Consider the following 57,671-nt stretch of genomic DNA (forward strand, 5'->3'; position numbering starts at 1 on the left):
TCGTCATACGGTGGTAGTAATCCACGTCAATGTTCAGGCGGTTGTCAAGAGTGACGAAGTTGATGCCGGCGTTCCACTCCTCGACCACTTCCCATTTCAGCCAGCTGAAATAGGTATTGTTCTGGTAACCGGGGATTGTGGCGTCGCCAAATACGCCGGATGCATCGTTGCCGGTAGAGATCGAAGCAAAGCCGTCACTCGCAGCCACTTGGTCGTTACCCAGTTTGCCCCAACTTGCACGCAGTTTCAGGAAGTCAATCCATTTTTGGTTCTTCAGGAATGATTCTTCCGACAAAACCCAGGCGGCACCTACTGAAGGGAAATACCCCCAGTGTTCCTGGTATTTGCTGGAACCGTCGGCACGCATGGTAAACATCAACAGATATTTGTCTGCGTAGTTATAGTTCAGACGTGCGAAGTAAGAAATGCCTCTGTAGCAGTAGCCGTCATCTTTTACGGTAGCACCTGCGGCGTCACCGTTCTTGATATACCAGTATTCGTCTGCTCCGTCAGGGACATTGCTTGCCTTGCCCTCGAACATGCGCCATTGTTCCTGGCGCATGGAGTAGCCTGCCATGGCACCGAACCGGTGTTTGCCCCATTGGTCATTGTAAGTAAGGGTGTTGTCCCAGATATAATTGTAATATTTGTTTTCGTTTTTTGTAAGCTGTGTGGTGGCTGATTGCTGCCAGCTGCTTACATAATATTTCGGAGTGAATTCGCGGCCTTGGGTGGAGAGAAAACTATAAGAATAGTTGGTCTTGAAATTCAGCTTGCTGGGAATAAAGTCGATCTGTGCGTAGAAATTGCTCAATACTTGATAATTTTCCTTGCTTGAATCGAAATATTTGGCGGTGGCAACAGGGTTATAGAAATTTGAGCTATAGCCGATTGCATCTGGAGAACCGAATTTGTCGGGGAATCCCTTGTCGTTATTTTCATCGTAGAGTGCCACGATAGGAGGGCAGTTGAAGGCCTTTTGCCAAGCTTGGTTGTTGGGCACTTGTTGGGTGGAGTTGCTGAATACACCGTTGAATCCGACCTTCAACCAGTCGGTCGCGTCATAATCGACAGAACCGCGGAAGTTCATACGCTTGTAGTTGTTGTCAACGTCCATGATACCATCTTGGTACAGATAACTTGCGCCGACGGAATAAACGGCCTTTTCGGAACCGCCATTAATGTTCAAACTGTGGTTTGTGATGGCAGCGGTGCGCAAGAGGTGGTCATACCAGTCGTTGTCTGCTCCGAAAGTCCAATTGTGGAAATCCGGGTCGGCATAGCTGCCGCCATATTTGTCGATGGACTGTTTGAAATGTGACTGATAGGCATCATAATTCCCTTCAAGGAGCATGGTCGCATATTCATGGGCATTACAGAGTTCCAGTACATTGGATGCTTTTTGAATACCTACATAACCATCGTAGGAAATTTTGGCTTTTTGATTGCGTGAACCTTTCTTGGTAGTGATAAGCACTACACCGTTTGCGGCGCGTACTCCATAGATTGCGGCAGCCGACGCATCTTTCAAGATAGACATTTCCTGGATGTCTGCATTGTTCAGGAAGTTGATATTGTCGTAGAACATGCCATCTACAACGAACAGCGGTTTACTGTTGGAGAATGACCCGATACCACGGATTTGTACGGTAGGTCCTTCGCCCGGGGCGCCATTGTTTACGATATTTACACCGGGGACTTTGCCTTGCAGGGCTGCCATGGGCGTAGTAGAAGGTACGGCAGTCAATGCCTCGCCTTTAACGACGGTAATGGGTGCGGTCAAATCCTTGGCCTTGGCTGCACCGTAACCGATTACGACCACTTCTTCCAACTGCTGCGAGTCTTCTTTCAGTGTGACATTGACAATGGACTGCCCGTTTACTTTTACCTCTTGGGTCAACATCCCTATATAGCTTATAATGAGTGTTGCATTTTCCGGTACATTGTTTAGTGTGTATTTCCCGTCCAGATCAGTTACAACACCGTTATTGCTGTCTTTTACAAGGATGGATACGCCAATTAGAGCGTCACCTGCCGTATCGGTTATGGTACCTGTCACTGTTTTCGTCTGGGAGAATGCCGGCATCGTTGCCAATAACAGGCATGCCATCAAGAATAGACTCTTGAGCCGGATAGCTCTTTTAAGAAGATGTGCTTTACTCTTCATTGCATTAAATTTTTTTTAGTGGATAACTCGTTTAATAATTCTTAAGTTCTGCGCAGTACTTGAATTCAACTTTGTCGCAAATGTATGTATTCCGATAAACGGAGGGTAAAAAAGACATTCATCAACAATACATATCCTTGATTTTTAACAGATAAGGAACTACTCTTTTACTACTCAACTGCATGTAATATCTTGTGCTTTAGGTAGATACTTCTTTTGCCGATTCTGCCACATCCTTTCCTTTATCGATCTGTCATTAAAAGGCTTTCAATACTATATTAAAGCAGGTGTGTCAAAATAAAGATTTAGAACACAAATAACACAAATTACACAACCCCTGCTTTTTAATGACTCCTGATAGTCAGCGATTATCAGATTCGCTTTTTTTGCGTAATTTGTGTAATTTGCGTTCTTTTATCAGTTTAACACACCTCCTTTAATGATATCTCTGTCGTATAGTCAATCCGGTTCACCTTTACAGGCATCCCGCTTCTCTATAGCATGTATGTGGGCTCATTGCCCGGAATTCCCGTGCATCTTTTCGGCACGGTTCCCTAATAATTAGGATTCTGCACCAATACTCCGTTGGACTTGTCGATTTCTGTTTGCGGCAGCGGCAACAGGGCATTCTTGTCCTGGTAGTTCTTTCCGGCGGCCTGGAGTACTTCCTTGGCAATGCCCCAGCGTACAAGGTCGTAGAAACGGTCGGGTTCCAGGCCAAGTTCTACGCGGCGTTCATGGCGGATGGCATCCCGCAGTTCGCTTTGGTTGGTAGTGGTTACTTTGGGCAGGACATCTGTCAAGGTGCCACGGGCATGTGCACGCACCTGTTCCAGATAGCCGAGGGCTTCGGCGGGCAGCCCTTTTTCGTTGGCAGCTTCAGCGCCCATCAACAATACGTCCGGATAACGGATGAGGCGGATGTTTACCCAGAAGCCGGCTTTGGTATATTTCTTGCGCAGTTCCGGCTCAGTATAGGCTTTCTTGTTGAAGTAGGCTCCCATAGCGGTGGAAACCGGAGATTCCCCGTAAGGTTTGTTCGTGTTCTCCGGCGTGATGGGGTCGTCCACGCTTCTACGGAAATAGAGCAAGGTGGCGTCTTTACGCGGGTCGCCGGCTTCGAAGGCTGTACCCATCAGCTTGGTGCCCATGTGCCAGCCCCAGCCTAAGTTCCAGTCGCCGGCACCGCGCACTCCTTGTACCTCGCAGAACTGGCTGCCGATGCTGAGGTCCGCCTTCATGGCATCCGTGGCCTCGCATTGCAACTCGAATACACTTTCACCGCAGTTCTCGCCTTCTACGGTAAACACCTTATCTACAGGGGTATTCAGGTTGTAGATACCCGACTTGATGACATCGGTGGCCGCATTGTACATATTGTCCCAGTCGTTGCGCATCATATAGGTACGTGCATGCAGGGAGCGTGCGGCTCCCCACGTTGCACGTCCCGTGTAGTCGGAACTCCAGGTCAGGGGGAGGCATTTCTCGGCTTCGGACAGGTCCTTGTCAATCTGCTCGTAAATCTTGTCGGCGGTGGTTTTGGGCACATTGGCGTCGGCAGCTTCCACTACCTTGAAAGTTACCAAAGGAACCTCCCCCCAGGCACGTACCAGATTGAAGTAGCAGTAGGCGCGGAAGAACAGTGCCTCACCTTTCGTACGGATGTTCTCCGTATCTTCTTTGTTCTCGCTTTTTTCGAGGTCGTCCAGGATTTCGTTGCATTGATAGATGATCTTATAGTTCTGTCCCCAGTAAGCGCCCAGTGTCCCGTTGGAGGCCGTGTATTCGAAATCGTCCCACATGGCGGCGTTGTCTGCACCGTCGCCTGCATTGCTGCCTTTCTCGGAGTCCTCGCTGCGTACCATGTGAATCATGAATGCAGGGATGCCGGCCGTGATATTGTAACTGCGCATCAGGTAGTAAACGTTGTACATCTTTCCGCCTACCAGGGCGTTGGGGGCGTCGTCTTCGGTGAACTGGCCCAGCGGGTCACGATCCAGGAAGTCATTACAGGAGGTCAAGGCAAAGGTTGTCGCACCTGCCAGGAGAGTTGATAATATATAGTTTCTTAGTTTCATGTCTTCAATACTTGCTATGATTAATAATAGGGTTGGCGGGAGATCAGAATGTTAGGTTGAAGCCGAAAGTATAGATAGCCGGCATCGGATAGCTGCCGTCATCTACGCCAAAGGCGATAGCCGTACCTCCCAGTTCCGGAGTGTAACCGGTGTTATGCTTCCAGGTCTTCAGATTCTGGATGTTTACGTAAAGCTTCAATGCCTGCATGCCGATTTTTGAAATTAACTTCTGGTCGAAATTGTAGGCCAGGGATAGGTTGCGGATGCGGAAGAAACTGCCGTCCTCGATGTAGTACTCGGAGTTCAGGTTGTTGATGGTATGTTTGGTGTTCAGCAACGGTTGGGTATTGCTTGTACCGGGGCCGTGCCAACGGTCCATGCGCTGCTGCATGAAATTGAACTGGCTCCAGTTGTAGTTGTCCCAAGTGCGGTAAATCTGGTTGCCTGCCTGTCCCATCATGTCGATGCCCAGATCCCAGTTCTTATAGCTTACGCCAAGGGTAATGCCGTAGCTTACGTCGGGGGTAGGGTCACCGATCATGGTACGGTCGGCAGTGGTGATTTCACCGTCACCGTTTACATCCACGAATTTCAAGTCACCTGGGATGACCGTTGCCAAAGTATTTTTCGGCGAACTGTTGATCTCTTCCTGGGTCTGGTAAACGCCTTCTACCTTGTAGCCGTAGAAGTAGCCGATGGGGTACCCCGCCATGGTGTAGCTCTGGCTCTTGTCTCCGGCAATAATGGAGTAACCTTCCTGTACAAGGCTCAATACCTTGTTTTTGATAGTTGTCAAGTTACCGCCGATGCTGTAACCCCAATCACCAATCTGGTCGCGCCAGTTGAGGGCAAGTTCCACACCCTTGTTTTCGATGGAACCCAAGTTGCCGATACCCGGTACCGTGCCGGAGATGCCCGGAACTTCGGCGAGCAGATCCTTGGTCGTTTTCTTGTAATACACACCTTCAAAGTGCAGGCGGTTGCGGAAGAAGTTGGCTTCTGCGCCGATCTCCCATGCTTCTACCTTTTCCCAACGCAGGTCCGGATTGGGCAGGTAAGAAAGCTGATAGCCCGGATAGATGGCGGACGGAGTGCCGAATACGGCGGAGTAGGCATTGCTCAACAGAGGTTCTGCCGGATAAGGCTTGTCCAGGTTCTGGTTACCCAGTGTGCCCCAGGAACCTTTCAACTTCAACATGTCCAGCCAGGTGATGTCCTTCATGAACTCTTCTTCGCTCATCAGCCAGCCGGCACCTACCGAGTAGAAGTTCTGCCATTGGTTTCCTGTATAGGAGAAAGCGGAAGAACCGTCACGGCGGAAAGAGCCGTTGAACAGGTATCTGCCTTTATAGTTGTAGAGGATACGTCCCAGCATGGATACCGTGCTGCGCTCCCATTGCGTGCTGTTGTTGGTGGCTGTACCCGCATCGCCGATGCTTACATACCATTTGTCGGGATTGTCGGGAATAACCAGGCCCACGCCTTGCGTGCGTGCTGCACCGAGCAGTTCCAGCTTGTTATAATAGGTAGTGAAGCCTGCCGTGGCCGTCAGGCTGTGTTCACCCCAGGTATTCTGGTAGGTCAGCAAGTAATCGCTCTGTACTTTTGTTTCTGTCTGTTTCTCCTGGCTTACACCGGTTTTCCCGTCGCCCAAGGTTTCTACTTTGCCTTCTACGTTGTTGTCGAATACCTTGATGACGGGAGTATATTTACGGGTACTGTTTGAACCGTAGTCCATGGAGTACATCACCTTGAACTGGAAATGTTTCAGGAAGTCCCATTCTCCATACACGTTGCCGGATGCACGATAGTTTTCGGCTTTCGTAGTGTTGGCCCTTAATTCCACATCTACCATCGGATTGTTCATCTGGGCCTTCTGGAACTCCGGCAGGGTAGTGTATAGCCCGTATTCTTCGTTGAACACATGAGCTACCGGAGCTGCCCGCAAGGCAGTGGCGACACTTTTGGTGTCTGCCGGCAACATGCGCGCGCCGTTGAACTGGAAACCTACCTTGAGGTTGTCCGTCACCTTATAGTCATTGCTGACGTTCAGCGTGATCTTGCTGTACTTTTCGTTTTTGATGTTGCCTTGCTCATAGGCATAGCCGGCTCCGAGGTAGAAGCTGTGCTTGGCAGAAGCTCCGGTGATACTGATGTTGTTGTTGGTAATGAAACCCGTCTGGAAGATTTCGTCTTGCCAGTTGGTGTTGCCGGTCCAGTCGGTAAAATCGAATTCCGGATTGCCTTCGTTCCTCAACTGTTCGTTGTATAACGTCTTGAAACCCTCGGCATCTACCATGGCAATCTTGTTCGTGATGGCCTTGAAACCGAATGAGCCGTTGATGTTTACGCGCGTCTGGCCTTCTTTGGCTTTCTTCGTAGTGATGATGATGACGCCATTGGCACCGCGTACACCGAAGATGGCAAGCGAGGACGGGTCTTTCAAGATTTCCATAGACTCGATATCCTGCGGGTTCAGGAAGTTGATGTTGTCGTTGAACAGCCCATCGACTACATACAAGGGTTTGTAACCGTTGATGGAGTTTGTGCCGCGTACACGGATTTCCGGGTCAGCACCTGCCTTGCCGGAGTTGATTACCTGTACGCCTGCCACTTTGCCTTGTAGGGCGGATACCGGATTGACTACCGGTTTGTTGGCTATTTCATCCCCTTTGATGTTTGTGATGGATCCCGTCAGGTCACGCTTCTTGGCGCTGCCGTAACCGATGACCACTGTCTCTGCCAGCATTTGCGAGTCGTCCTCCATCCGGACATCGATTACCGACCGGCTGCCGACTTTGATAGCTTGTTTCTGCATTCCTACATAAGAAAATTCCAATGTGTTTTCCGGAGTTGCCTGAATGGCGTATTTACCGTCTATGTCGGTAATGACGCCATTTGAGGTGCCTTGCACCAATACAGATGCTCCGATCAGGGGGGCTCCCGATGCATCGGTTACAGTACCCGTCACAGTCTTTGTCTGAGAAAAGGCGGGCATGGTTGCCAGCAGCAAGCATGCCGTCAAAAATAGACTTTTCAGCCGTGAGATACTCTTTAAGATAGGTTTAGGTTCTTTTTTCATTGCATAATTTATTTAAGTGGATAACTTACTTGAATTATGCATGGAACAAATAAAAAACAAAAAAGATGTCATTCAATAGTTAAAAAGAACTCATTTAAGTTTTGGGCGGGCTGCAGGTTGAGTTTTTTGCGCAGGCGATACCGGTTGTTTTCCACCGCACGGATGGAAAGGTTCATCAAGGAGGCGATGTCCTTGGTATCCATGTTCAGTTTAAGGCAGGCACACAGGCGCAGGTCGTTGTTGGTGAGCAGCGGGTATGCCTCTTTCAGTGCTTTGAAGAAAGTACGGTGCTTTTGCTCGAATTTAATCAGGAACATTTTCCAGTCGTCCTCTGTGTCGAGATTGTTGGCAAGCAGATTGTTTATCTTCTGATAAAGAGGGAGCAATGCCTTTTGTGTGTTCTTGGTACAGATTTCATCCACAATCTCTTTCAGTTTCAGAATCAGCTCATTCTTGCGGATGATGAATGAGGTCTGTGTGAACAGTTCGGCATTCTTTTCTTCGATTTCATTCTGTAGTTCCTCATTCATTCTGCGCAGGTGCTCGGCTTCTTGTGCTTTCATGCGTCTGAAGTGTTTGGTCTGCAACTGCCTTTTCATCAGCCGGAAGGTAATGAACAGAGCTATGATGACCAGCAGGCAGCAAGTGAGGTACCACCAGATGGTACGGTACCAGGGAGGAAGTATGTCGAAGTTGATGATGGCATCGGGGGAATAATTGTCCAATTCGTCCGTGGTGCGGATGCGCAGGGTGTAATTCCCTTCCGGCAGACGGGCGTAAGAGACGCTGTTCCGCTGCTCTGGCTGGCTCCAGGTGCTATCTACTTCTTCCAGCAGGTATTCTACGAACAAGCTTTGGGCAAATGCGTCCTTGACGGAGAAGCCCACGGTGACTGTGTTGTCTTCGTAGGGGATACGGATGTCCTTGGAAAGGTCGGCATAGCCGCTTGCCTGGTCTTGGCCTGTATGTACAAATTCTAGGTTGGGAGGAGTGAGCTGTACGTTCTGGCGTTTGCTGTTCCGGGAGTCGTGAAGGATGAAACCGGCATCCAGGCACACCAGTGAAAGGGAGTCGTTGAGTATGGAGATATTCTCGAAAGCGGTAATCAGTGACAGGTTGTCGGTCTCTACCTTATAACTCTCGTTGATACGGGTAATATAACCGTCGTAGAAAAAACGGTAGATGGAAGAGCCGGTGATGGCCCAGCTCTCTTCACTGTTGATGGGCACAATACGCTTGATATTGTGTATATTCCGGAAACATTGGTTCAGAAGCTGGTTGGGTTGCAGGGTGTCACTATTCTCGTTGTAGGAGTAAAAGCGGTTGCCGCTTCCCAGGAAAATGACCCGCCCGCTTGCTTTGAACACTTGCAGATGTACAGGGAGTGTACTGTCTTTCTCGTGCCCGTAATAGGTGTAGTAGCGGAAGGCATCCATCTCTTCGTTTAACCGGCATTTGTATATGCCTCTGCTGACAGTCTCCAGCCAGATGTTGCCTAAGTGGTCTGTCTCTGCGTCGTAAATGGGATCGGTGATTTGCCGCATGACATTTACTTTTCCGGTCTCCTTGTTGACAATACGCAGTCCGTTGTAGGTAACGATAATCTGAATCTCTTTTCCGTTGACGGCAACTTCTAGGATGCGGAACACGCCGGTGTTGAGGTGGTAGGGCTGACGGATGCTGAAATCCGGGCGGATTTCAAGCAGGCCGTTGTTATGGCCGCAATATAAATGCCCGTTAATCTGTTGCAAGGACCACACTTGCCCTTGGGTACCCTCGATGAATTTCAGTGAAGAGAATATTTCAAAGTCGTTTGCTTTTTCTTCCGGTGTGTAGTAAACGCCTTGATTGGTGCCGATCAGCAAGTAGCCGTTCCACAAAGTGGCGTCATATACTGCACTGGAGTTACCGTCGTTGGTCCGATAGTAGCTTAAGCCGTCTGTATAGCGGATGTAGGCAAGCCCACGGTCCATGGCTACCCATATATTGTTTCGGTTGTCCTCGTACAGGGACAGGATCGTGTTGTTTTGCAGGGAGTTGGCGGCCGAGAAGTGATTGAGGATATTCCCTTGTACATCTACTTCATAGATTCCGCTTAACTGGGTTCCCAGGTAGTAGGTGTTTCGTTTGGCGCAATAGATTCCGCAATTGAGTTCTTGGCCATGCAACCGGAGGGACAGGGTGCTGTTCCAGGGAATGAAGTTCTTTTTGTCGTAAATGTAGATTTCGCCTGCAGAGGTTCCGACCAGGTAGCGGTCGTCGCTATATGGCAAAATGACACGGGTGGTGGCCCCGTTCAGGAATTCACTGCCTCCGATCTTACTTAGCCTGCCATCTTTGAGTTGGTGCAGGGGACCATACATCTCTTGTACCCAATATTCATTTCTCACTTTCAACAATAGCAGGAATCCTTCCGGAATAGTGAGTTGCCGCATTGTACGATGGTCATAGACATAAATATTTCTGAAGGTTTGGAAATAAACCTTGTTCCCGTCTATCCAGATGCGCCAGAAACTTTCATTGTCCAGGATCTTGGGTGGTAGTAACTTGTTTAAAGAGGTATATTTCAGTTTGCCGGAACAGTCTCTGTCCCAACGTCCCAGCTCTTCAGCGCCTCCGGTGTAGATCGTGTTGTGTGATTCTACCGCCAAGGCTCTGACTATCGGAGAGTTGGGCATTGGATAAAGTTCCCACTCCATACCGTCGGATTCAAGCAGGCCGATGTCATTCCCAAAATACATAATCCCTTTTTCATCTTGCCCGATAGACCAGTTTTTATTGGCTGCATGATACTTGTCTCGGGCAAAATTGATGACATAAGGCTTTTGATTGGCAAAAGAGTAACCTGTCACCAGCAAGGACAGACAAAGTAAAAGCAAATGTCTTTGGAGGTTCATGGTATGGTTGGTATTAAGTCTTGAAATCTTTAATTATCTGACAAATATACAATCTATTTTTATTTTCTCTTTCATAATATCATGAAAAAGCCTCTGAGATGATTCCCAGAGGCTTGCAGTTGTTTGTCTTTAAAAAAGATGTGTGTGCGGGTGATAGGACTCGAACCTACACGCCTCACGGCACCAGATCCTAAGTCTGGCGCGGCTGCCAATTACGCCACACCCGCGGGATAATTCCGTTTAGCGGTGACAAAGATAGGAAGATTTTTTATTCTGGCAAATACTTTGAAGGATAAAGTAACTTAGGGGGTTACTTTCAGCAGTTTCCGTGCTTCCTCAATGATGGTATCAAGGCCGTCTTCTTCATCTTCTTTCTTCAAGTCTATTTTTTTGTCCGGGTCTATGCCAAACTCGATCTGCTGTTTATTTGCATCCAGGTGTGGACTGGCTGAGAAGCGTACTCCCCATCCGTTGGGCAGTTCGGAAGAGAAAGGGAGCCCTGAGCCTCCACCGGTTTTGTCACCTATCAGGGTCACATTGGGAAAATAGCGCATGGAATTTACAAAATCATTGGTAGCGCTGTAGGAATGGCGGTTGGTCAGAACCATAACTTGCTTTTGCCAACGGATGCTGTTGGAAGGTTCTATATAAATAGGGGTAGGCTCGGAGAAATCACTATGTCCTTTACCTGTCTTGTGCCGGATGTATCCGGTCAGTACTTTTTCATTGGTGAAACGTTGGGCTATACGGGTGGCGTAGGTCAGGTTGCCGCCTCCATTGTTCCGTACGTCGATAATCAATCCGTTGCATACGGAAAGGTAGGAGAGTATCTCGTCTAAATTGCCGTTGCCGATACCATTGGAGAAGTCTCCGTAATAAATGTACCCTATATTATCTTCCAATATGCGGTATTTGGCGCCTCCGGCTATGCGGTAGTCGTGTCCGAGGTATTTCTCAATGATACTTTCATTGAAGTTGCGCGGATAATCCAGATACCAGTCCCAATAACGTGCCGTGTTGGAAGAACTGTATAGGTTGACATGCCCGTCTTTCAGTTCGGCAAGCATATTGCCCAGTATCTCAAATAGTCCGTCATTGCTCATATTGGGCGTGATGAGTGGTTGGTATTTGTCGTGAATGGCTTCCCAATCTATCTGTTTATAGTCTAAAAAGCAGTATTTTTCATCAATGATTTTCCATAATGCCTCGAAATTTCCCTGCGGTGTATTATTGAACTCCTCTTCACGGATACAGCCGTTCAGCAAGGGCAGCAGCGTAAACAGGATTCCCCAAATCTTCAGAAAGTATGTCTTTTTCATCTTGTTCTTTTCTTTTTATTGCGGAGCAGATAGATTTCCTTTACAAATCCTACCATGAACACGTGCGAGTAGGTATGTGTCTTTATTTCATTGACCTTGGCTTGTTGGGCGTCCCATACGTATGCAAGGCGCATTTTAGCTTTCCCTACAGGGAAGTCCACTGTCAGCATTTGCCTCAGTGAGGGCTGGTTGTGCAGGGATGTGAAGTTGATAACCCCATTCCAGTGCCCTAATGTAAATATCTCATAATAAGACTGGCCGTAGTTTGGCATGAACATGACACCTATTAGCGGAAGATTGATTTGATAGCGTAGCGTCAAAGGACAACTCTTGATACGCAGGTTCCAGATTGCCATGCCCGAAGCATCGAGGTTGATATAGGCACGTGCCTGGGCAGGGTTGTTGCCGTTGCGTAAGTTATAGACAAAGCCTCCATTGATGTCTGCCAACCCTCCGGCAAGCAGCTTGAAATTGCTTGTGATAGGGAAATGATAGTGCAGGCCATAATTCCAGTTCGCCAATCCGGAAAAAGCGTTGTTGTTGTCCACTTTATTATGCGTATACCCCAGATTTGCCTGGAAGAAGCTTTGCAGGGATATGCGGCCGTTCATCCAATTGGTCATCCGTATGCTTTCGCGTGAGATACGGAAATCCACTCCGGTATATTCTTGCGGGGACAGATAGGTGTCAAAAACATTGGTGAGACCTGCACCGTATAGAGTAGCGCGTGTGATAAAACGGTTCCTGGTTGCAGAGTCGGTACGCAACTCTTGCACGGCAATGTCTTCCACATCCTGTGCAAAGGTCTTGCCTCCCAGCGATATCAAGCATCCGATGATTATGCAAATCCTGTAAATCTTCATTCTTAATTGAGTATATTGTCAATGTTCGGGGAGATATGGCTTTTAGAACAGTTTCATTTGTCCCGTCATTTCATCCAGTATATCTCCTTCACTTTTACCATGATCCGGGTCCAGTATCTCCGGTTCGTCCGCAATTTCCTGCACCTCGGGTGCCTGTGGCTCTTCGGGTTGGCGGGTAGGCTCCAGTTCATTGATTGTTTCGATGGTAAAAGTCGTCAGACGTTTTCCTTTGGCCTTGAAGCCTTTTACGGCAATGAAATCATCTGCTTCTACAATCAATGGTTCACGGAAACTGTCATGACCGCCGAAGACTACTTCCAGACGTGGATAGTATTCATCCGTCAGTAAAATGAGACTGGTGTTCTTGTTTTCACCCAAGTAGTTTTGTTTGCGTGAGGTTGCTTCAAAGCAGAAACGCTTGATGTATGGGTAGTTCTGTTGGTCGGCATCGTACAGAACGGCTGTCCATACTTTATTGGGGTCATACTTCTCCAATACGCGGATACTGTCTTCGTAGTGATTGTTCAGGTCGAAATTGGTGATGTAGAACTCACCGTTATTCTGTACTACGAGGATGGAGTCATCACTCTGGAACTCGCCGAGGTATTCTCCGCGGCTGTCATAATTGAGGCGCAGTACATCACGGTCAAACCATACTTTGCGTCCGCCCAGGGTGGAGCCTCCACGTTGTTTCAGTGCGATCTTGTGAACGGGAAGTTTCGTCAGGATGTTTCCCATAGCTTGCCGTCCCTTGATATTGATGGCGCTAAAGTCCTCTTCAAAGATAATACGCCGTACACGCGGGTTCGGTTTCAATGTTACTTTGATGATTTCGGCCTCGCCGTTTGGATTGGCGGTGAAATAGGTGATGCGAGAGTCGGGGGTTCCTTGGGTTACGTCGTATTCACGGTCACGCACTACGCTGGTCACGGCAAAACGTTTGATGTAGCTGGTCCCTTCTTTCCCGTCACGGTAGCATACGTTGTAGATGGTACGTTTGTCATTCTTCTTGAATACGTTGGCATAAAGGATGTTTTTGCCCACGAACTTCTTGTCGGCAACAGGAGTGATGATGTATTTCCCGTCCCGGAAGAAAATAATTACGTCGTCGATCGGTGAGCAGTTGGCGATAAACTCATCCTTTTTTAAGCCCGTACCGATGAAGCCTTCTTCACGGTTGATATATAACTTCTCATTGGCTTCGATAACCTTGGTAGCTTCAATGGTGTCGAAGTTACGCAATTCCGTACGGCGCGGAAATTCTTTACCGTATTTTTCTTTCAGCATACGGAACCAGTCAACGGTATATTCCACAATGTTTGCCAGATGACGGTCAATTTCCTCAATGTCTGCTTTCATACGGGCGATAAGTTCTTCGGCTTTGTCGGAGTTGAACTTGAGGATGCGTGCCATTTTGATTTCCATCAATCTGAGGATGTCATCTTTGGTCACTTCACGGATGAAAGTGGGGTAATAGGGAGTGAGACGGTTGTCAATATGTTCACAGGCGGCATCCATATTTTTGGCTTGCTCAAACTCTTTGTCCTTATAGATGCGTTCTTCGATGAAGATTTTCTCCAACGAGGCAAAATGCAAATTTTCCCGTATTTCATTGCGGCGGATTTCCAACTCTTGCCGCAGTAAATCCAATGTATTGTTTACGGATTTCCGCAGTACGTCGCTCACGGTGAGGAAGTGCGGCTTCTGGTTGTCAATGACACAGCAGTTGGGAGAGATACTTACTTCGCAGTCAGTGAAGGCATATAGTGCATCAATGGTTTTATCGGACGAGACTCCCGGTGCCAGGTGTACAAGGATTTCTACACTGCCGGAGGTAAGGTCTTCCACTTTCCGGATTTTGATTTTTCCTTTTTCGCTGGCTTTGACTATGGAGTCACAGACACTGGCAACTGTCTTGCCGTATGGAATCTCTTTGATGGCAAGTGTCTTATTGTCGATTTTTTCTATTTTTGAGCGTACACGTACTGCTCCGCCCCGTTCTCCGTCATTGTACTTGGATACGTCAATAGAACCTCCGGTCTGAAAATCCGGATATAATTTAAAGTCTTCTTTATGCAGATATTTGATGGAGGCATCGCAAAGTTCATTGAAGTTATGCGGCAGGATTTTCGAAGATAACCCGACAGCTATACCTTCTACTCCTTGAGCCAACAATAAGGGGAACTTTACGGGGAGCGTCACCGGTTCCTTGTTGCGCCCGTCGTAGGAAAGTTTCCATTCCGTTGTCTTGGGGTTGAATACCACGTCCAGAGCGAATTTGGAAAGACGTGCTTCAATGTAGCGGGATGCGGCGGCGCTGTCGCCGGTCAATATATTACCCCAGTTTCCCTGACAATCTACAAGGAGGTCTTTTTGGCCAAGCTGCACTAAAGCGTCTGCAATGGAAGCATCTCCATGCGGGTGAAACTGCATGGTATGACCTACGATGTTGGCAACTTTGTTGTAACGTCCGTCTTCCATGCGCCTCATGGAATGCAGGATACGTCGTTGCACCGGTTTTAAACCATCCATAATGTGTGGAACAGCACGCTCTAGTATAACGTAGGAGGCATAGTCCAGAAACCAATTCTGGTACATTCCGCTTAGCTGGTGCTTTACGTTGGCATCTTTTGCGTCTGCAGGTTTATAATCCGAATGCTCTTCGCTTCCGGTCGGGAATTCTTTGGCCAAATCATCTTTGGGTGCTTCAAAATCTTCGCTCATATTTGTCTGGGAATTGTCTATTCTATGATATTACTGATTTTTCAGTTGCAGGCAAAAATACAAATTTTATTGGGAAAACCTGCAAAGAAATTCGATAATGCTCTATGTTTTCGCTATTTTTGTCTAATGTCTTAAACCCATTATTTGAACAGGACAGCCGTTTGTCAATCTATCATTTTATATCTGGCACGCCTGCCGACCGTATAGAAAAATCTTATTTGTATCAGCCAAAGAAATGAATCGAACGAAGTGTTCTTGCTTGCTTGTCTATAATTGACCTGTATCAATTGAATATTAGAGCTTGTTTAAATCCTCTTTTTGAAGAAAATTTAAACAAGCTCTAAAGCTGTTTGCTTTCACTCCTGCGGAGCAAAGCAAAGTGATAACTCCTTAACTCTTCCGGAGCTTCTGATCCGAATTAGAAGTAACCAGGATTCTGTTCCTCTTCGTTGCTTCCTTTCGGATTCAAGCGGTCAATATGATTTTGGGGAATAGGACGCAGCTTGTGATAGTCTTCAACGTTAGGTGCGGAATCAGGATTCCACTTCTTGGCGTATTCCACCAACTTCTCGCAACGTACCAAGTCCGGCCAACGGGTGTACTCACCCAACAGTTCGCGTCCGCGTTCGTCCAGAATGAAGTCCACGAAGTTGTTCTGTAGGTCGGCTGCCTTCACCTTGATCTCTTCGTAAGTGGATTCGGTATTGTTGTATTCACCGCCTTCTTCCACCCAGTATTGTGCCATCTTCGTTTCTCCGTCATGCCATGCAGCCCGTTCGCGAATTACGTTGATCAACTCAGCCGCCAGTCCATAGTCACCCTTACGCCCTGCTGCTTCGGCTGCAATCAAGTAAGTTTCACCCAAACGCATGCGCACCCATTCGCGTACGCCTTCCTTTCTATTCATATCATCACCACGCAGCGGATCGATATACTTCACCAAGTGCGGATAGTTCTTGCGGTTCGTCATTCCATTTTCCTGCTTGTCTATATCCTCCGCTTTCCACTGGAGATAGGTGTACTTATACGGTCTGTTCTTCTTGGGATACATACTGTAGTAAACCGCTGTATCACCCAGAGCCAAGTCTTTAGTCGGATTGTTGCAATAGAAGGTCCATTTGAAGCTCTTATAGAAACGGGAGTCATTCTTACGGTCGTACAGTTCGAGCATCGTCTTGTTAGTCGGCATATGCTTCTTGTAAGGACGTCCGTTTTCCATATCACGCTTCATGCCGGGGAATTTGTCATATTCAGAACACCAGAGCAAGTGTGACTGGTTTCCGTTTCCATTATAGATTTTATCCTCTGTAAACTGCACGGCGAACACCACTTCGCTATTACCCATATTATTGATGTCCCACAAATCTGCAAAGTTTCTCTGCAATTGGTATTTGTTGCTGTCAATCACCTTGCGCGCATAGTAGTAGGCACTGTCCATGTCAGTAGATTTCTGCCCGCGAGCATCCTTCACCGCGCTGCCACGAGTCAGGTAAACTTTAGCCAACAGATGTGCGGCGGCATATTTAGTGGCACGACCTTGAGCATCACCGCCAGCCGTTTCACGCAAATGTTCCTCCGCATACCTTAGGTCGGTGATGATCTGCTTATAAACATCTTCTACGGAAGCGCGTTTGAAATCAGTTTTGGGTTCGTTAACCGCGTAGGTTACCAAGGGGATGCGTCCGAATTGCTGGACCAGGTCGAAATAGAAGTAAGAACGCAGGAAGTTTATTTCTGCTGTGTACTGCTCCTTTTTATCCCGGGTCATGTTCACCTCGGACATAGATTCCAACACCTTGTTTGCTACACCGATAGCTTGGTAACTACTGTTCCATAGGCTCCAACATGCTCCGGTAGTAGATGACATTCCGGTATTATATAAGTTCGCGCCACGATTCCAGCCGTCGTTACCGCCGGTTATCAGGTCGTTACCATATTCAGTAAGTTCGTTAATCGTTTCACCGCCTACAAAGTCACGCATGTAGCTGTAGATGGAAGTGACACCTGCCTCTACGCCCTGTTCCGAGTTGTAATAGTCATTTGTCAAACGAGGCACTTCTTTTTCTTCAAGAAAGTTTTCGCATGAAGTATTTACGGCAAGCATGGCAGAGCAGCATATCAAGCCCAATACTTTAACACCATTATCAATTATAATTCTTTTCATATTTCCAGTTTGTTTATATTAAAATGAAAGATTAACACCAAACATCCAAGAGCTCACGCTGGGTGCGGAATAAGCCGTAGCACCTTCAGGGTCGATACCGTTGTAGTTTGTAAATATCAACGGGTTCTCTGCAGTCAGATAGAGGCGGCAGTTGGTCAGACCGGCTTTCTGTATGCTCTGTTTAGGCAGTGTATAGCCCAATGTAACGGTCTTCAAACGCAGGAAGTCTGTCTTTTCGTAATGCAAAGTGGATTCATACTCCACATCGTTAGAACTTGAGTCAGGCCGCGGATAGGCGTTTGTAGGGTTATTCGGGGTCCAGTAATCATACTTCAGGTTGTTGTTGCGGTTAGCCTGATGACCGTAACGTAATTTGTTTTGCACCATACCGCCTACAGTTCCATAGAGTACGAAGTTAAAGTCAAATCCTTTGTAAGTGAAGTTGTTTGACATGTTGAAGATGTGCTTCGGACGTCCTTGCCCCAGAATCATACGATCTTTATCGGCTGAAATCTTATAGTCACCATCTACATCCAGCAAGCGGATCTTGCCAGGTGCGAACTTGTGCCCGTTGGCATTGAATTTCGCCATTTCCTCAAGGTCTTCCGGTGTGTTCTGCCAGATGCCGATTTTCTTGTAGTCATAGAACACGTTAAGAGCCTCTCCGATAAACCACTTGTTACCTATATCGTCCACTTTTCCGTTGTACAACTCAACAATCTCTTCCTTGTTGGTAGAATACATCAGGTCGGTGGTCCAAGTAAAGTCCTTAGTCTGTACGTTCACTGTAGAAAGACTGACTTCGATACCTTGGTTCTTTGTCTTACCGATGTTAGTCAACACTTTATCATATCCGGATACAATCGGCAACTGCCTGTCGAGCAGCAAGTCGTGTGTGTTCTGCATGTAAGCGTCAATCGTACCGCTCAGACGTCCACGGAAAAAGCTGAAGTCAAGTCCAAGGTTCCACTGCCCTGTTGTCTCCCAAGTCAGTCCCTGGTCGGCAAGTGAAGAAGAACAGTAGCCCATTACAAGGTTGCTGCCATAGTTGTAATATTTCTTACCCAGCAACCCCTTAGTCTGATAAGGGTCGATGGCCGTATTAGCCGTCACACCGTAACCGAAACGCAGTTTCAGGTTGTCCAGCTTGTCGAAGTTCTTCAACCAGCTTTCTTCGTTCATACGCCATGCCAATGAGAAGGCGGGGAAAGCTACCCACTTATGACCGTCCGCCAAACGTGAAGAACCGTCGTAACGCATGGATACTGTAGCATAGTACTTGCTGTTGAAGTTATAGTTCACACGGCCCATGAATGAAGCAAGGCTCCAAATCTGGTTGTGGCTGTCAAAGTTCGTGATTTCCGCTGCCGAGGCAATGTCATACCAGTACAGCTTGTCGGAAGGGAGACCTTGTACGTCGTCTGTCAGCTGTTCGCGATGGTTGCGTTCCACGGATTGGAGCAAAGTGACACCGAACGTGTGTTTGCCGAACGTGCGATCGTAAAACAACAGGTTTTCAATAGTATAGCCGAAAGTCTGCTGCGTTGAGTTTTTCGCCTTGTTGATGTTGCCGTTGTTTGCCTGCGGACCCGTGAATGAATAGTCTTGTCTGGAATGGAAGTCGAGACCAATGTTCGCGCGGTATTTCAAACCTTTGACCGGCAGTGCGATATCTACATAATAGCTACCTACAAAACGGTTAATCTTCAGTGGGTTTACGATGGCATTCTCATCCAAGTACTGCAAGGGGTTCCAGTACTGCGTATCGTTACCGGAAGTCATCTGTAGCAAGTTGCCCTCATCGTCATAGTAGCGTCCCAGCGGGTTGACACGCCAACAATCCTGGAAGTTTCTTCCACGGTTCTGGATTGAACGCATGAAGTGTTGCTGTGCACCTACTTTCAGCCAGTTGTTCACCTGAGCGTCAAAGCCGCCTTTAATGGTGTAGCGGGTGTAGTCCTGTTGCTTGTAGATACCTTCGTTATTGAAATAAGTCGTGTTCAAGATGAACTGTACCTTGTCGCTTCCGCCCTTGATGCTCAACTGGTGGTCGGTAATGATACCTGTCTGTTCTACCAGGTCTTTCCAGTTACTGGCGGTAGAACGTACCTTGCTCGGGTCGTAATTACCGTTTGCGTCATAAGCCATTGCAATAGACTGCCAAGTGTAGTCGTCACCGGTGAAAGCCGACAAATTTCTATCCTCGTCAATATTAGGCACATCAGATTTATACTTTCCGGCAGCTCTCTCCGCTTCACGTACGTAGTCTGCAAATTCGGCACCGTTCATGTACTCCAAGTCGTTCTGCTTGGTCTGTACGCCGTAGTAACCGCTGTAATCTACTGATATCTTGCCTGCTTTACCTTTCTTTGTAGTAATCAAGATAACACCGTTGGCACCACGTGAACCATAGATAGCAGTGGCTGAAGCGTCCTTGAGTACTTCGATAGACTCGATGTCGCTCGGAGCGAACATGTTAGAGGCTGTTGAGCAAGGAATGCCATCAACCACATATAACGGGTCGTTGCCGGCCTTGATAGAACGTTTTCCACGAATCAGGATAGAGGGGTTGGAACCTGGTCCCCAGCTTGAATTGGTAACCAACACGCCGGGAACCTTGCCTTGGATGGCTTCGGCGGCCGACAATGCAGGACTTTCCATCAACTTCTTGGAATTGATAGAAGTGACCGAACCGGTCAAGTCTCTTTTCTTTGCACTACCGTAACCTACGACTACCACTTCGTCAAGTCCCAGAGCGTCAGTAGTCAATTCCACTATTTGATAATCTTTGGGATCTAGTGTTGTAGTAGTGTAGCCTAAGTAACTGACTACGATTTTTTGTTTCCCATTGGGGATACTTAGTATGAAATCACCATCCAGATTTGTAATCGTACCGATTTGTTCACTACCCTGTACCACGACAGACGCACCTATCAAAGCCTCGCCGGTCTCTTTGTCAATAATGCGACCCTTGATGGTTCGGTTTTGTGAATAAACCGAACACAACGGAATAGACAATAACATTAGTAATAAAAAGATGTTTTTCATGATTAAAAAATTAATATTGATTGTTATTAAACTAAAAATATTCTTTTGTGTCTATAGGTGTCTTTCATAGACATTTTTCATGAAGCAAAGATAGTGCCGTGCTTTCTAACAAACTAATACTTTATTATCATATTCTAACATCCTTGAAATAAAATACTCGGTAGGGGTGGTGGAGGTGGAATATGGCGGTGAATTGGAGAAACGGTCTTTCGTTTTTAATGAATATGGTTATATGCAAACAATAAAGGATGATATGTAAGCAGAAAACCTGTTTTCCTAAAATAGAGGGCAATAGTTGTCCTTCAATCAGTTTAAGATAAGAAAGTATCATAAAAAGATAGTCCTATCTGCTACTTTTGCATTCAACAGGCTGTAGTCTGCAGTGACATTTATAGGTGGTGATCTTCGGATATCTCCGGACAACAAAAACATATATACTAATATTTATGAAGAAAGGTTTTATTTGTCTATTATTGGGCCTTGCACATACTTGTGTGTCGTTGGCCTCTTCTTTCTTGTTATACGATTTGCGCTGTGAAAATCTTGGCAATCCACTTGCTATTGATAATACCTTGCCACATTTCAGTTGGAAACTGACAAGCCGGCAACCTATGCGGCAGTGTGCGTATGAAATACAGGTCGCAACTGATAGTCTGGAGTTGACAAGAGGAAATGTTAACTTGTGGAACTCGGGTAAAATCAGGTCCGGCCAATCTGTTATGGTACCCTACAAGGGTAAAGGACTGAGGCCTCGTATGCTTTGTTATTGGCGGGTCCGGGTGGAGAACGAACATGGTGAACAGTCCGCATGGAGTTCCATACAACGGTTTGCAATTGGTATTTTGGATCACAGACTTTTTAATGGAAAATATATCGGTCTTGCTGAAGGAGATGTCCGTTCTCCTTTGCTTAGGAAATCTTTTATGGTAAAACAAAAAAATACGACCTTTTTACATGTCAATTCATTAGGCTACCATGAAGTATATATAAATGGAAAAAAAGCAGACTCACAAGTGTTGTCACCTGCTGTATCGCAGCTTGACAAGCGTTCGTTGATTGTTACCTATGATATAACTCCATTCTTGTCCCAAGGAGAAAATGACCTGGTTATCTGGTTAGGACAAGGTTGGTATAAAAAGCCCGGACATTTCAAAGCCCAATACGAAGGTCCGGTTGTAAAAGCAGAAATCAGCGTGTTAAATGGAGGAAGATGGGAAACTATTGCTGAAACAGACCGTACATGGACGGGATGTGAAAGCGGCTATACGGATATGGGAACATGGAAAGCGTTGCATTTCGGCGGGGAACGGATAGATGCCCGTATAGTTCCCTCTGACTTGTCGGCCGGTGAGCTGAATAAAAGGCAATGGGGTACAGTCGCAGAAGTGGATATAAGGGAACATTCGGTGTCTCCGCAAATGTGTGAACCCAACCGCATCCAAGAAACACTCGCTCCCAAAAGTATTACTCCGCTGGATCAGGATACATGGTTGGTGGATATGGGAAAAGTGCTGACAGGATGGTTTGAACTACAGGTACCGCAACTACCTGCCGGGCATGAAATCTCTGTTTTTTACAGCGACTATATGAAAGAAGAGGGTACAATAGAAGAACAGGGCGAGAGCGATCTTTATATTGTTTCCGGAAATCCGGATGGCAATATATTCCGTAATAAATTTCATTATCATGCTTTTCGGTATATAAAGATCGTTAATCTGCCATACAAGCCTGATTCTAAACATATAAAGGCGCACTTGATACACGGTGACTATAGGGCGGCATCCACGTTTATTTGTTCTGACAAGGATCTGAACGCTATACACGACATGATTGACTATACAACACGTTGCCTGACATTCAGTGGATATATGGTTGATTGTCCTCATCTTGAACGTATGGGATACGGGGGAGATGGAAATTCTTCCACACAAACCGTTCAGACGATGTATGATGTCGCTCCCACTTTCCTTAATTGGATGCAAGCATGGAAAGATGCCATGAGGGAAGGGGGAAGCTTGCCCCATACGGCTCCCTGTGGCGGGGGCGGGGGTGGTCCCTACTGGTGTGGTTTTGTAGTAATGGCTCCATGGAGGACATATATAAACTATAATGATCCTCGCTTGTTGGAGCGTTTTTATGATACGATGAAGGCATGGATGGACTATGTAGAGCGATATAGAATAGATGGATTATTGAAGCGCTGGCCCGATACTCCCTATCGTAGTTGGTTCTTGGGTGACTGGTTGGCTCCCAAGGGAGTGGATTATACCAATCCGGTTTCCATAGATTTGGTCAATAATTGTTTTATCAGTGAATGTTTCGAGGTTATGTCCAAAGCTGCATCCGTTTTGGGAAAGAGTGAAGATGCTGTAGCTTTTGCCAATAAGAGGTCGGAACTGAATGCTTTGATTCATGAAAGGTTTTACAGGCCTGCCGAGGAAAAATACGCAACGGGTTCTCAGCTTGATATGATATATCCCATGTTGGCAGGAGCAGTACCCGATAAACTATATTCTTTGGTTTCCAATAATCTGAAAAGATATACGGCTGAGCAGAATAAAGGGCATATAGGTGTTGGGTTAGTAGGGGTGCCTGTTTTAACGGAATGGGCTATTCGAAACAAAGAAACGGATTTCATGTACAACCTGCTCAAAAAACAGGATTACCCTGGGTATCTGTACATGTTGAACAAAGGTGCCACTACCACTTGGGAATATTGGCATGGGGAACGGAGTAGAATTCACAACTGCTACAATGGGATAGGAACTTGGTTTTATCAGGCTGTCGGAGGAATACGCACAGATGAAGGCCAACCGGGATATAAACATGTGTTCATAGAGCCTCAAATTCCAGAAGGTGTCACGTGGGCTAAAGTCTCCAAAGAAACTCCGTTTGGAACAATATATGTCGGTTGGCACTTGGAGGGCAATAAATTAAAACTGAACATTCGTCTGCCTATAGGAGTGACTGCTGATGTAATTACACCCCAAGATGCAACCGAGGGCTGGTTGGACAATCAAAGAATCAGCATCTTAGACAAGTCTTTACGATTGGATAACGGAAGTTACAGTTGTGTATATAAATTTTAGATTATGAAACGGCGCACATTTCTTAAAATAGTTTCATCCGCAGGTGTGGCTAGTCTGTTAAGTCCTGCTTTTGCCGCACAAGTCTGCAAAAGTAAAGTCGGTAATCCTTTTCTTTCATTGGAAGAAGAATTCCGTAATCCTCCTTTCGGGTCTGGGGTATATACATGGTGGCACTGGATGAATGGAAATATTACCAAAGAAGGCATAACCCGTGATTTAGAGGCAATGAAAAACAACGGCATTGCCGGTTACCAATTGTTTGAGGCGGGAACCGGTATTCCTGCCGGTCCTGTAGAATCGCTCAGTGATGAATGGACAGGACTTGTCATCCATGCCATGAAGGAATCGGAACGGTTGGGGTTGGAATTTGCCATGCATAATTGCCCGGGATGGTCTTCCAGCGGGGGACCTTGGATTACTCCAGACAAAGCCATGCAGCAGCTGACCTGGAGTGAAACTGAACTGAAAGGCGGACAGGCAGTCAGCCTGCAATTGCCCGTTCCCAAACATCAACTGAATCACTACCTTGATACATATTGTCTTGCCATCCCTGCCGGACTTGATGTAATACCTCAATCATCTGTGCTTGATTTAACCGGTCAACTTGATAAAAATGGAGTGCTTACATGGAATGTGCCTCCGGGTGAATGGGTCGTCTTGCGTTTTGGGCAGACGGCGCGAAAGCAGAACAACCGTTCGGCACCGGCCAAGTCAACAGGATTGGAATGCGATAAGTTCAATACGGCAGCTTTGGATTATCATCTGGACTGCATGTTCAAACGGATCATGCCTTCGATGGAAAAGATGGCTAAACGTTCCAAGGTGGGGCTGCTTATTGACAGTTATGAAATGGGCAGTCAGGATTGGACTTATGATATGCCGGCCTATTTCCAAAAGAAACGCGGATATGCCTTGGTGACCTTTTTGCCTGCTTTGGCTCATAGGGTCATTGAAAGTACCGAACATACCGACCGATTTTTATTTGATTTCAAACGTACCCAAGCTGATATGTTTGCCGATCGGTATTATTCTCATTTTCAGAAACGGTGCAAAGAAAGAGGTATCATTACCTATACGGAGCCTTACGGAGGAAACATGATGGAAGAACTGCAGGTAGCGCAGAGGCTCGATATAAATATGGGTGAATTTTGGTGTGCGCAAACGGTTCTTTGGGCAAACTACAAGTACAATCGTACTGTAAAGCAGATCGCTTCTATCGCCCATGCTACAGGTTCAAAGATAATAGGAGCAGAAGCTTTTACCTCTGAAGCCGATGCGGACAAATGGCTGTTATATCCGTATGCGCTCAAATCACTGGGCGACTACATGTTTACACAGGGGCTTAGCAGGATTTATTTCCATCGCTATGCCCATCAGCCACATCCTACGGCTATGCCTGGAATGACTATGGGCCCTTGGGGCCTCCACTTTGACCGGACCAATACATGGTGGGAACCGGGAAAAGCGTGGATTGGCTATTTGAACCGTTGCCAGCATATATTCCAGCATTCCACTTTTTATGCCGACATTCTTTACCTCAGAGGCGACAACGCATTTGGTGAAACCGTAGAACCGGAAAAAACACCGTTTGCTCCTCCCGAGGGATATGATTATGATATGATCAATGCTGAATTGTTGGAAAAGGCACAGGTCAGAAACAACAGAATCATGCTTCCTGGTACAAACTTCGAAGGTTACAAATTATTGGTGTTACTGGACTCAGACGCCATGTCTTTACAGACCTTGGCTGTCCTCGACCGCCTGGTGAAAAAAGGGATTACGTTAGTGGGGCAGAAACCACAACGCACTTTAAGTTTGCTTGACGGGGAAAAGGAAAATGTGTTTATAGCACTTGTGGAACAAATATGGGGAGCATCCAATACTTATGAAAAAGCAGATTTACAGCTACTTCTTCGCGGATTAAATGTTTCACCCGATTTTTTATATAATTCGGCGGACAACAATGCGGCAGTACATGCCATTCATTATCAACAGAATGAAACAGACATCTATTTTCTGGCCAATCGTAAGCGTATGCCAGAGAATGGGACAGCGCATTTCCGTATGAAAAATCGTATCCCGGAGTTGTGGAATCCTTACACGGCGGAGATTCTTCCTTGTCCTGTATATCAGACCGATAACGAAGGTATCAAGATTCCATTGGAGTTACCTCCTGCAGGTTCCTTATTTGTTGTGTTTCGGAAAACAAATGAAACTTCCTTGTCAAAATGGGACGATTTTAAGTATAATGGGGTTTCTATATTCTCCACTCAAAAACAGGCAGGGAACTCTCCTCTCATGCAGTCTGATTTTAGTATCGCCTGTTGGATAAAGCCGGAAACAGACATAGCCGTTACAGATGCACATGAAATGGGGGATATGTGTACTCGTTTTTTTGCCGTCTATCCGCCTGGCGGAGAACAAAGATACGGAAAAGGGCATAGTGCTGTAGGGTTGTCTGTTGGCAGGAACGGCATTGTGGTATATGAACGTACCGTACGGAATAAAGCTGTATATAGAAATGTAAGGCCATTGTCTGGCTGGCTGCACCTCGTTTTGGTTTATCGGGAAAATATGCCCGGACTTTGGGTAAACGGAACATTTATAGGTGAAGGTACTCCTTCCAATACGACTGTGCATTATGCCGTTGATTCATCCGGTTTGTTGAGCAAGGCCGACACTTATGAAGGAGGTATGTGCGGTTTTGAGGCATATCCCTATGCTATGGCTGAAGAGCAAATCATCGAACTGTATCGGAAAGGAATGCCAATACCTTATCAACAGGAGAATAGGTTCTATTCATGGTATTCCAATGACAGGTTCGTTGCTTGGAAAACAGGGGTTTATGAATTTATAGCCAACCGTACTTGCTTGCGAAAGCAAATCGAACAGCTGCCTGCACGGATTACATTGGATGGCCCTTGGACGCTTCGTTTTCCCGAAAAGAAAGGCGCCCCTGAAGAAATTGTTTTGCCTAAGTTGCGTTCACTTCGGCTGGAAGAAGATTTTGGGGTCAGGCACTTCTCGGGTACAATGTCTTACTTTTATCCACTATCCATCCCCGACGGATATTTGAAGGAAGAATTTTGTCTTCGTTTGGATTTGGGAAGGGTAGAAGTTCTTGCTGAAATATGGGTCAACGGAAAATATGTGGCTACTTGTTGGGCGCCGCCTTATTGTGCCGATATACAGCATTTGTTGCATAAAGGTGATAATATGCTTGAAATTCGAGTTACCAACCTGTGGGTGAATCGTTTGATAGGTGACGAATATTTACCTGCCGAGAATGAGTATGATTATAAGGAACCTGTCAATAAATACATTGCAGCAGGAAATGGTGGTATAAAAAAACTGCCTGACTGGTATTTGACAGGACAGCCTAAGCCGGATGGGGGAAGAATAACCTTTACCACATGGAAACACTATGATAAGAATTCTCCATTGGTCGAATCTGGCTTGTTAGGTCCGGTAGTGCTAATTCCCGGAGTTATAGAAAGTATAAAGAGCTGAAAGAAGAACCGCATCTACAATACGCACTGTATAGAACGTGTTGGCGGATACTATATCTCCCGGCTGCGAGGTATCTATTGGAAACTTTTAGGAAAGCTAAAGAAAAACCTTTTGAAGTTAAGACTAAAAAGTCGCGGAGTTAAGTGAGATCTCTGTTCGCAGTGCGCGAACGGATATTCAAAGGCTGCGAACATATATTCAAGGCTTGCGAACGGATATTCACAAGCTTTGAATAAAGTTTAATAAAAGAATTCCGCCAACGGGTTTTTATATAGTGTTTCCTTTGTGGCAATCAGAAACAACCAGGTGATACTAAATATTCATTATTAAATTTTTATAGTATGGAACTAACTAAATTATTGGGAAGATTTTTTTGGATATTTCTTTCTTTTCTTGCAATTTCCTGCCAGGACGACGAAGTCATTGATCCGGGAAATGAAGACGGTGACGGCCAAGAGCCTGATACGGAAGTAGTCAATTTGGCATTGGGAAAAACAGTGGAGACCAAGGTGAATGACTTGAACGGTCAAGGGTCGAACCCTAAAATGGCCGGTTTGATTACTGATGGTGATTCGACAACCTATTGGGAATCTGCTGATTCATATAAACATTCCATTCTCATAGACTTGGGCGGTGTGCAGGAAGTATCTAAGATTGTTGTGCGTTGGGCCGATGGGAGAGGTTGTAATGCCTACAATATCAATTTTGGAAAAGAGCGTGACAAAATAACCAATGTCGTAGGCAAGAACAATGTAAAAGAAGACAAAATCAGCACCTTTGAAGGTTTCAGGGAAGAAGCCCGCTACGTGGAGTTTGTGGTGCGTGGAAGATTGGACTATAAGGGGGGATACAGAATTGCTGAAATCGAAGTCTATAATGAAAATAATGAGGAGCATGTGAATACTCCTGAAGAACAAAAAGCCATCGATACCATTACCGAACGGCTGAGAGCTGACTATCTGAATGATGATCCCGATGAAAAGGGGGTTGGGAGTTTCATGAACAGCATGCAGCCTGACGGATCATGGTCGGATATTGATTATGATGATCAAATTTCAGTTGATGGCTGGAAGCCGGAAGGACATCTTAACAGGCTTCGCACTATGGCTATCAATTATAGCCATCCCAAGAGCAGCTTTTACAATAATCCCACTCTATTGGAAAAAATTGAAAGAGGACTGCTTTTCTTCAAACAGAAAGCTCCTGTAAGTTCGGATAATTGGTATTACAATGATATAGGCGCCCCTCAGAAATACATGGTTCCTGTCTTGCTGATCAAAGGAAGCCTTCCGCGTAAAAATATGATGGCTGTATCTGTCTATCTGAAAGATAAGATTGAAGGTTTCATCGGTGGCGGCAAAAATCTTTCATGGATAGCGGAAATAGCCATGCATAAGGGCTGCGCTGAAGATAATTACTCAACCGTACAACACTCTTTCAATGCTATAGCTTCTACATTGGCTATTGTTCCGAAACAAGGTGATGAAGGTATTAAGATTGATGGCAGCTATCATCAGCATCATGCGCAAATTCAGTCAGGATCATATGGAATGTCTCTTGTCGATGATATTTCTCAGTTTATGGAAATATCGGCTGAAACTCCGTTTGCCAATGAATTCACGTCTGAAAAGAAAGAAATATTTCATACGATGTTGCTGGATGGGACACTGTTGCTCAGCTATCGCCAAGCCATTGATTTTGGTACTAGAGGCCGGAATGTGGCACGTCCTTCTACGGGTTATACCACAATTTCGAAAGATGTACTCAGAAAATTGGCCGTTGGTGATCCTGATAATGCCGGTATGTACAATGGTTGGATTAACCATATAGAAAAGGGTTCTGCTTTCCCTAAGCCTAATGTCAATAAACATTTCTGGAAGTCGGACATGATGACGCAACACGGAGAGGAGTTTTATTTGTCTGCCAAAATCATATCGAAACGTACATACGGTACTGAATCGCTGAACCAAGAAAATTTAAAGGCTTTTAATTTACCGTTGGGCTCAACTAACATTATGACAACCGGTAATGAGTATAACGATATATTTCCGGTATGGGATTGGACGCGGATTCCGGGGACAACGGCAATCAACAATCAAGACAAGACTGTTTTAAACGGTTATCAAATAGGGAATAATGAGTTTGGAGGAGGAGCTAGCAACAATCTCGACGGTATTATGGCGTTTAGTGGAGAATACAACGGGTTACAAGCCAACAAGGCCTATTTTTTCATCGATAATATGATGATATGTATGGGCAGTGGCATTTCTTGTCATGAAGGTGAGGAGATTTTGACATCAGTGGAACAGAATTTTCTGAACGGTATGGTTGTCTATAACGATGGAGAGGAGAAGCAACTGGACTCTGATGGTGATTTACAGGGGAAACAACTGAAATGGGTACATCATAACAATACCGGTTACATTTTTGACCAGGCTGATAATGTAACCATGCGGAATAACACCCAGACTGGTTCATGGAAAGAGATCAATGGCACTGGGAAATCCGATCTTATCAGTAAAAAGGTATTCAGTCTTTGGTTTAACCATGGAGTTAACCCGATTGATGAGAGTTATCGCTATATTGTTGTGCCGGGACAGTCTCTTTCTTCTTTCCGGACCCTTGTAGACCAAGTTGACTTGCAAGTGGCTCAAAATAGCAGTGTAGTACAAGCCATACGTAAAAATAACAAATACGGTTTTGTCTTTTATCAAAAAGGAAGTGTGACCATGGATGACGATTTGAAGGTTTCGGTAGATAAACCTGCCATTGTCTTGATAGAAAAAAACGATAGCAGGTATCATATTACTGTTTCCGACCCTACTTACACGCAGTCAGATCTGACCTTGTCTTTGAATAAGAAACTGGAAGCGGTTGATGGAGTAACCCTCACGGAAGAAGGTTGTAATGTTGCCATTAAACTACCGACTGATGATTACCAGGGAAGTAGTATAACAAAATCTTATATGATTAAATGAAAAGGACGACGTTGATATTACTGAATATATAGTTTTTCGCTTTTTCAGGGTAAGGGGCTGTATTGTACAAATCTTTTTAAGATGCAATGCAGCCCCTTTTTCCGATGGACGGTACCCGTCTTTTTTCTGAGAAAGAATAGTATAAGATAAATTAATACCCCTTCTTCCCTATTTATGATATAAATCCCTATCTTTGTGGCGTTTTTTAGCTGAAAATAAGATTCAAATTAATTTAGATACAACAGAAAATGGCACAAGAAGACGTTTTTAAGAAACTCGTATCACACTGTAAGGAATATGGTTTTGTGTTCCCTTCCAGCGATATCTACGATGGTTTGGGAGCCGTATATGATTACGGTCAAATGGGTGTAGAACTGAAAAATAACATTAAACAATATTGGTGGCAAAGTATGGTGCTGCTGCACGAGAACATTGTCGGCATTGACTCAGCCATCTTTATGCATCCTACTATCTGGAAAGCCAGTGGACATGTGGATGCGTTCAATGACCCTTTGATTGATAACCGTGATTCCAAGAAACGCTATCGTGCTGATGTTTTGATAGAAGACCAGCTTGCCAAGTATGATGACAAGATAAACAAGGAAGTGGCCAAAGCCGCTAAACGTTTTGGAGATGCCTTTGACGAAGCTCAATTCCGCAGTACGAATGGACGTGTGCTGGAACACCAGGCCAAGCGCGACGCGTTGCATGAACGTTTTTCCAAGGCGCTGAACGACAATAATCTGGATGAACTCCGGCAGATTATCATTGATGAAGAGATTGTTTGTCCTATCAGTGGTACAAAGAACTGGACAGAAGTACGTCAGTTCAACTTGATGTTCTCTACTGAGATGGGATCTACTGCCGATGGAGCCATGAAGATTTATTTGCGTCCGGAAACGGCACAGGGTATCTTTGTGAATTATCTGAATGTACAGAAGACGGGCCGTATGAAGATTCCTTTTGGCATTGCCCAAATAGGTAAGGCTTTCCGTAATGAGATCGTAGCCCGCCAGTTTATCTTCCGTATGCGTGAGTTTGAACAGATGGAGATGCAATTCTTCGTAAAACCGGGTACGGAACTTGATTGGTTCAAGGCTTGGAAGGAAACTCGCTTGAAATGGCATAAGGCTCTTGGCTTTGGAGACGATCACTATCGTTATCATGACCACGACAAATTGGCTCATTATGCCAATGCTGCTACGGATATTGAATTCCTGATGCCTTTTGGTTTCAAGGAAGTGGAAGGTATTCACAGCCGCACCAATTTTGACCTGTCCCAGCACGAGAAGTTCTCCGGTAAAAACATCAAGTACTTCGATCCGGAAACGAATGAAAGCTATACTCCGTATGTTATTGAAACAAGTATAGGTGTGGACCGTATGTTCCTCAGTATCATGTCTGCTTCATATTGTGAAGAGAAACTGGAAAATGGTGAGACACGTGTTGTGTTGAGACTGCCCGCTGCATTGGCACCGGTAAAACTGGCCGTCATGCCTTTGGTCAAGAAAGATGGTTTGCCCGAAAAGGCCCGTGAGATTATTGATAGCCTGAAGTTCCACTTCCATTGCCAATATGATGAAAAAGACTCTATCGGTAAGCGCTATCGTCGTCAGGATGCTATCGGAACTCCATATTGTGTGACTGTAGATCATCAGACGTTGGAAGATAACTGCGTGACTTTGCGTAATCGTGACACGATGGAACAAGAACGTGTAGCTATCTCTGAACTGAATAATATCATTGCAGACCGAGTAAGCATTACATCTTTGCTGAAGACGTTGCAATAAGTTTGGAATAAGTAGAAATTGAAATAATTGAATTGAATGAAAAGAACATTCCTTTTGTTTTTGCCTTTCTTGCTGTTTCTGGCAGGTGCATTCGTTTCTTGTGAAGAAGTGAAGGAGGCTGGAAAATATGATAACTGGCGGGAGCGCAATCAAGTGTTTATAGACTCGATAAAGAGGGAGACGGGAGAACGCTATGTGGCTACAGCAGAAGCGGCCGATGCGATGGAACTTGGAAAGTTGTATGCCATACAGACCACAGCCAGTACCAGTGCGGCTACTCAATATGTATATTGTAAAAAAATAGTAAAGAATGAGACCGGTGACCGTCCTCTATATTCAGGTTACCATTCAAAAGTGAATGCTTATTATTATGGAACCTACGTTAACGGTGAGGAGTTCGACGGATGTTTTGATGGCTATGGTGCTCTTGATAAAGAGATTCCGCTTTCTCCGGAAGAACAAAAGCAACCTACTGCATTTGACTCGTATGCGGCTTTTAGTGTTTCCGGTGTCATAACCGGATGGACGGCGGCTTTGCAGTTTATGAGGATGGGGGAACGTTGGATGTTGTATATACCTTATCAAAGCGGATATGGTTATGATGATTCAAGTTCAAATTCCATTCCCGGTGGTTCTACACTTACGTTTGATGTACTGTTGCATAGTTTTGCCCAATAGAAATATACCGATATGAAACACAGGGGCTGTCCTTAAAAATAGGGATAGCCCCTGTTTATTTATTATGCTTATATTGCTTTCCTCAGTTTCTTGGCCCATATCTTATAACCTTCATCCGTCAGATGCAATCCGTCAGAGGTTAAATCTGTCCGCAATACATTGGTTCCTTTCTCCGTAAAAAGTGGGAAAAGATTGATATAGTTGATCTTTCTTTCTTTAGCCAATGCTTCCAATCGGGTATTGATTTCGGGTATCATAGCTGTTTTACCGGTCAATTTCTTGTAGCGGCCAAAACTTTCATTGATAGGCAGCAGGCTCTGCAGATAAAGTTTGGTATCGGGAGACTCCTTTTGGATTCGTTCAACTGTCATACGGATCATGTTCACTATGCTGTCGGTGGTCAAATCATGAGAGATGTCATTCACACCGATAAGCAAGAACAACTTTGACGGATGCCCCGGCAGTATTTGGTGCAAACGGTCGTAGATACCCATAACTTCATCACCGATGATTCCCCGGTTGCGTATATTCTTCTTGCCAAGAAGTGCAGACCAGTCTCCGCCTCCTTCGGTCAGGCTGTTTCCCAGCATGACTACATCTTTTGAAGCAATGGCAGGTTCATCCATGAATTGAAGAAAACGTTTGTAGTAGTGGTCGCTATATACTCGTGGAGCGGGATAGATGGAAGCGGCTACGGCGTTTGCCACTAATGAACGTAACCGTACGGTGCTATGTCCGTCTTCAGGATGTACGGCATTGATTAAAAGGATGACCGAGGTGTCGTTGTCCGGATCGATGACGATGGAAGTACCGGTATAGCCGGTATGGCTATATGTATTCGGACCGAAGAAGTCTCCATTGTTGGAAGCGTATGCTGTAAAGCAGTCCCACCCTAATGTACGTCCCAAGTCGGCAGTTGCGCGAGGAACAGTGCGCATGGCCTTTACCCCCAAAGGGCTGAGTATGCGGTGTCCGTTCCACTCACCGCCATTCTGCAGGGCGGCACAAAGGACCGCAATGTCTTCTGCGCAAGAGAACACGCCGGCATTGCCGCTGACGCCTCCGTTCAAGATACGTGCAAGAGGATCATGCACCTGTCCGCAGAGCACCTGTCCATCCGGCTGTTTTTCTGTGGGAGCGATGAGGCTGTGCCAGTCTCCGGCAGTCATGCTTGTCCAGTGGGCATCTTCCGTATGGATCCACTGGCCATTCTTGTCACGCTTGCAGGGCAGGTAATCGGTATGGTCCATTCCCAGTACATCGAACAGGTTTTCGCGGGCAAAATCGCGTAATGATTTTCCGCTGACAGTCTCTATGATGTGCTGCAGGGTGATGAAATTCAGGCAACTGTACTGGAAGTCGGTTTGCGGTTTGAAATCGCGCTTGCAGGTAGCTATATATTCCATCAGTCCTTCAGGGTTGGGAGAACCGTACTTTTCCTCCAGTGCGGCGGCAGGGGCGTAGGGAGGCAGGCCGGAAGTATGTGTCATCAGATCGGCAATGCGGATTGTCTTTTTTTCTTTGCCGTCTTCACTTTCCCAACTTTTGAAATTGGGAATATAAAGGCTGACAGGATCCTGCATACGCAATTTGCCTTGTTCTGCCAATATCATGGTACAAATGGCCGTACTCATTGATTTGCTGCAGGAAGCCATATCGAAGATGGTATTGGGGGTCATCGGTTCTACATCCGGATAAGTCCGCTTGTTGCCGTACGCTTTTAAATAAGCCATTTTGCCATTGCGTACTACGGCAAGTACGGCGCCGGGAATACTCTTGTCGGCAATGGCTTTTTCGATGGCTTCATCGGCGTACATTAGTTTACGGGAATCCATTCCCACTTGTTCGGGGGCTACCCGCTGCAAAGGTTGTGCTATGGCGACCTGTAAGCCGGCGAGCAGGAAAAGGAGAAGATGTAATGTTTTCATATAAAGAAGCTTTTACGGTTGTGTACGATAGGCATCGACTGCTTTTTTCACAGAGCCATGCATCAGTAGCAATGCTTTGGCCTTGCCATAATCCAATCCAAGCTCTTCTACGAGCATCCGTGTACCACGGTCAACCAATTTCTTGTTACTGAGTTGCATATTTACCATTTTATTACCTTTTACGCGTCCTAATTGTATCATGACGGAGGTAGTGATCATGTTCAGAATCATCTTTTGACCTGTCCCGGATTTCATGCGGGAGCTTCCGGTTACATATTCCGGCCCTACCACCATCTCGATAGGCACATCTGCTTCCGCAGCCATTGGAGAATCGGGATTACTGGTGATGCAACCGGTCAGGATACCGTGTTCACGTGCTTCGTGCATGGCCCCGATCACGTAGGGAGTTGTACCGGAAGCTGCGATACCGATTACCGTATCTTTATCGGTAATATTGCGTTCCGTCAGTTCCTCCCAACCGCGATGGATATCATCTTCGGCATTTTCTACCGGATTACGGAGGGCGGTGTCGCCTCCGGCAATCAGACCGATAACCAAAGTGGGAGGCATGCCGAATGTAGGTGGTATTTCCGAAGCGTCGAGAACTCCGAGGCGTCCGCTGGTTCCCGCACCCATATAGAAGATACGTCCGCCTTGTTTCATGCGGGGTACAATCTGGGTTACCAGTTTCTCTATTTGAGGAATTGCCTTTTGTACGGCAAGTGCCACTTTCTGGTCTTCCGTGTTGATGTCTTCCAGAATCTCACGGACAGACTTTTTTTCCAGGTCGTTGTAGAGCGAAGGTTGCTCTGAAATTTTTACGAACATAATGGTATCTGTTATTTATTACTTTTCATTGTGATATTTAATCAATCCTTCCATCGGGCTCTTGATGATGTTACCTAGTTGGATACCCATTTCCTGTGCTGCTTCTTCTAAAACATCTTTGTAATAGAAAGCTACGGAACCGATGAAATGTACCTTGCTATGCCGGTAGTCGTATTGCATGACGTTACGTTTCAGGAAAGCCTTGAAACTGCTCAAAACTAAGGTATGCACACACGGTTCGTCCAGGTTTTGTGCCAAGAATGGGGACAAACTTGCCAGAAAACGGTTCGGGAATGGTTTGCGGTAAACCCGGTCTATGATTTCTCCGGGTGTCAGATTGAATTGCGAGAGGAATTTGTCTTTCAGTTCCGGAGTCATCTGGTTTTTGAGGACATCGCCTACCAGTAACTTGCCCAGGCAAGCTCCGCTGCCTTCGTCTCCAAGGATAAAGCCTAATGGGGAGACATTGGTGACAATCTCTTTCCCATTATAGTAGCAGGAGTTGGAGCCTGTTCCCATAATGCAGGCGATGCCTGCGCCGTGTCCGCAAAGCCCCCTTGCGGCAGCCAGCATGTCGGTGCTGACTTCCACATCTCCTTTGACTTTCAGATGCTGGGTGATGGCACGATGTACCATACTTATTTTGTCGGGAAAACCACATCCGGCTCCGTAGAAATAGACGGCATCCAGTTCTTTGGTTCTTAATTGAGGCAATAGGGCGGTCTCTATTTCATTACTGATTTCCTCTTCCGACTGAAAGAAAGGGTTAGTACCTTTCGTGAATATCTGTTGGAGAAGCACTCCATTCTCTACAACGCACCAATCGGTTTTTGTAGAGCCACTGTCTGCGATTAGAATCATTTTGATTTATGATTTTATGATTTATGAATTATAACTTTAGGGGGAACTATATTTTGATATATATTTTCCGTTTGTATAGCTGATATCCGATGCACCAGTTGATGGCAATGAATATCAGGGCATACGCCAAAGAACCACCGGTTTCACCAAACAGAGGGACAAGGGTGGTCTTATACAAAAATCCGTGTATGCTGATACTGCCTCCGTTCCACGGAAAACTGATGCATCCGAAAAGAATGCTGAGCACGCCGCCCAATACATACATGAACAATGGGTTCACTCCGAAGGATTCGAAGAACATGCTCCATCTCTTGTATCCTTTCACGTCGATAATCCAGATCAGCAGTGCCAGGAAGCTGGATGCCAATCCGCAGGTAACGAGTACAAACGTCGGCGACCAGATTTTTTTGCTGATGGGGCATCCGTAACTCAGCAGAAAACCTGCAAAAGTAAGGATAGTACCGGCAAGGAACAGTTTGATAAGGTGTGAGTCAAGCACGTTAGTACGGTCTCCCTTGGCGCTTTGGCTGTCTCCCAGCATCATACGTCCTACACAGAAGCCCAGCAATACATGGGCAATGGCAGGGATGGTGCTCAAGATTCCTTCCGGGTCAATTCCGTTGTCTTTGTACATGTGTGCGGGAGTCAGGACAGCACGGTCAACAATAGAAAGTATATTTGTTTCATTGTAGGCGAATCCATTTCCGCCCAACAGCAAAATGAAATAGCCTATTAATAAGGTGGCAATGAGATAGGGGATATTCTTATGCTTCATGGTCAAGGCGATGATGGACGTTGCTCCATAACACAGTGCCAGACGTTGCATGACGCCCAGGATACGCATACGGTCAAAAGTCCATACAGATGCCCATAGGTTTTCACCAAAGCCCAGATTGTCCGGAGCAGAACTCCAATAATAGCAGAACCGTGAAAACCAGCCGATAGCCATTCCTATAAGGAAGATTATGACGGTACGTTTCAGTATTTTCAAGGCAGCGGCATGGCTGAACTCAAAATTGTATTTCTTCAAGGAAATATAGGTAGAGATTCCCATGATAAACATGAAGAAAGGGAAAACGAGGTCGGTAGGAGTCAGTCCAATCCATTGTGCATGTGCCAGGGGAGCATAAATGTGAGCCCACGACCCTGGGTTGTTTACCATAATCATTCCTGCAATGGTGATACCCCGGAGGATATCAAGGGCAAGAATACGTTTGCTTGTTTTTTGACTGTTCATAGCGTTATGTGTGTTAAGTTTAATTGTGAAATATGAATCGTTCCCAATCCTTTATTCCTTGTCCCTCATTTTAGGCTTGGTACATTGATCAACAAGATATGCTATAGATACGTAAGGGATGCCGGCATTGGTAGTCAGTCCGATTTCACAGGTACGGCTGTTGGAATAACCGATACTTATTCCGGCAGCCTCTATCTGTGGACGCAGTTTGCGCAAGGCATAAGCGTTCAGTTCGGGATAGGTAAAGCCCCGGTCACCTGCAAAACCACAACAACCTACTTCTTCGGGTATGAGGACGTGGGTAGAGCAGAGGTGTGCCAGTTCTATGAGCGTATTTGCCAGTCCCATTTTCCGCATGGAACAAGTGATGTGAATGGCAACGGGACGGTCTGTCTGTGTGAATACCAGCTTGTCTTTCAAGAAGGTATAGATGAACTCTGCGGGTTCATAAAGTTTCATTTTCTTGATGGTTTCACGCATACGGTGCAAACACGGACTTTGATCGCAGAGAACAGGATATCTGCCTTGTTCACTGGCTTCCCAAAGGGCTGCTTCCAGTTCTGCGGACTTGCGGTCGGCAATGTCCGGCATGCCTTTGCTTTCCCAGATGGTACCGCAGCAGAGGCTTTCCATGTTGGCTGGAAAAATTACTTCGTAACCGGCTTTTTGCAGCAGGGAGACCATCTTGTTGACCAATGGTTGTTCTACGGGAGATTTTTTGGGTAATCCCATGGTCTGGTTAATGCAGCTGGGAAAATAGACTACAGCCTCTTTCCCCTTGCCCTCTCCCCGATAGGGAAGGGAGCAAGGGGGAAGAGGCTTCGGCATGGCCGGAGTCCATAAAGGTACCCCTAATGCATTATGCATGCCTTTGGCAATATTGCTCATTGCTTTCGTTCCCAAAATGGAATGTCCGAAATTGGCCAAGCCTAATATGGGCCGCAAAGAACTTTTAATACCGGCAAAATGATTGGCGGCAAAATTACCGGCTTTATATCCCAGACTACCTTTAGGCAGCGCCCTCTGGCGGATCATGTGGGTAAGGTCACCGGTATTGATTCCCATCGGGCAGGACATGGAGCAGAGGCCGTCTCCGGCACAGGTCTGGTTTCCGGGATATTTGTATTGCTTTTCCAATAAAGCAAGGCGTTCCGGCTCCTTGCCGCTTTGCCTCAAGCGGGAGATTTCACGCTGCAGAACGATACGTTGGCGCGAAGAAAGTGTAAATCCGCAAGAGAGGCAATTTACCTCACAGAACCCGCATTCGATGCACTTGTCTTCTGTCCCCCCTCGTAGCTCGTCCCTTGTAGCTAATAAAGGTAGCGGCTTGAAGTTTTTGATATGGCACTGGGGGTCATCATTGAAGATGACACCGGGATTCAATAAACCCTTGGGGTCGAAGAGCGATTTGACAGCTTTCATGACCTCGAATGCCGCTTCTCCCCATTCATAGCGTACGAAAGGAGCCATGTTGCGTCCCGTACCATGCTCGGCTTTCAACGAACCGTCATATTTGTCCACTACCAATGTCTTGACAGCGTTCATCAGGTCCTCATAGCGTTTTACTTCTTCATCACTGCCAAAAGACTGGTTGATGATGAAGTGATAATTCCCTTCCAAGGCATGTCCGTAGATGCAGGCATCGTCATATCCATGACGGGCGATGAGCTGTTGGAGTTCCACCGTAGCTTCGGGCAGGTTCTCGATATGGAAAGCGATATCCTCGATGAGGCAAGTTGTTCCCGGCTTGCGGGTACCGCCTACCGAAGGGAAAATACCGGAACGGATGGCCCAATATTGGGAGTATTCTTCCGGCTTGTCGGTAAAATGTACCGGGATATAGGTGTGGAAAGCGCGTAATACGCTTTCGATGGTGGTAATGTTCCGGTGCAGTTCTTCCGGTGTACGGGCTTTTGTTTCTGTCAGTACGGCAGTCAGACCGCTTTCGTCGCCGGGTTCCACTCCTGGGAGGATGGAAGATGCCACTTCACCTTTGTAACGCAGGAAAATGGGGTCGTTGACGGAGGCCAATGATTTCCAGTCGAGCAGTTCGGCGCCCTTTACGGTCCATTCGCCGGTTTCGTTGGTCACGTTCTTCAGGGCAACTACCGCACGGCAAGCTTCTTTGATGGTTTTGAAGTAAAGCATGGCGCTCGCCTTGCACGGATAATCATATTCTGTTTTCATGGTAACTTCTGAAAGGAAGGCCAAGGTACCTTCCGAGCCGACCATGAGATGGGCTATGATATCAAACGGGTCATCAAACCGGACGAAAGGCAGAAGGTTCAGTCCGGTTACATTCTTGATGGAATATTTATAGCGGATACGTTCCGCCAGCTTTTCGTCGGCGCGTACTTGGTCGCGCAGTTCGCAGATGCGGCGGATAAAATCGCGGTGTGTTACTTCAAAGGATGCGCGGCTTACCGGACAACCGGTATCCAATACAGTACCGTCTGCCAATACGATGCGGACGGACAGAAGTACTTTGTCGCTGTTGGCATGTGTGCCGCAGTTCATTCCGGAAGCATTGTTCATGACGATGCCGCCCACCATCGCACTCTTTACAGAGGCCGGGTCCGGTGCGAACTTACGGCCGTAGGGAGCGAGTATTTCGTTGACGCGTTGTCCGATGATGCCTGGTTGGAGGGTAATTTGCTCATGATCGGAAGACAAGGTATATTTTTCCCAATGTTTACCGGCTACAATAAGGATAGAATCACTGATGGCTTGCCCCGACAAACTGGTCCCTGCTGCCCGGAAGGTGACGGGCAGCCCGTGGCGGCTCGCCAGTTTCAGCAGTTGTGAAATTTCATCCTCGTTTTTCGAACGGATTACAATTCGGGGAATCAGGCGGTAGAAACCTGCATCTGTTCCCCAAGCCAGCCGGCGAAGTTCGTCGGTATAAATTCTTTCTTGCGGAATGAATGGACGTGCTTCCTGTAGGAAAGCCATGTAACTGCGCTCTTTCATATCTGTTTTTTTACTATCGTATCATTTCTCTTCAAAGTGGACTATAAACGGGTCTGATGGGGAGGTACCCTCTGTATTGTCGCTATTTCTCCTCTTTGTTCGTCTGTAAAACTATTTATATAAATAATACTTCTTCGACAACTTACGGAAGTCTTCAGCATCTTTATACCAGTAGTCGCGTATGTCCTCCCAGCGATTCCGCTTTGAGAAACGTTCGCGTATCTGCCGCGAACCGCTTACCTTGTCGAACATGTTGAAACGTCCCTTGTCGGCATGGCCAAATACGGCGCGGTCAGGATAGAGGGCAGCGACTTCCTGCATTACCAGGAATTGCAGGTCGCTCAACGGCGCTTTGCCGAAGTCCATGATGTGCACTTGCACACCTTGCAGCAATTCGCCTTTGCCTACACTGTAGAACGGTTTCAAGTACATCGGCCTGAATATGACTCCCGGAACTTTCAAACTGTTCAGGTTTCTGGCAAGTTTTTCTGCTTCTACCCATTCGGCGGCGAACATCTGGAACGGAATGGTGTAACCGACACCGATGGACATATAGCCCAATTCACCCAGAATACCGCTGACGGGATAAAAGAATGCCGAGTGGGGATGTGGAATGTGGGGTGAAGAAGGTACCCACTGCAGTCCGGTCTGAGTATAGTCCATTTTACGCTTCCAACCTTTCATTTTGACGATCTGCAAGTTGCATTGTTCTCCATCCTTCAACATCTTTTCACCGTTCAGCATCAATGCTAACTCACCGCAAGTGAGCCCGTAAAGGTACGGAATTTTAAATTGGCTGACAAAAGAAATGCAATCATCTTCGACCAGGTTGCCTTCAATTTTCAGTCCGCCTACGGGGTTGGGACGATCCAGTACGATGAACTCCTTGCCGTTCTCGGCAGCGGCTTCCATGGCAAGCCCCATGGTACTGATGTAGGTAAATGAACGGCAGCCGATGTCCTGGATGTCATAGACCAATACGTCAATGTCTTTCAGCATATCGGGAGTGGCTTTGCGGGTTTTTCCGTAAAGTGAATAGACAGGAAGCCCGGTTGAGGCATCTTTTATGTCTGTCACATGGTCTCCGGCATGTACGTCACCGCGTACACCATGTTCCGGTCCGTAAAGTGCAACAAGGTTCACATTCGGTGCTTCATGCAGGATGTCGATCGTTGATTTCATCTGATTGTCCACGCCTGTAGGATTGGTAATCAATCCTACCCGTTTGCCTTCCAGGCATTTGAAGCTCTGCTCTTTCAGTACTTCGATGCCGGTCTTGATTCTTATTTTTTGAGCCTGTGCCACACTTGCGCAAAGCAGGCAGAGCAGGGATAGTATAATAATCTTTTTCATTACTAATCATTAATCATTAAATATTCATCCCTAATCACTTTTTCCCATATTGCGGGTCTATCCTTCTGTCTGCAAAAATGGTGACGATAATTGTAGCGAAACAGCATATCATTACCAGCCAGAAGAAGTCGGTATATCCGATAGCTTCTTGAATATACCCTGCAAACATGCCCGGAATCATCATGCTCAGTGCCATGAATGCGGTACAGATGGCGTAGTGGGATGTTTTGAATTCACCCTCGGAGAAGTACATCATGTAGAGCATGTAGGCAGTGAAGCCAAAGCCGTAACCGAACTGCTCGATGGCGATGGCGGTGGAGATGGCAAACAGGTTATCGGGCTGGACAATGGCAAGATAGACAAATGTCAGGCATGGCAGCGTCATACATCCTGCCATCCACCAGATGGATTTTTTCAACCCGATGCGCGATGCGAACAGTCCTCCCAGAATACCGCCCAAGGTGAGGAATATGACTCCGATGGTACCATATACGATACCTACTTCTGCGGTAGAGAGTTCCAGACCTCCCGATTCCTTGGAAGCTACAAGGAAAGGCATGCACATCTTAATGAGGAATGCTTCCGGCAGGCGGTAGAGCAGCATGAATACGATAGCCAGCAATGCACCCGGTTTGGTGAAATAGGTGGCGAATGTTCGTCCGAACTCTCTGAAGATGGCTCCTGCGGTGGCGGCATCGGCTGCCAGTGTTGACTTGTCCGAAGTTGGTTTGGGGACTGCAAAGAGATGATAGAATGTCACCAGGCTGAACAGAACGGCTGTAACCAGCATCGTGATAGTCCATGACAGCGGAATGTTCTCGGTTCTCAGTTCGATGGCACCGGCAATGGCTACGAGCACTCCTTGTCCGAAGATGGAGGCAAGCCGGTAGAAAGTGCTTCGGATACCCACGAAGGCTGCCTGGTCACTCTGTTTCAGTGCCAGCATGTAGAAGCCGTCAGCGGCAATGTCGTGTGTGGCAGAGGCGAAAGCCGTGATGATGAACAGCATCAGTGTGATGCTGAACATACTGATGGGAGTTGTTCCGGCAGCCATAGTCGCCTCGTCCGGTCGTGGAATGGACAGCGTCAGCAGGATGAATGCCACGGACATCAGAATCTGCATGGAAAGGGTCCACCATCTTTTGGTCTTGATGATGTCGACAAACGGGCTCCAGAAAGGTTTGATGGTCCAGGGCAGATAGAGCAGGCTTGTAAACAAGGCCATCTCTCCGTTCGGTACGCCCATCTTGGTAAACATCATTACGGAGATGTTGTTTACGATGAAATACGGAATGCCTTGTGCAAAGTACAGGGTAGGTACCCATGCCCATGGCGATATGTTTTTTGTATGGTTCATGATATTGGTTTATTTGTCTGTTAGTTTACTCGTACAGTTTGTCGATGTTGGCACCTATATAGTAGTGTAGCAGTATTGCATCATATTTATATCCTTGCTCGCCCATCACGGCTGCGCCTATCTGGCAAAGTCCCACGCCATGGCCCCAACCGGCTCCGGTGAGGATAAAACGCCCGGGAATGCCTTCGGGAGAAATATCTTCCTTATCGACTACAAAGGCAGAGCTGTAGAGGTGGGAGGGAGATAGTGTACGGCGAATTTCCAATTCTTTTCCGATAGTGAGTGTTCTTTGGCTACCCACGATTTTCAGTTTCCATAGGCGTGCGGATGTTCCGCGGGCTACGGGAATAAGATCGATAATTTGTCCGTAATCGATGCCGGAACGTTCCTTTATCAACTTGGAAAGTTCATCTTGGGTATATTCCACTTTCCAACGGTAGAAGTCTGTCGTCTCTTGGTCATAGTTGTTGAGTACTTGAGAGAGGATTTTCTTGTCAGTAGTATTGCAGAAAGCTTTCGGTGAGGTACGTATCCAACGGTCGGCCTCTACCTCCCGGGTAAGGTCGGGCAGTGTCCCGTTATCTGCTTTCCCGTTTTCCGTCCGGTAGTCCCTTTGTTTGGCAAGATAGGGATATTTGATATCTTCCCAGCAATATTGGAATTCTTCGAAGGCGCCGCCGCAACATTTGGAGAAGCGGGCGTCACAAATCTTGCCGTCCGATGTCAATACTTGTCCGCGCGTGGCTGCAATGGCCTGTTTCACGATATCCGTGGAGGCACGGGTGATGCCTTGGTAACGTTGGCAATGATCATCGGCACAGACGTCAAAACGGGTATGGTCTTCTCTGTCATACCAACGGATCAGTTCTTCTTCGGTCTGTGTGAAAGCCGAGTAATCGGCATGAGTTTCCGTGATTTCCTTATTCTTCTGTATTTGGGCGAGTAGCCAGCTGCGGGATATCACTGCATGGGCCTTCAGCAATTCCAAAGATGCGGTAGCACTCATCTCCGAAGAAATTACGCTGGTCAGGTAATCTTCCACGCGGATGACATTGATACCGGTGAGCTTGCCGTTTTCAACAATAATCTTCAAGGCACCGAGGAAACGCTGGTCCTCTTTGCGTTCCCAATGGAAGTTGATTCCGATGGTTACGTCCAATAGTTCAAAGGCATCTGTCTGCTCATGCCGGGGTTCGAACAGGAGTTCTTCATAACGGCGTCCGTTCCAGAGTATCTTACCCTCATCGTAGGTAACCACTTGTTTGCCGCTTATTTCCGTACCGTCTATCAGATATGTATTTAGTAAAACGAACTCAATCTGAGGTTCAAATAAGATACCTACATGTACTTTGGGCTCTTTCATAACGATATTCAAGTTTTTAGATTTGTTCTTTAATGTGTTGTCTGAGTTGCTGGAAGTCGGATGCGGAAAGGCAGACTTCACTGAGAATCTGTGCAATATCTCCGGCAGTAATTTTCAGAAAATCCTTTTCTACGGGAGTGATAAAGACACCGCCCAAATCCACGGAGGCAGGACTGCTCAACAGGTTTGCATCGCCTTCGGCCGTATAGCATGCGGGGCGGTGTTTTGCACGCGGGAATATGAAGACAACCCATTTGCCGGTTTCATACATGGCGAGTACATTCATCATAGGCTCTTCCTCACCGGGTTTTACGGGAAGCGAACGGTAAATGAGGCCGAACAGTTTTTCGGCTGTATCCTTACCGGATGATTCGATGACCAACGTAGCACGCGGTGCGTCATCCAGATACCAGAGTGAGGCGTCCTTGTAATCGGCGATCTTACCTGCGATCTGGCTTCTCCAAGCTTTCTCGATTGGCATGAATCCTTTATTCCCGGCTTGGAAATGGGCATGGTCGGGAGCGGAGGCACCGCATTTCGGACCGTTGTAGAAAATGGTGTATTCAGAGAGCGCCTGTGCCAGGTCGAGCATATCGCTGAAGCGTACGGCAATACGCTGGTCCACGTGCTCCGTTTCCGGTATCGTCAGATGGCGGGGGAAGATGGGGAACGGGTTTACCAGTATATTGTAGTGACCTTCAAACGGGATCCCTTTCTGTACGGGGGGTAAGTTTGCCGGACACAAAAAGCATTTCCGTTCCCGGATGGACTTGGCATCTACCTTAGCTCCGGAAGAGACAATGCGGGCAGGATTGAACTGTACCTTATAAGGAATACCGTTCACATCCAGTTCCTTTACCTGTACCCCGGAGAGAGCGGCATAATTGTTGCGTGCCGTCTCCCAGGAAGACAGTTGTTCGGTCAGAAGATTGTTTATCATTCGATTCATTCTGTTTATTTACAATTTATTCCCTACGGCCATGACATATCCTTTATCTTTGGCACGATAGGTACGTTGGCAATTTACGATATGCGGAAGTTACTTCTGCCGGTTCAGCGTAACCCGTGCTCGTAACTCCCAAGTGCGGATGCGGTCTTTGTATAAGTTGTGACCGTTCATCTTTACGATGTCAAGGGACGCATCCGAATTGTCATCCCAGCGGCGGCAGAGATATACAACGTCATATACACGGCCGATCTGGTATTGGCGGGAAAAATTCAATCCTAAGGCATAATCCTCACCGTAACTGGTGTTGGGCACTTTGATTTCACGGAGCACCGGTGTGTAAAACGCGCGGGGAGCGCCCAGGCCATTGATGCGTAATGCATTGTTGCGTCCGTTTTCGGGTGTCCATTCCTTATGGTCAATGATGCCCGGAGCAATCATGTTCATATTGAAGTCTGTCATCATGTAGGTACCTACCACCATGGCACAGTTTTGTTCATAGAAAGCACGTACCATGATGCTTAGGGTGTTTTCATCTTTGTATACATCGTCGCTGTCCAGTTGCACGGCAAACTTGCCGCACTTGGGATGGTGTACGCCCATGTTCCAGCAACCGCCGATTCCGAGGTCGTTTCGTTCGGGAATAAGATGGATGAGGCGTTTGTCATCTTTGAATTCATCGATGGCCTCGGTGGTGCCGTCTGTGGAATGGTTGTCAATGATGATGAGGTTGTACTTGAAATCGGTTTTCTGGTTCAGTACGGATCTGATGGCGTCGCGGATGGTGCGGATGCGGTTTCGTACCGGGATGATGACGGAGGCTTCATACTCAAAATTGCCTGCCGAGAATTCTATCTGCTTGAATTCCGGTTCCAGGTATCCGCCGATTTCTTTCAGATGCTCGGTGCAGGCTTTTTCCATCTCAATCTGGCGGTCACGGTTTCTGGGATCGACGTAATCGAATATTTTCTCACCGCTTTTGCGGTTGTCGTTCTCTATTTCACTGTAAAGGTATTCATTGATATGCACCAATTCTGATAGTTGGCTCAGTTTCAAGCGTAAGTCGTAAAGACCGGCGAAGTGATACTCTGACTTCATCTTTCCGGCGGCTTCTTTTAGTTTTTTAGTATTGAACAAGAGTACGGAGCCGAAGTTGAAGTCATCTCTCAATGAACCGAATTGATAGTCGATGACCGGGGCGTTGCTCTGTTTGCCGTCAGCTATCTGGTAATGGTCGGCATACACCATGCCGGCTTTGGAGTCTTCCAGAATGTGTATCATGCGTTCCAGAGCAAACATACCCATTTCAAGCGTGGTCTCTTTGGTGTAGAGCAAGGCATAGTCAGCTTCGGCAGCGTGTGCCATCGTCTGTATCATCATGCTGCTGAAAGGATATTCCGTTCTTATGATTTTACAGCCGGGCAGTTCTTCGGGGTTAGCGTCTGTGGTTATCAAAAAGACCTCCTTTACGAGTCCTGTAGCCTGCAATCCTGCGACAGTTTTTTCTACTTCTTCTTTTCCTGCATAAGGAAGAAAGCAACTGATTTTCTTCATAATGTATTTTCTTTTAATTTCTGATTCTTATTTTTTAGTTTTCAAAAGTCCCACTTCACCGCTTGTTGCCGTGAAAAGGAGTTCATGTCCGTTCAGCGGGACTACAGTGCTGATGAGTGAGTTTCCTATCTTGTGTTTCCACAGCACCTTGCCTGTTTTCCCTTCCAGTGCGAAGATAAGGCCTTCTTTGGTACTGCCAAACATGATACCTTCTTTTTCTGCCTGCATGGAAGGTGCGTGTTCATAACCGAATCCTACATTCGATGCCCACAGTTCCCGGGGAGTGTCCTCCAGGGTGGAATAGCAGACGATGCTGTCATTCATTGTTTTGCTGTAAACACGCTCGTGGTCTTCGGATAAGCCGATGGTTTCACGTACCATGGACTGGAAGGTGCGCCATACCGTATTTCCCGTTTGGATGTCAATGGCGGTCATGGCACGCTGCGGATCTGTAATAAATACTTTTCCGTTGGCTGCTACCGGCCATACGGCAGCAGGCGAAAAGTGCATACGGGTCAGTCCACCGGTCCATTTCCACAATTCTTTGCCGTCAGTTTTGTTCAATGCATATAAGGTATTGTCCCATGCACCGAAGATAACCTTGTCTTCTGTAACGAGCGGTTTGGTTTCGATATAGCCTTTAATGCCTGTATAAACCCAGATAACCTTGCCTGTGTGTATGTCTATGGCGCGGAAAGTATGGTCGCTTGCGCCGATATAGGCAATGCGGTTCTCAATGGTGACGGCTCCTAGCACTGGTTCCGCAGCCTCAACTTTCCATAGCTGGCTTCCGTCTTTGGCACTTAATCCATAGATATGGCGGTCGGCAGAGCCGAATACGACGATGCCTTCACTCGCGGCAGGAGTACCTACGATACGCTTGCCGGATTGGAAACTCCATAACTTCTTCCCATTTTTCAAGGTGTAAGCTGTCAGGCATCCCAAGTCATCGCCGACAAATACCTTGTCTTTCTCTACGGCAGGCGAGCAGTAGATACCTGCACCGGTCTGTACTGTCCATTGTTCTTTTACCTTGGGAAATTCCTTATTTACGGAGAAGTCCGGATATTTTTCTGCCTTGCCGTTACGGTCGTAATAAGACCGGGTCAAGGAAAAGGCGGCCCATTTCTTTGGGGGTTCCCCGATACGTTGTGTATAGACCCGGATAGAATCTTGGGTTACTTCGTAAATGCCATAACCAGGCTTGCCTTCTTTATCACGCAGGTTGCTGCGCATCAGAATGCCCGGAATGCCGTCGTAACGCAGATTGCGGTTGCTGTGGTAGTGTCCGCCGATGAACAGGCGTACATTGTAGGGGCGTACGGCATCCGTTACGTCATACCAATTGTCTACATCACCCTCCTGCATGGGATAGTGGGTGGCAAGTATCACGGGTTTGCCCCGTTTGGGGTTACCTTGGTTAAACGCGTCCATGCTTTCCTTCATCCAGTTGATGTCTTGCGGTACTACATGGCCATAGGCCATACGCATCAGCGGTCCTGAATTGAAACCGAGAAATAAAATGCCTTTGTGCTCGAACTTAAAACGGTCACCCCCGAAGATCTCGCTGAAAGCGGTACAGCCTGAATCGCTCCATTTGGTTTCGTGATTGCCGAGGGCAATGTAGTAGGGCATCTTCAACAGGTCGAGACACGTCTTCAGTTTCTCCATTGTGGTGCGATCTCCTTCTTCGGTGACATCACCGGTGATTAGCACGAAGTCGAGGCTGTCGGTAGCATTGAGCTGCGCCACACTGCGTAGTAAATCCTCCGTGGGGTTTGCATTCCTTGGGCTCAGGTGCAGATCCGTGAGCTGTGCAAACCGGAATGTTTCTTGCTGTGCCTGCATCCCGAGGGGAAGCAGGCACGTAAGCAGGATGAGAAAGAATTGTCTTCGGTTCATAGATGATAATTGTTTTTATTGATGATGTTGTCTTTGTTAATGATAAAAATTGCCTTTGTGAATGCCTGTCATTCGTTCTCGTTAAAGAACGTCAATACAGCTTTCATCAGAGCTTCTCTTTCAGATTCGGTGCGTATGGACTCAAAGGGGAATCCTAATACGCACGTCTTGTACGCGCCGCGGTAGGCTATGCCCGCACTCAGATTATTTTCCGAATAACGCATTACCGTGTAGGCTTCCTTGCCTGCGGGCTCAATGGCATCCGGAGATTCTACCACATAGGAGTCCGGATTCAATTCATTGTGGTAAGAATAGTCTCCGGTAAGGACAGCGAACGGGGAAGCCACGCTTTTAACTTTGCCCATTGTGGCTGCCTGGCCTGTACGCCATTTGTATTTTAATACTTCTGTGGCGAATTTCTTGTCGGAGTCTTCTGCTTTGGCAAGGCGGTTGTCCCACAAGTCGGTTCCGACGTATGAACCCGATATGAAGATATTTCCGCCTTGGCTGCAGTAGGCTGCAATGGCATCCTGCATCGGCTTACTGAATGTCTTGAACTCCAAAGGCATAATACCGCCTCTGCCCATTTTGGTCTGACACTCTTTGCCTAAAATAAAATCGACATATTTGTAGTCGTTCAAATCGACTTGCCCGTTTTCTACAGCTTCGTCACTGCCGGATACGAAGGAGTAGCCAGCTTTCAGGATAGCTGCACCATGCACGGCAGGGTAATCAAAAGTGTTGCCGGCAATGACCTGGCTTTCATAATTTCCGTAACTGTCTCCGAAACCGGAAGCGTCATCGTCCATCCAAGGGATGGAACGGCGGAATTCTTTCATCTTGCCAATGTAACTGATATCCTTGATGTAAGGTACTCCATGGTCCAGATCATCTAAGAAGCCTGCAAGCAAAGTATCCGCGGGAGCGGCGGCAACGAAATCGGCAGGTGCGCTGATACGGTCAAATCCGTTTATCACCAATACCGTACCTTGGGAATTGAAGGCACGTCCGGCGGACAGGATCTCGGACGGGAAGCTTTCACCGCCTTTATTGACGGCCGTGACTTTGTAACTGCATACCACTCCTGAAGGAAGAACAGTGCGATAACAGTTTTTATCTACCAATACGCCATTGTCAAAGTCCCCGTCTCCGATACGGGTATATACAATGTACTTTTCGGCTGTGGCGGTCGGCTCGAGAGGGTCGGTGACCGGTTGCCACGTCAGTTCAACTTCATTCTCACTTGCCATGCGTAATGACATCCGGTTGACCGGGAGAGGCTGGACTATGTAGTCCATATTGTATTGTGAGCAGAGGAACTGTAACATTCCTTTGTAAATGGCACGGCTTACGGTAAAGCGGAAACGGGGATCCAGACCGTAACGCATGTCTGCAAAGTTCTGGTGGGATAGTAATTCCAGCAACATGGTCGGTACGCATGGAACACGTGCCTCGTAATAAGATTGGTTCCACTTGCCCCGGCGGGTCCAGTCCGGCTCGTGAAGTGCGCGGATATCACGTACGATATTGGATTGGATCAGATCTGTCAGATCATGTGAGAGGTAACGTGATGCTCCGTTGGAGAATACTCCATTGCAAGCATTGGTATGGTAGATGCCGAGTGTTCCTATGATGGAGTCATTCAGTGTGGTACCGGCGTCCGAGTGGAATGCGAAAGCCATGTCTACAGGAATATTCAGACCTTTTTCTGTAGGATTGGCGGAAGAACCGCCGGCGAGGTAATTCACCCAAATGCCACGGCATTTATAGTCATCCGTATAGTCGTTCTTTCCTTGGCTTTCTGAATATACGCTGTCCGGTATGCCCGCCCATTGCAGCCAGTAACGTGCCGCTTCGCAGAAGCGGGGATAACCACTTGTCTCGTACGGATAATCGACTTCCGGCATTTCTTTGTGCACGATGGCGGCGTTTGCATCCAAACTTTTTATGTTCTCCGTAACTCCGGCGTCAGATAGGCGCCGGGCTATATTTCCCATGCCTCCACCTATTTTTACGGCATCTGCGGTTACTGTTTGTCCGGCTTTGGCCGAACGGTTGCTTAGAGTGACTTTGCATGTCTTGTTTTTTCCTGCATCAAAGCCAAAGGTACCGAGATAAATCCAAGTACCGCCACCCATTTGTTGATTTACCTTGAACCGGGTAGCACCGCCTTTATGATAAACGGTGTAAAGGGCATCGTCCGTACTGTTCGGAAGGGTCTGGTAAGATACATATACGGCATACCGGCCTGTGGAGGGAATTTCCGGAATCCATTCAGCCGTACTTTCTTTTCCTTTCTTGATAGTCTCAATGGTGCGGAAGGTACCTTCCTTGAATGGGTTCTCAAAGTCGATGTATTGATTCCGCAGATGGGCAAAACCTTTCCCGTTTCCTTGTGTCCACGCTTTGTCGGCTATATTTTCCGTATAGACGGAACGGCTGTTGAGATTGCCGTCGTTGTCCACGATCACTTCTACTGTCTGACAGTCGCGTTCACGGGGAAGCAGTACATTGGCGCCTGCATTTTCCAGCATCGGCACGAGGAAGGGGAGTACATAACTTTGTGTGTATAAGTCCTCCACCGTTTGGAAGATGCGTGCACGTTGCCATTCCCAGCGTGTCAGTTTCGGCTCGTAGTAGAAGCCATGGCTTTGCCACAATGCGATATGCCGGTCCCGTAATCCATTGGCGGGAGTATAGGGGGCGGAAAGGTTCGTTGTCAGGGGGGTGCCGGCACCAGGGTTGAATGTTTTTGCTTTTTTGTCTTTTTTACTGCGTAGAGCTTGAGGGATAAGTTCCTCGATGCTGCGTTTGTTCGTACGGATTTGCAGGTGGTATTTGGCAAACTCGGCAGGAAGTAGGGCATTTACACCTGTGTAGATTTCGGCAACATTCTTTTCCCGGAAAGGAATATAGGCACAGTTCATGTTGGCGAACAGTTGCAGGGTATTGCCGATAATGGCTACAGAGTCAATCTTTATACGTCCTACAGAAATTTCTTTTTTGGCGGTGGCATCCAAAAATCTTCCGATTTCCTGACGGACTTCCGTCGGAAGCTCTTGCGCGCCTCCCATTTGGGGGAAGAGGGAGGCGGCGAGCAGACTAAGTAAGAAATGACGTCTTACATTCATGATGATGCATTAAGTTAATTGTTCTTTTTGTCTTTTTTTATTAGCAGGCAGAGTCCGATAAACGTGAACAGTGCGTTGAATATCAGAAGCTCGTAGCTGAATTGGTAGCCTCCGAACCAAGTTACAGAATTCTTTTGAAGAATGTAGCAGAACACAGGAGAGGCAATGGCTACCAGAGGGATGTACTTGTCACGGACTTGTTGTTTCATGAAGATTCCGAACGCAAACAAGCCAAGTATAGGACCATAAGTGTAACTTGCCAGAATATAAACTGCGTCAATTACACTGGTATTATTGAGCAGGTTGAAAACGAAGATGGTGATGCCCATGATTACTGCCATTCCGACGTGTACTCTCTTGCGGATTTTAACGACTTCTTCTTCTGCCTTTCCCTTTGTTCCAAGAATATCGACGGTAAAGGAGGTGGTCAGCGCAGTCAGTGCGGAACCGGCGGCGGAGTAAGCGGAAGAAATCAGCCCTATAATGAACAAGATACCTACGATAGCGGGAAAATACGTGCCTGTGGCTATCAGCGGGAAGAGCTCGTCTCCTTTGGCTACCTCAATCTGCTGATTGGCGGCAAAGATGTAGAGCAGTACGCCCAGCATCAGAAAAAGCAGGATGACAAAGAATTGTGAGATAACACTGGTTATCATGTTTTTCTGTGAATCCTTGAAGTTTTTGCAACTCAGGTTGCGTTGCATCATGTCCTGGTCTAGCCCCGTCATGGCAATCATGGTGAAAGCACCCGCCAAGAATTGCTTGAAGAAGTATTGCTTGCTGTTTACATCATCGAAGAAGAAGATGCGTGACATGTCGCTGTCTGCGATAGTGCTTACCATACTGGTGAATGACAAATTCAGGTCGGATGCGATATAACCTATGCAGAGTACAACGGACACCACCAGGCAGAATGTTTTTAAGGAGTCTGTCCATATCAGGGATTTGACTCCGCCACGGAAAGTATAGAGCCAGACCAGAGCCACTGTGATGGCTACATTCAGAATGAAAGGAAGGCCGAAAGGCTCAAAAACCAATAGTTGCAGGGTCAGGCATACAAGGAACAGGCGTACAGCGGCACCGAGCATTTTAGATATGAAGAAGAACCAGGCTCCCGTACGGTAAGAAGACATGCCGAAACGGTTTTCCAAGTATTCATAGATGGATACCAAGTTCATCCGGTAAAACAAAGGTACCAGGACGAAAGCAATGATAAGCTGTCCGGCTATGAATCCCAGTACCATTTGCAGATAGCCGAAACCGCTGACAGCCACCATACCGGGTACAGACACATAGGTTACTCCCGAAATGGCGGAGCCGATCATGGCAAAGGCCACGACATACCAGGATGATTTACGGTTACCTACAAAGAATCCTTCGTTATCTGCTTTTCTGCCTGCAATATAGGATATGGTAAATAATATCGCGAAGTAGGCGGCGATGGTAATGATGACAGAGAGTGGGCTCATGGTTTTATTTACGGTTTAATGATTTACGATTTGATGATTATTCTTCGTAGAGCAAATAGGGCTTGCGTTGTACCTTGAATTTCTCTACATCGTCTTTCCACATTGCTTTTATCTCATCGGCGCTTTTGCCCGCTTCTATCATTTTGCGTACATAATCCGTACCTACCAATAGTTCGAAGAAAGAACGGAAGAAGTGGTCGCCCATATTCAGATTCCTGTATGCATCGATAACATAGCTCAAATCTATACCGCGTTTCCGGATTTCTTCATCGCTCATGTTGCTGAGGTTTACGCCGTGGCAAAGTTTATTGAGTTGGGGAGGGTTCTTGGCTCCCGGAATGCTGCGTGGGGTGAAACTGTAGCTGTAACCTGTCATATTGGGATGGCCATATACTTGGAACGGAAGGTCTGTACCTCTGCCCAAACTGACCGGGGTGGCTTCGAAATAGCAGGTTGACGGATACAGATAGATGGACTTCATGTTCGGCAAGTTAGGAGATGGGGGAATCGGCAACTTGTACAGGGTCTGATGTGTATAGTTCTTGCAAGGAATCACTGTCAAGTCGCATACGCGTGAAGCGGGTAACCAACGTTCGCCATTGACCATTAAGGCGAGTTCTCCTAAAGTCATGCCGTGTACAATGGGGATAGGCAGCCAGCCTACTCCGGATTTGTATTTCATGTCGAGAATCGGGCCGTCCACATAATACCCGTTCGGATTGGGACGGTCTAGAACCAATACCTTTCGGTTATATTCTGCACAGGCATCCATCAGTCTGCACATGGAGGCATAATAAGTATAGAATCTCAGTCCCACGTCTTGTATATCTACAATCAGAATGTCGAACTTGCGCATGGAAGTTTCACTGGGCTTTCCTAATTTGCCGTCATAAAGAGAGAGGATGGGCACGCCGGTCTTTTTGTCAACAGAACTGGATACGTGTTCGCCTGCATCCGCATCACCGCGGAAACCATGTTCCGGTGAAAAGATGGCTACTACGTTGAATTTGTTTTCCAATAGGATGTCCAGCAGATGCTTGTCTCCTATCATTCCTGTGTGGTTGGAGAAAATGGCGATTCGTTTGCCTTTTAGGATGGGAAAATACTCGGCGGTTTGTTCATCGCCTAAAATAATCCGTTCTTTTTGTGCCTGACACAGGAAAGAACTACATAGCATAATAGCTAAAAGCAGCAGTTTCTTCATAATAGTATTATATAAGGAGGATGTTACCTGCAACAAAGATAGACTTTATTTTAATATCAAAAACACTTATTTGGTAATTTTTAGTATTATCAATCTTAATTTGCAAACTGTGGCGCTTATACTTTACTTAATAGAGCGGGAAGGCTGTCCCCACTGTTCTCACCCTTGTTTTCTGTGTTCTTCATTCATGAATGATTGATGATTTTGATATTAATCAATAGGTTTCTCTAAAACAGGATAAGAGAATGGTGAGAGAAGAAAGAACTGTATCTATCTCATATCTTAATTGTTGCCTACCATAGGTATTTCGTTGTTTGGAGGTTCATAGTTCTTTATATTATCTCTTTATTATTCTTAACTGTCAGTTCTTGCGGAACTATATCCAACTCGGTATATAAGGTTTGCCACATTGTTTATTGTACATCATATTCTTTATGAAAAAATACGATAGAACGTAGGTGTCATGGAACTACGGAAAAAAGAAAACCAGATAAGAAAAATTCCGTGACTAAAATGTTTTTTTCGCAAATACACCTTGGGGAGATTAAAAAAAACTATATATTTGTATTCAATTCTAAAACTAATTATCTATGAAACTAATTGCAGAAAGTGGTTCTACGAGAACAGAATGGGCTTTGGTTGAAGACAACCACCTCATACAGCGTGTCTTCACTGAGGGGCTTAATCCGTTTTTTCAAACTCGGAGAGAAATTAGTAGAAGTGTGCGATTAGGATTACCAGAGATTTTCTTTAAGAAGAAACTTGAACAAGTGTATTATTATGGTGCAGGTTGTACTTCTTACGAAAAAAAGAATGTATTGGGAGCCTCTTTGGTAGCACAGTTTAAAACGCCTATTCAAGTAGAAAGTGACCTTTTAGCTGCAGCCCGTGGCCTATTCAAATGCGAGTCCGGTATTGCTTGTATTTTGGGAACAGGCTCTAATTCTTGTTTTTATGACGGGAAAATAGTAGTAAAGAACGTAAAGGCAGGAGGTTATATTTTGGGTGATGAAGGTAGCGGTGCGGTTCTTGGCAAACTTTTTCTATCAGATGTCCTAAAAGGATTGGCTCCCAAAGAAATAATGACTGACTTCTTCGAAAAATTCCGTATAAACTCAAATGAGGTGATGGAATCTGTTTATAATCGCCCATTCCCCAATCGTTTCTTGGGTACTTTATCTTATTTCTTGGCGGACTACGTTAATGATAATTATGTATTCGATTTGATAACAAATAATTTAAGGAATTTCTTTACCCGAAATGTTTGTCAATATGACTATAAGAATTACCCGATTCGTTTTGTCGGTTCATTGGCATATAGCTATGCTGACATGCTGCGTGAGGTTGCCCATGAATTTGGTATTGAATTAGATGTTATTGAAGAAACCCCAATGAATGGTTTGATTGAATTCCATTCTTTAAATATTGAAGAACCTTAAATACTTAATATAATTAAGGTATAGATTGCTCATATTGCAAAACTTTAATTATAAACTTAAAAAGATGCAAATGAGTGTTCATGATATTAAATAAAAACATATCTTTGCTAAGTCGAAAGGAATGAATTATTTCCATACTGTTTTGACACCTTTGTTAATAACAAGTTTTATCTCTTAAATCAACTAACAAAGTTGATAACTGGAAAAAGTTTATTTTTAATAAATACATACTTAGTTCCGCAAGGACTTGGTAAAAAGAGAAAAAAAGAGATATAATATATAAAGTTGTGAACCTTTAAACAGAGAAAATGCCTATGGACTAATGAAAAACTGATAAAGGAATGGTTATACTGTTCCACGTTATTTTTACCCTTATCTTAAATTTTATAAAAGCTATTTTTTATTAACAAAATCATCAATCATTTATGAATGAAGATCGCAAAAGATGGGAACTGGCTGGTGGCAAGTTCCTCACTGCGGTAGCGATAAGTGCATTATTCTTATGTAATAATAATGCAATGGCTGCCCCAACTGCTTTAGGTAGTTCTTTAGGAATTACGGAACAGTTACAAAACCAAAGTGTATCGGGGATTGTAACGGACGCTAATGGTGACCCTGTTATTGGCGCCAGTATTGTGGAAAAAGGTACTGCCAATGGTTGTATTACTGATGTGGATGGCCGGTTTACCTTGGATGTAAAGCCAGGTGCTGTTTTAAAAATCTCATTTGTCGGATTTCAAACTTCAGAACTTAAAGCAACTCGGAGTATGCGGGTGGTTTTGAAAGAAGACAGCGAATTGTTGGATGAAGTTGTAGTTGTGGGTTATGGCTCACAGAAAAAGGTTAACTTGACCGGTGCGGTGGCCAATGTGGATGTTCAGGAAGCTATTGCAAGCCGTCCTGTGACAGATATCGCAAAAGCTTTGCAAGGCATTACTCCGGGTTTGAGCATTACAACGAATGTAGGTGGTATTGGTGTGGATTCTAATATCAAACTGCGTGGTGCTACCGGTTCCTTGAGCGCTACGGAAGGAACAAGCCCGTTGATTCTGGTAGATAACGTGGAGGTTCCCAGTTTGAGTTTGGTGAATCCGGATGATATAGCCAGTATCTCGGTACTGAAGGATGCTGCTTCTGCATCTATTTATGGTACTCGTGCGGCTTGGGGCGTGGTTTTAATAACTACAAAAACGGGCAAGAAAAATGATAAACCGCGCGTTAGTTACTCCAACAACTTCTCGTGGAGTACTCCGACTGTAATGCCGCAAGTGGCTAAGAGTTATGAAGGAGCACAGGCTATGTTGCTTGCAGCTAAAAGAAATGGGGCTTCAACAGTTAGTTCCATAGGCTACAATGTTGATGAGTTGGCTGTAGAGAAAATGAGAGAATGGTATGATACCTATGGAGGCATGTCACAAGATGAGCTGGGTGAAATGCAGTTAGGCAGAGACTTTGAAGAGCGTGGTGGCAAGTATTATTTCTATCGTCAATTTGACCCGCTGGATATGTTTATGAAAGATTGGACTCCTCAACAAAAGCATAATCTTTCTGTCAGTGGCGGTAGTGATAAGACAACCTATAATATCAGTTTGGGTTACTTGAACCAGAAAGGTATTCTGAAAGTTAATACGGACGAGTATGATCGCTATAACTTCAATGCCAATGTCAATACACAAATTCGTGACTGGTGGTCTGTCAGGGCAAATGTAATGTTTTCCCGTTCCACGAAATCAGAACCGTAT

30 protein-coding genes and 1 tRNA gene (2 of these 31 only partly in view) are annotated in these 57,671 nt (G+C 46.3%); 7 read left to right on the forward strand and 24 right to left on the reverse strand.

The window, feature by feature from the left end; genetic code table 11:
- The 10 genes from HMPREF9446_RS14530 to HMPREF9446_RS14575 all read right to left on the reverse strand — a co-directional run.
- Positions 1-2,167: the 5' portion of a SusC/RagA family TonB-linked outer membrane protein gene (locus HMPREF9446_RS14530; RefSeq protein ID WP_009126478.1), read on the reverse strand. The gene continues 899 nt to the left of window position 1, outside the view; the window shows 2,167 of its 3,066 coding nt (coding positions 1-2,167); it begins with the start codon at positions 2,165-2,167; its stop codon lies beyond the left edge, outside the window.
- 554 nt (positions 2,168-2,721) lie between these two features.
- Positions 2,722-4,245 (reverse strand): RagB/SusD family nutrient uptake outer membrane protein, encoded by a 1,524-nt coding sequence (locus HMPREF9446_RS14535; protein ID WP_009126479.1) that lies wholly within the window; start codon positions 4,243-4,245, stop codon positions 2,722-2,724.
- Between the two features lie 43 nt (positions 4,246-4,288).
- Positions 4,289-7,327 carry a SusC/RagA family TonB-linked outer membrane protein gene (locus HMPREF9446_RS14540; protein WP_009126480.1) on the reverse strand — a complete coding sequence of 1,013 codons (3,039 nt, stop codon included), beginning with the start codon at positions 7,325-7,327 and terminating at the stop codon, positions 4,289-4,291.
- Positions 7,328-7,395: 68 nt separating this feature from the next.
- Positions 7,396-10,224 carry a triple tyrosine motif-containing protein gene (locus HMPREF9446_RS14545; protein WP_009126481.1) on the reverse strand — a complete coding sequence of 943 codons (2,829 nt, stop codon included), beginning with the start codon at positions 10,222-10,224 and terminating at the stop codon, positions 7,396-7,398.
- A gap of 145 nt (positions 10,225-10,369) precedes the next feature.
- Positions 10,370-10,451, reverse strand: a tRNA-Leu gene (locus HMPREF9446_RS14550).
- A gap of 75 nt (positions 10,452-10,526) precedes the next feature.
- Positions 10,527-11,543 carry a S41 family peptidase gene (locus HMPREF9446_RS14555; RefSeq protein WP_009126482.1) on the reverse strand — a complete coding sequence of 339 codons (1,017 nt, stop codon included), beginning with the start codon at positions 11,541-11,543 and terminating at the stop codon, positions 10,527-10,529.
- Positions 11,540-12,406, reverse strand: a complete 867-nt coding sequence (locus HMPREF9446_RS14560; protein WP_009126483.1) for a DUF3316 domain-containing protein — start codon at positions 12,404-12,406, stop codon at positions 11,540-11,542. The genes HMPREF9446_RS14555 and HMPREF9446_RS14560 overlap by 4 nt, the downstream gene beginning before the upstream one ends.
- A 42-nt stretch (positions 12,407-12,448) precedes the next feature.
- The gene (locus HMPREF9446_RS14565; protein ID WP_009126484.1) at positions 12,449-15,130 is read right to left on the reverse strand and encodes a DNA gyrase/topoisomerase IV subunit A; all 2,682 of its coding nucleotides are present in this window, start codon (positions 15,128-15,130) and stop codon (positions 12,449-12,451) included.
- A 418-nt stretch (positions 15,131-15,548) separates the two neighbouring features.
- On the reverse strand, positions 15,549-17,294 hold the full coding sequence (locus HMPREF9446_RS14570; RefSeq protein WP_009126486.1) for a RagB/SusD family nutrient uptake outer membrane protein: 1,746 nt from the start codon (positions 17,292-17,294) through the stop codon (positions 15,549-15,551).
- Positions 17,295-17,312: 18 nt separating this feature from the next.
- Positions 17,313-20,342 (reverse strand): SusC/RagA family TonB-linked outer membrane protein, encoded by a 3,030-nt coding sequence (locus HMPREF9446_RS14575; protein WP_009126487.1) that lies wholly within the window; start codon positions 20,340-20,342, stop codon positions 17,313-17,315.
- A gap of 446 nt (positions 20,343-20,788) precedes the next feature.
- Here HMPREF9446_RS14575 and HMPREF9446_RS14580 point away from each other — a divergent pair, with 446 nt between their 5' ends.
- The 5 genes from HMPREF9446_RS14580 (at position 20,789) to HMPREF9446_RS14600 (ending at position 32,387) form a co-directional block, all read left to right on the forward strand.
- Positions 20,789-23,431, forward strand: a complete 2,643-nt coding sequence (locus HMPREF9446_RS14580) for a family 78 glycoside hydrolase catalytic domain (protein WP_050797310.1) — start codon at positions 20,789-20,791, stop codon at positions 23,429-23,431.
- Between the two features lie 3 nt (positions 23,432-23,434).
- On the forward strand, positions 23,435-26,941 hold the full coding sequence (locus HMPREF9446_RS14585; RefSeq protein ID WP_009126490.1) for a glycosyl hydrolase: 3,507 nt from the start codon (positions 23,435-23,437) through the stop codon (positions 26,939-26,941).
- Positions 26,942-27,282: 341 nt separating this feature from the next.
- Positions 27,283-29,919, forward strand: coding sequence for a polysaccharide lyase family 8 super-sandwich domain-containing protein (locus HMPREF9446_RS14590; protein ID WP_009126491.1), 2,637 nt, complete (start codon positions 27,283-27,285; stop codon positions 29,917-29,919).
- A gap of 248 nt (positions 29,920-30,167) precedes the next feature.
- Positions 30,168-31,709, forward strand: a complete 1,542-nt coding sequence (locus tag HMPREF9446_RS14595) for a glycine--tRNA ligase (RefSeq protein WP_009126492.1) — start codon at positions 30,168-30,170, stop codon at positions 31,707-31,709.
- Positions 31,710-31,745: 36 nt separating this feature from the next.
- A complete protein-coding gene (locus HMPREF9446_RS14600; RefSeq protein ID WP_009126493.1) occupies positions 31,746-32,387 on the forward strand; it encodes an FKBP-type peptidyl-prolyl cis-trans isomerase in 642 nt (213 codons plus the stop codon).
- A 68-nt stretch (positions 32,388-32,455) separates the two neighbouring features.
- Here the strand turns inward: HMPREF9446_RS14600 and HMPREF9446_RS14605 are convergent, their stop codons facing one another.
- The 14 genes from HMPREF9446_RS14605 to HMPREF9446_RS14670 all read right to left on the reverse strand — a co-directional run bounded on the left by HMPREF9446_RS14605 (position 32,456) and on the right by HMPREF9446_RS14670 (position 54,490).
- A complete protein-coding gene (locus HMPREF9446_RS14605) occupies positions 32,456-34,315 on the reverse strand; it encodes a serine hydrolase (RefSeq protein ID WP_009126494.1) in 1,860 nt (619 codons plus the stop codon).
- A gap of 12 nt (positions 34,316-34,327) precedes the next feature.
- The gene (murQ, locus tag HMPREF9446_RS14610; protein ID WP_009126495.1) at positions 34,328-35,143 is read right to left on the reverse strand and encodes an N-acetylmuramic acid 6-phosphate etherase; all 816 of its coding nucleotides are present in this window, start codon (positions 35,141-35,143) and stop codon (positions 34,328-34,330) included.
- A gap of 18 nt (positions 35,144-35,161) precedes the next feature.
- A complete protein-coding gene (locus HMPREF9446_RS14615; RefSeq protein ID WP_009126496.1) occupies positions 35,162-36,004 on the reverse strand; it encodes an ATPase in 843 nt (280 codons plus the stop codon).
- A 46-nt stretch (positions 36,005-36,050) separates the two neighbouring features.
- Positions 36,051-37,241: an acyltransferase family protein gene (locus tag HMPREF9446_RS14620; protein ID WP_009126497.1), complete on the reverse strand. Its 1,191-nt coding sequence runs from the start codon at positions 37,239-37,241 to the stop codon at positions 36,051-36,053.
- A 51-nt stretch (positions 37,242-37,292) separates the two neighbouring features.
- Positions 37,293-40,211 carry an FAD-binding and (Fe-S)-binding domain-containing protein gene (locus HMPREF9446_RS14625; protein ID WP_009126498.1) on the reverse strand — a complete coding sequence of 973 codons (2,919 nt, stop codon included), beginning with the start codon at positions 40,209-40,211 and terminating at the stop codon, positions 37,293-37,295.
- 111 nt (positions 40,212-40,322) lie between these two features.
- Complete coding sequence (locus HMPREF9446_RS14630; protein WP_009126499.1) at positions 40,323-41,564, reverse strand: exo-beta-N-acetylmuramidase NamZ family protein; 1,242 nt, start codon at positions 41,562-41,564, stop codon at positions 40,323-40,325.
- A gap of 34 nt (positions 41,565-41,598) precedes the next feature.
- Entirely contained in the window at positions 41,599-42,921 is a 1,323-nt protein-coding gene (locus tag HMPREF9446_RS14635) for an MFS transporter (RefSeq protein ID WP_009126500.1), read from the reverse strand.
- A gap of 25 nt (positions 42,922-42,946) precedes the next feature.
- On the reverse strand, positions 42,947-44,284 hold the full coding sequence (locus HMPREF9446_RS14640) for a SpoIID/LytB domain-containing protein (RefSeq protein ID WP_009126501.1): 1,338 nt from the start codon (positions 44,282-44,284) through the stop codon (positions 42,947-42,949).
- A 16-nt stretch (positions 44,285-44,300) separates the two neighbouring features.
- Entirely contained in the window at positions 44,301-45,233 is a 933-nt protein-coding gene (locus HMPREF9446_RS14645) for a DUF4922 domain-containing protein (RefSeq protein ID WP_039969700.1), read from the reverse strand.
- Between the two features lie 90 nt (positions 45,234-45,323).
- Positions 45,324-46,784, reverse strand: coding sequence for a glycosyltransferase family 2 protein (locus HMPREF9446_RS14650; protein ID WP_009126503.1), 1,461 nt, complete (start codon positions 46,782-46,784; stop codon positions 45,324-45,326).
- 27 nt (positions 46,785-46,811) lie between these two features.
- A complete protein-coding gene (locus HMPREF9446_RS14655; RefSeq protein WP_009126504.1) occupies positions 46,812-48,686 on the reverse strand; it encodes an outer membrane protein assembly factor BamB family protein in 1,875 nt (624 codons plus the stop codon).
- Positions 48,687-48,754: 68 nt separating this feature from the next.
- A complete protein-coding gene (locus HMPREF9446_RS14660) occupies positions 48,755-51,817 on the reverse strand; it encodes a golvesin C-terminal-like domain-containing protein (protein WP_009126505.1) in 3,063 nt (1,020 codons plus the stop codon).
- A gap of 14 nt (positions 51,818-51,831) precedes the next feature.
- A complete protein-coding gene (locus HMPREF9446_RS14665; RefSeq protein ID WP_009126506.1) occupies positions 51,832-53,286 on the reverse strand; it encodes a sodium:solute symporter in 1,455 nt (484 codons plus the stop codon).
- Between the two features lie 37 nt (positions 53,287-53,323).
- Positions 53,324-54,490 carry an exo-beta-N-acetylmuramidase NamZ family protein gene (locus HMPREF9446_RS14670; protein ID WP_009126507.1) on the reverse strand — a complete coding sequence of 389 codons (1,167 nt, stop codon included), beginning with the start codon at positions 54,488-54,490 and terminating at the stop codon, positions 53,324-53,326.
- Positions 54,491-55,080: 590 nt separating this feature from the next.
- On the opposite strand from HMPREF9446_RS14670, the gene HMPREF9446_RS14675 reads away from it, so the two are divergent.
- Both HMPREF9446_RS14675 and HMPREF9446_RS14680 read left to right on the forward strand, forming a co-directional pair.
- Positions 55,081-55,929 (forward strand): hypothetical protein, encoded by an 849-nt coding sequence (locus tag HMPREF9446_RS14675; protein WP_009126508.1) that lies wholly within the window; start codon positions 55,081-55,083, stop codon positions 55,927-55,929.
- Between the two features lie 425 nt (positions 55,930-56,354).
- Positions 56,355-57,671, forward strand: partial view of a SusC/RagA family TonB-linked outer membrane protein gene (locus HMPREF9446_RS14680; protein WP_009126510.1) — the 5' end (the start) only. It continues 2,007 nt past the right edge of the window; 1,317 of the gene's 3,324 nt are visible here — the first part of the coding sequence; its start codon is at positions 56,355-56,357; the stop codon falls past the right edge of the window.

The sequence above is a fragment of the Bacteroides fluxus YIT 12057 genome (genome assembly GCF_000195635.1).
GTDB classification, from domain to species: domain Bacteria; phylum Bacteroidota; class Bacteroidia; order Bacteroidales; family Bacteroidaceae; genus Bacteroides; species Bacteroides fluxus.

Excerpts from the sequence above, each read along its gene's own strand:
- HMPREF9446_RS14535 (WP_009126479.1), bottom strand. The coding sequence starts at position 4,245 with ATGAAACTAAGAAACTATATATTATCAACTCTCCTGGCAGGTGCGACA.
- HMPREF9446_RS14540 (WP_009126480.1), bottom strand. The coding sequence starts at position 7,327 with ATGAAAAAAGAACCTAAACCTATCTTAAAGAGTATCTCACGGCTGAAA.
- HMPREF9446_RS14545 (WP_009126481.1), bottom strand. The coding sequence starts at position 10,224 with ATGAACCTCCAAAGACATTTGCTTTTACTTTGTCTGTCCTTGCTGGTG.
- HMPREF9446_RS14555 (WP_009126482.1), bottom strand. The coding sequence starts at position 11,543 with ATGAAAAAGACATACTTTCTGAAGATTTGGGGAATCCTGTTTACGCTG.
- HMPREF9446_RS14560 (WP_009126483.1), bottom strand. The coding sequence starts at position 12,406 with ATGAAGATTTACAGGATTTGCATAATCATCGGATGCTTGATATCGCTG.
- HMPREF9446_RS14565 (WP_009126484.1), bottom strand. The coding sequence starts at position 15,130 with ATGAGCGAAGATTTTGAAGCACCCAAAGATGATTTGGCCAAAGAATTC.
- HMPREF9446_RS14570 (WP_009126486.1), bottom strand. The coding sequence starts at position 17,294 with ATGAAAAGAATTATAATTGATAATGGTGTTAAAGTATTGGGCTTGATA.
- HMPREF9446_RS14575 (WP_009126487.1), bottom strand. The coding sequence starts at position 20,342 with ATGAAAAACATCTTTTTATTACTAATGTTATTGTCTATTCCGTTGTGT.
- HMPREF9446_RS14580 (WP_050797310.1), top strand. The coding sequence starts at position 20,789 with ATGAAGAAAGGTTTTATTTGTCTATTATTGGGCCTTGCACATACTTGT.
- HMPREF9446_RS14585 (WP_009126490.1), top strand. The coding sequence starts at position 23,435 with ATGAAACGGCGCACATTTCTTAAAATAGTTTCATCCGCAGGTGTGGCT.
- HMPREF9446_RS14590 (WP_009126491.1), top strand. The coding sequence starts at position 27,283 with ATGGAACTAACTAAATTATTGGGAAGATTTTTTTGGATATTTCTTTCT.
- HMPREF9446_RS14595 (WP_009126492.1), top strand. The coding sequence starts at position 30,168 with ATGGCACAAGAAGACGTTTTTAAGAAACTCGTATCACACTGTAAGGAA.
- HMPREF9446_RS14600 (WP_009126493.1), top strand. The coding sequence starts at position 31,746 with ATGAAAAGAACATTCCTTTTGTTTTTGCCTTTCTTGCTGTTTCTGGCA.
- HMPREF9446_RS14605 (WP_009126494.1), bottom strand. The coding sequence starts at position 34,315 with ATGAAAACATTACATCTTCTCCTTTTCCTGCTCGCCGGCTTACAGGTC.
- murQ (WP_009126495.1), bottom strand. The coding sequence starts at position 35,143 with ATGTTCGTAAAAATTTCAGAGCAACCTTCGCTCTACAACGACCTGGAA.
- HMPREF9446_RS14615 (WP_009126496.1), bottom strand. The coding sequence starts at position 36,004 with ATGATTCTAATCGCAGACAGTGGCTCTACAAAAACCGATTGGTGCGTT.
- HMPREF9446_RS14620 (WP_009126497.1), bottom strand. The coding sequence starts at position 37,241 with ATGAACAGTCAAAAAACAAGCAAACGTATTCTTGCCCTTGATATCCTC.
- HMPREF9446_RS14625 (WP_009126498.1), bottom strand. The coding sequence starts at position 40,211 with ATGAAAGAGCGCAGTTACATGGCTTTCCTACAGGAAGCACGTCCATTC.
- HMPREF9446_RS14630 (WP_009126499.1), bottom strand. The coding sequence starts at position 41,564 with ATGAAAAAGATTATTATACTATCCCTGCTCTGCCTGCTTTGCGCAAGT.
- HMPREF9446_RS14635 (WP_009126500.1), bottom strand. The coding sequence starts at position 42,921 with ATGAACCATACAAAAAACATATCGCCATGGGCATGGGTACCTACCCTG.
- HMPREF9446_RS14640 (WP_009126501.1), bottom strand. The coding sequence starts at position 44,284 with ATGAAAGAGCCCAAAGTACATGTAGGTATCTTATTTGAACCTCAGATT.
- HMPREF9446_RS14645 (WP_039969700.1), bottom strand. The coding sequence starts at position 45,233 with ATGAATCGAATGATAAACAATCTTCTGACCGAACAACTGTCTTCCTGG.
- HMPREF9446_RS14650 (WP_009126503.1), bottom strand. The coding sequence starts at position 46,784 with ATGAAGAAAATCAGTTGCTTTCTTCCTTATGCAGGAAAAGAAGAAGTA.
- HMPREF9446_RS14655 (WP_009126504.1), bottom strand. The coding sequence starts at position 48,686 with ATGAACCGAAGACAATTCTTTCTCATCCTGCTTACGTGCCTGCTTCCC.
- HMPREF9446_RS14660 (WP_009126505.1), bottom strand. The coding sequence starts at position 51,817 with ATGAATGTAAGACGTCATTTCTTACTTAGTCTGCTCGCCGCCTCCCTC.
- HMPREF9446_RS14665 (WP_009126506.1), bottom strand. The coding sequence starts at position 53,286 with ATGAGCCCACTCTCTGTCATCATTACCATCGCCGCCTACTTCGCGATA.
- HMPREF9446_RS14670 (WP_009126507.1), bottom strand. The coding sequence starts at position 54,490 with ATGAAGAAACTGCTGCTTTTAGCTATTATGCTATGTAGTTCTTTCCTG.
- HMPREF9446_RS14675 (WP_009126508.1), top strand. The coding sequence starts at position 55,081 with ATGAAACTAATTGCAGAAAGTGGTTCTACGAGAACAGAATGGGCTTTG.